55 protein-coding genes, 1 other RNA gene and 1 pseudogene (2 of these 57 running past the window's edge) are annotated in these 56,749 nt (G+C 42.1%); 34 read left to right on the top strand and 23 right to left on the bottom strand.

The features are described 5' to 3' along the window. Positions 1-724, bottom strand: the 5' portion of a protein-coding gene (locus tag ACMFNG_RS06125) for a CGP-CTERM-anchored Cys-rich protein (RefSeq protein ID WP_014835176.1). Its footprint begins 335 nt before the window's first position; the window shows 724 of its 1,059 coding nt (coding positions 1-724); the start codon lies at positions 722-724; its stop codon lies off the left edge, out of view. 91 nt (positions 725-815) lie between these two features. On the opposite strand from ACMFNG_RS06125, the gene pyrB reads away from it, so the two are divergent. After that, complete coding sequence (pyrB, locus tag ACMFNG_RS06120) at positions 816-1,742, top strand: aspartate carbamoyltransferase (protein WP_011011718.1); 927 nt, start codon at positions 816-818, stop codon at positions 1,740-1,742. Further along, on the top strand, positions 1,743-2,201 hold the full coding sequence (pyrI, locus tag ACMFNG_RS06115) for an aspartate carbamoyltransferase regulatory subunit (protein WP_011011717.1): 459 nt from the start codon (positions 1,743-1,745) through the stop codon (positions 2,199-2,201). Here pyrI and ACMFNG_RS06110 read toward each other — a convergent pair. Then, complete coding sequence (locus ACMFNG_RS06110; protein ID WP_014835175.1) at positions 2,191-3,339, bottom strand: M20 metallopeptidase family protein; 1,149 nt, start codon at positions 3,337-3,339, stop codon at positions 2,191-2,193. The genes pyrI and ACMFNG_RS06110 overlap by 11 nt on opposite strands. A 48-nt stretch (positions 3,340-3,387) precedes the next feature. On the opposite strand from ACMFNG_RS06110, the gene ACMFNG_RS06105 reads away from it, so the two are divergent. The 9 genes from ACMFNG_RS06105 to glmM all read left to right on the top strand — a co-directional run bounded on the left by ACMFNG_RS06105 (position 3,388) and on the right by glmM (position 14,421). Further along, a complete protein-coding gene (locus ACMFNG_RS06105) occupies positions 3,388-4,215 on the top strand; it encodes an MBL fold metallo-hydrolase (RefSeq protein WP_014835174.1) in 828 nt (275 codons plus the stop codon). Continuing rightward, positions 4,215-5,024, top strand: a complete 810-nt coding sequence (gene dph5 / locus ACMFNG_RS06100) for a diphthine synthase (RefSeq protein ID WP_011011714.1) — start codon at positions 4,215-4,217, stop codon at positions 5,022-5,024. The genes ACMFNG_RS06105 and dph5 overlap by 1 nt, the downstream gene beginning before the upstream one ends. Positions 5,025-5,124: 100 nt before the next feature. Next, on the top strand, positions 5,125-6,072 hold the full coding sequence (argF, locus tag ACMFNG_RS06095) for an ornithine carbamoyltransferase (RefSeq protein WP_011011713.1): 948 nt from the start codon (positions 5,125-5,127) through the stop codon (positions 6,070-6,072). A 58-nt stretch (positions 6,073-6,130) separates the two neighbouring features. Then, the gene (locus tag ACMFNG_RS06090) at positions 6,131-7,063 is read left to right on the top strand and encodes an MBL fold metallo-hydrolase (RefSeq protein ID WP_011011712.1); all 933 of its coding nucleotides are present in this window, start codon (positions 6,131-6,133) and stop codon (positions 7,061-7,063) included. Further along, a complete protein-coding gene (locus tag ACMFNG_RS06085) occupies positions 7,060-9,663 on the top strand; it encodes a DEAD/DEAH box helicase (protein ID WP_014835173.1) in 2,604 nt (867 codons plus the stop codon). Before ACMFNG_RS06090 ends, ACMFNG_RS06085 begins: the two co-directional genes overlap by 4 nt. Before the next feature lie 41 nt (positions 9,664-9,704). Continuing rightward, complete coding sequence (gene mpgS / locus ACMFNG_RS06080) at positions 9,705-10,889, top strand: mannosyl-3-phosphoglycerate synthase (RefSeq protein WP_011011710.1); 1,185 nt, start codon at positions 9,705-9,707, stop codon at positions 10,887-10,889. Further along, positions 10,886-11,614, top strand: a complete 729-nt coding sequence (mpgP, locus tag ACMFNG_RS06075) for a mannosyl-3-phosphoglycerate phosphatase (protein WP_014835172.1) — start codon at positions 10,886-10,888, stop codon at positions 11,612-11,614. Before mpgS ends, mpgP begins: the two co-directional genes overlap by 4 nt. Before the next feature lie 13 nt (positions 11,615-11,627). Further along, the gene (locus ACMFNG_RS06070) at positions 11,628-13,013 is read left to right on the top strand and encodes a mannose-1-phosphate guanylyltransferase/mannose-6-phosphate isomerase (RefSeq protein ID WP_011011708.1); all 1,386 of its coding nucleotides are present in this window, start codon (positions 11,628-11,630) and stop codon (positions 13,011-13,013) included. A gap of 40 nt (positions 13,014-13,053) precedes the next feature. Continuing rightward, positions 13,054-14,421: a phosphoglucosamine mutase gene (gene glmM / locus ACMFNG_RS06065; RefSeq protein WP_011011707.1), complete on the top strand. Its 1,368-nt coding sequence runs from the start codon at positions 13,054-13,056 to the stop codon at positions 14,419-14,421. A gap of 180 nt (positions 14,422-14,601) precedes the next feature. Here the strand turns inward: glmM and ACMFNG_RS06060 are convergent, their stop codons facing one another. Further along, positions 14,602-15,216 carry a hypothetical protein gene (locus tag ACMFNG_RS06060; protein WP_011011705.1) on the bottom strand — a complete coding sequence of 205 codons (615 nt, stop codon included), beginning with the start codon at positions 15,214-15,216 and terminating at the stop codon, positions 14,602-14,604. Next, the gene (locus ACMFNG_RS06055; RefSeq protein WP_149586324.1) at positions 15,209-15,598 is read right to left on the bottom strand and encodes a hypothetical protein; all 390 of its coding nucleotides are present in this window, start codon (positions 15,596-15,598) and stop codon (positions 15,209-15,211) included. The genes ACMFNG_RS06060 and ACMFNG_RS06055 overlap by 8 nt, the downstream gene beginning before the upstream one ends. A 613-nt stretch (positions 15,599-16,211) precedes the next feature. Here ACMFNG_RS06055 and ACMFNG_RS06050 point away from each other — a divergent pair. From ACMFNG_RS06050 to ACMFNG_RS06020, 7 genes are all read left to right on the top strand, one after another. After that, positions 16,212-17,519 (top strand): ATP-binding protein, encoded by a 1,308-nt coding sequence (locus ACMFNG_RS06050; RefSeq protein ID WP_011011703.1) that lies wholly within the window; start codon positions 16,212-16,214, stop codon positions 17,517-17,519. 64 nt (positions 17,520-17,583) lie between these two features. Further along, complete coding sequence (locus ACMFNG_RS06045) at positions 17,584-18,069, top strand: PadR family transcriptional regulator (protein WP_011011702.1); 486 nt, start codon at positions 17,584-17,586, stop codon at positions 18,067-18,069. Next, a complete protein-coding gene (locus tag ACMFNG_RS06040) occupies positions 18,038-19,003 on the top strand; it encodes an ATP-binding cassette domain-containing protein (protein ID WP_011011701.1) in 966 nt (321 codons plus the stop codon). The genes ACMFNG_RS06045 and ACMFNG_RS06040 overlap by 32 nt, the downstream gene beginning before the upstream one ends. After that, positions 19,000-19,764, top strand: coding sequence for an ABC transporter permease (locus ACMFNG_RS06035; RefSeq protein WP_011011700.1), 765 nt, complete (start codon positions 19,000-19,002; stop codon positions 19,762-19,764). Before ACMFNG_RS06040 ends, ACMFNG_RS06035 begins: the two co-directional genes overlap by 4 nt. Before the next feature lie 107 nt (positions 19,765-19,871). Continuing rightward, positions 19,872-20,552, top strand: coding sequence for a hypothetical protein (locus tag ACMFNG_RS06030; RefSeq protein WP_430515107.1), 681 nt, complete (start codon positions 19,872-19,874; stop codon positions 20,550-20,552). Between the two features lie 61 nt (positions 20,553-20,613). Continuing rightward, positions 20,614-21,315, top strand: coding sequence for an IS6-like element ISPfu1 family transposase (locus ACMFNG_RS06025; protein WP_430515106.1), 702 nt, complete (start codon positions 20,614-20,616; stop codon positions 21,313-21,315). Further along, a complete protein-coding gene (locus ACMFNG_RS06020; RefSeq protein WP_430515105.1) occupies positions 21,282-21,983 on the top strand; it encodes a hypothetical protein in 702 nt (233 codons plus the stop codon). Before ACMFNG_RS06025 ends, ACMFNG_RS06020 begins: the two co-directional genes overlap by 34 nt. Before the next feature lie 232 nt (positions 21,984-22,215). Here the strand turns inward: ACMFNG_RS06020 and ACMFNG_RS06015 are convergent, their stop codons facing one another. From ACMFNG_RS06015 to ACMFNG_RS06000, 4 genes are all read right to left on the bottom strand, one after another. Further along, entirely contained in the window at positions 22,216-23,217 is a 1,002-nt protein-coding gene (locus ACMFNG_RS06015) for a hypothetical protein (protein WP_011011698.1), read from the bottom strand. A gap of 260 nt (positions 23,218-23,477) precedes the next feature. Then, positions 23,478-24,170 (bottom strand): permease, encoded by a 693-nt coding sequence (locus ACMFNG_RS06010; protein ID WP_011011697.1) that lies wholly within the window; start codon positions 24,168-24,170, stop codon positions 23,478-23,480. Next, positions 24,167-24,868, bottom strand: coding sequence for a hypothetical protein (locus ACMFNG_RS06005; RefSeq protein ID WP_011011696.1), 702 nt, complete (start codon positions 24,866-24,868; stop codon positions 24,167-24,169). The genes ACMFNG_RS06010 and ACMFNG_RS06005 overlap by 4 nt, the downstream gene beginning before the upstream one ends. Further along, the gene (locus tag ACMFNG_RS06000) at positions 24,865-25,716 is read right to left on the bottom strand and encodes an ABC transporter ATP-binding protein (protein ID WP_011011695.1); all 852 of its coding nucleotides are present in this window, start codon (positions 25,714-25,716) and stop codon (positions 24,865-24,867) included. The genes ACMFNG_RS06005 and ACMFNG_RS06000 overlap by 4 nt, the downstream gene beginning before the upstream one ends. A gap of 110 nt (positions 25,717-25,826) precedes the next feature. Between ACMFNG_RS06000 and ACMFNG_RS05995 the strand changes: the two are divergent. The 3 genes and pseudogenes from ACMFNG_RS05995 to ACMFNG_RS05985 all read left to right on the top strand — a co-directional run bounded on the left by ACMFNG_RS05995 (position 25,827) and on the right by ACMFNG_RS05985 (position 26,656). Then, positions 25,827-26,019: pseudogene (locus ACMFNG_RS05995) on the top strand (antitoxin AF2212-like protein). Then, positions 26,006-26,344, top strand: a complete 339-nt coding sequence (locus ACMFNG_RS05990) for a PIN domain-containing protein (protein WP_011011693.1) — start codon at positions 26,006-26,008, stop codon at positions 26,342-26,344. The pseudogene ACMFNG_RS05995 and the gene ACMFNG_RS05990 overlap by 14 nt, the downstream one beginning before the upstream one ends. Positions 26,345-26,512: 168 nt before the next feature. Continuing rightward, the gene (locus ACMFNG_RS05985; RefSeq protein WP_081420794.1) at positions 26,513-26,656 is read left to right on the top strand and encodes a type I restriction endonuclease; all 144 of its coding nucleotides are present in this window, start codon (positions 26,513-26,515) and stop codon (positions 26,654-26,656) included. A gap of 146 nt (positions 26,657-26,802) precedes the next feature. On the opposite strand, the gene ACMFNG_RS05980 is transcribed toward ACMFNG_RS05985, so the two are convergent. The 3 genes from ACMFNG_RS05980 to ACMFNG_RS05970 form a co-directional block, all read right to left on the bottom strand. Next, positions 26,803-27,204 carry a PIN domain-containing protein gene (locus ACMFNG_RS05980; RefSeq protein ID WP_011011692.1) on the bottom strand — a complete coding sequence of 134 codons (402 nt, stop codon included), beginning with the start codon at positions 27,202-27,204 and terminating at the stop codon, positions 26,803-26,805. Beyond that, positions 27,192-27,419 carry an AbrB/MazE/SpoVT family DNA-binding domain-containing protein gene (locus ACMFNG_RS05975; RefSeq protein ID WP_011011691.1) on the bottom strand — a complete coding sequence of 76 codons (228 nt, stop codon included), beginning with the start codon at positions 27,417-27,419 and terminating at the stop codon, positions 27,192-27,194. The genes ACMFNG_RS05980 and ACMFNG_RS05975 overlap by 13 nt, the downstream gene beginning before the upstream one ends. Before the next feature lie 76 nt (positions 27,420-27,495). Further along, positions 27,496-29,463: an IGHMBP2 family helicase gene (locus ACMFNG_RS05970; protein ID WP_014835170.1), complete on the bottom strand. Its 1,968-nt coding sequence runs from the start codon at positions 29,461-29,463 to the stop codon at positions 27,496-27,498. Between the two features lie 113 nt (positions 29,464-29,576). Here ACMFNG_RS05970 and ACMFNG_RS05965 point away from each other — a divergent pair, with 113 nt between their 5' ends. Together ACMFNG_RS05965 and ACMFNG_RS05960 are read left to right on the top strand one after the other, a co-directional pair. Further along, positions 29,577-30,293: a hypothetical protein gene (locus ACMFNG_RS05965; RefSeq protein WP_223209002.1), complete on the top strand. Its 717-nt coding sequence runs from the start codon at positions 29,577-29,579 to the stop codon at positions 30,291-30,293. 26 nt (positions 30,294-30,319) lie between these two features. After that, positions 30,320-30,736 carry a hypothetical protein gene (locus ACMFNG_RS05960; protein WP_011011688.1) on the top strand — a complete coding sequence of 139 codons (417 nt, stop codon included), beginning with the start codon at positions 30,320-30,322 and terminating at the stop codon, positions 30,734-30,736. Here ACMFNG_RS05960 and ACMFNG_RS05955 read toward each other — a convergent pair. After that, on the bottom strand, positions 30,717-31,142 hold the full coding sequence (locus ACMFNG_RS05955) for a DUF365 domain-containing protein (protein WP_011011687.1): 426 nt from the start codon (positions 31,140-31,142) through the stop codon (positions 30,717-30,719). The genes ACMFNG_RS05960 and ACMFNG_RS05955 overlap by 20 nt on opposite strands. A 59-nt stretch (positions 31,143-31,201) precedes the next feature. Here ACMFNG_RS05955 and ACMFNG_RS05950 point away from each other — a divergent pair, with 59 nt between their 5' ends. From ACMFNG_RS05950 to ACMFNG_RS05930, 5 genes are all read left to right on the top strand, one after another. Further along, a complete protein-coding gene (locus ACMFNG_RS05950; protein WP_430515261.1) occupies positions 31,202-34,012 on the top strand; it encodes a DUF1156 domain-containing protein in 2,811 nt (936 codons plus the stop codon). 169 nt (positions 34,013-34,181) lie between these two features. Further along, positions 34,182-37,499: an ATP-binding protein gene (locus ACMFNG_RS05945; RefSeq protein ID WP_011011684.1), complete on the top strand. Its 3,318-nt coding sequence runs from the start codon at positions 34,182-34,184 to the stop codon at positions 37,497-37,499. Further along, positions 37,499-37,927: a hypothetical protein gene (locus ACMFNG_RS05940; protein WP_011011683.1), complete on the top strand. Its 429-nt coding sequence runs from the start codon at positions 37,499-37,501 to the stop codon at positions 37,925-37,927. Before ACMFNG_RS05945 ends, ACMFNG_RS05940 begins: the two co-directional genes overlap by 1 nt. Positions 37,928-37,932: 5 nt before the next feature. Beyond that, a complete protein-coding gene (locus tag ACMFNG_RS05935; protein ID WP_430515104.1) occupies positions 37,933-40,746 on the top strand; it encodes a helicase-related protein in 2,814 nt (937 codons plus the stop codon). After that, positions 40,746-40,803, top strand: an RNA gene (locus ACMFNG_RS05930) — C/D box small nucleolar RNA. The genes ACMFNG_RS05935 and ACMFNG_RS05930 overlap by 1 nt, the downstream gene beginning before the upstream one ends. A 1-nt stretch (position 40,804) precedes the next feature. Here ACMFNG_RS05930 and ACMFNG_RS05925 read toward each other — a convergent pair. The 3 genes from ACMFNG_RS05925 to ACMFNG_RS05915 are packed head-to-tail and all read right to left on the bottom strand — an operon-like array spanning position 40,805 to position 43,039. Further along, positions 40,805-41,770 (bottom strand): hypothetical protein, encoded by a 966-nt coding sequence (locus ACMFNG_RS05925; RefSeq protein ID WP_011011681.1) that lies wholly within the window; start codon positions 41,768-41,770, stop codon positions 40,805-40,807. Between the two features lie 7 nt (positions 41,771-41,777). Then, complete coding sequence (locus ACMFNG_RS05920; protein ID WP_011011522.1) at positions 41,778-42,479, bottom strand: IS6-like element ISPfu1 family transposase; 702 nt, start codon at positions 42,477-42,479, stop codon at positions 41,778-41,780. Between the two features lie 56 nt (positions 42,480-42,535). Continuing rightward, positions 42,536-43,039: a hypothetical protein gene (locus tag ACMFNG_RS05915; protein WP_011011679.1), complete on the bottom strand. Its 504-nt coding sequence runs from the start codon at positions 43,037-43,039 to the stop codon at positions 42,536-42,538. 102 nt (positions 43,040-43,141) lie between these two features. On the opposite strand from ACMFNG_RS05915, the gene ACMFNG_RS05910 reads away from it, so the two are divergent. Beyond that, entirely contained in the window at positions 43,142-44,044 is a 903-nt protein-coding gene (locus ACMFNG_RS05910; protein ID WP_011011678.1) for a hypothetical protein, read from the top strand. A 30-nt stretch (positions 44,045-44,074) separates the two neighbouring features. Here ACMFNG_RS05910 and hypF read toward each other — a convergent pair whose 3' ends face one another. Both hypF and ACMFNG_RS05900 read right to left on the bottom strand, forming a co-directional pair. Next, a complete protein-coding gene (hypF, locus tag ACMFNG_RS05905) occupies positions 44,075-46,396 on the bottom strand; it encodes a carbamoyltransferase HypF (RefSeq protein ID WP_014835167.1) in 2,322 nt (773 codons plus the stop codon). 90 nt (positions 46,397-46,486) lie between these two features. Next, on the bottom strand, positions 46,487-47,374 hold the full coding sequence (locus ACMFNG_RS05900) for a cation diffusion facilitator family transporter (protein WP_011011676.1): 888 nt from the start codon (positions 47,372-47,374) through the stop codon (positions 46,487-46,489). 186 nt (positions 47,375-47,560) lie between these two features. Here ACMFNG_RS05900 and ACMFNG_RS05895 point away from each other — a divergent pair, with 186 nt between their 5' ends. From ACMFNG_RS05895 to ACMFNG_RS05885, 3 genes are all read left to right on the top strand, one after another. Continuing rightward, positions 47,561-48,343: an SDR family oxidoreductase gene (locus ACMFNG_RS05895; RefSeq protein WP_011011675.1), complete on the top strand. Its 783-nt coding sequence runs from the start codon at positions 47,561-47,563 to the stop codon at positions 48,341-48,343. 133 nt (positions 48,344-48,476) lie between these two features. Next, positions 48,477-49,106: a hypothetical protein gene (locus ACMFNG_RS05890; protein ID WP_143522489.1), complete on the top strand. Its 630-nt coding sequence runs from the start codon at positions 48,477-48,479 to the stop codon at positions 49,104-49,106. An 18-nt stretch (positions 49,107-49,124) separates the two neighbouring features. After that, a complete protein-coding gene (locus ACMFNG_RS05885) occupies positions 49,125-50,075 on the top strand; it encodes a glycoside hydrolase family 99-like domain-containing protein (protein ID WP_048059037.1) in 951 nt (316 codons plus the stop codon). A gap of 58 nt (positions 50,076-50,133) precedes the next feature. Here the strand turns inward: ACMFNG_RS05885 and ACMFNG_RS05880 are convergent, their stop codons facing one another. Together ACMFNG_RS05880 and ACMFNG_RS05875 are read right to left on the bottom strand one after the other, a co-directional pair. Beyond that, on the bottom strand, positions 50,134-51,123 hold the full coding sequence (locus tag ACMFNG_RS05880; protein WP_011011672.1) for a Gfo/Idh/MocA family protein: 990 nt from the start codon (positions 51,121-51,123) through the stop codon (positions 50,134-50,136). Positions 51,124-51,409: 286 nt separating this feature from the next. Next, a complete protein-coding gene (locus ACMFNG_RS05875) occupies positions 51,410-51,859 on the bottom strand; it encodes an arsenate reductase ArsC (protein WP_011011671.1) in 450 nt (149 codons plus the stop codon). Positions 51,860-51,999: 140 nt separating this feature from the next. On the opposite strand from ACMFNG_RS05875, the gene arsB reads away from it, so the two are divergent. Then, a complete protein-coding gene (gene arsB / locus ACMFNG_RS05870; protein WP_014835165.1) occupies positions 52,000-53,103 on the top strand; it encodes an ACR3 family arsenite efflux transporter in 1,104 nt (367 codons plus the stop codon). A gap of 1 nt (position 53,104) precedes the next feature. On the opposite strand, the gene ACMFNG_RS05865 is transcribed toward arsB, so the two are convergent. From ACMFNG_RS05865 to ACMFNG_RS05850, 4 genes are read right to left on the bottom strand one after another with little or no spacing between them, the layout of a single operon-like run. Beyond that, positions 53,105-53,284 (bottom strand): hypothetical protein, encoded by a 180-nt coding sequence (locus tag ACMFNG_RS05865; RefSeq protein WP_011011669.1) that lies wholly within the window; start codon positions 53,282-53,284, stop codon positions 53,105-53,107. Between the two features lie 3 nt (positions 53,285-53,287). Then, on the bottom strand, positions 53,288-53,983 hold the full coding sequence (locus ACMFNG_RS05860; protein ID WP_430515103.1) for a SagB/ThcOx family dehydrogenase: 696 nt from the start codon (positions 53,981-53,983) through the stop codon (positions 53,288-53,290). 52 nt (positions 53,984-54,035) lie between these two features. Next, positions 54,036-55,139 carry a hydrogenase formation protein HypD gene (gene hypD / locus ACMFNG_RS05855; protein WP_430515102.1) on the bottom strand — a complete coding sequence of 368 codons (1,104 nt, stop codon included), beginning with the start codon at positions 55,137-55,139 and terminating at the stop codon, positions 54,036-54,038. Next, the gene (locus tag ACMFNG_RS05850) at positions 55,140-55,367 is read right to left on the bottom strand and encodes a HypC/HybG/HupF family hydrogenase formation chaperone (protein WP_288072633.1); all 228 of its coding nucleotides are present in this window, start codon (positions 55,365-55,367) and stop codon (positions 55,140-55,142) included. 240 nt (positions 55,368-55,607) lie between these two features. On the opposite strand from ACMFNG_RS05850, the gene ACMFNG_RS05845 reads away from it, so the two are divergent. Then, positions 55,608-56,749 carry the 5' portion of a cyclic 2,3-diphosphoglycerate synthase gene (locus ACMFNG_RS05845; RefSeq protein WP_011011665.1) on the top strand. It continues 205 nt past the right edge of the window, so only the first 1,142 of its 1,347 coding nucleotides appear in the window; the start codon lies at positions 55,608-55,610; the stop codon falls past the right edge of the window.

Below are 56,749 nucleotides of genomic sequence, written 5' to 3'. Positions count from 1 at the left end.
GATCAATCTCGGGAATAACGCTCATCCTCTCACTTTTTGTGGCGTTTTCTATTTTAACTCCCAAGAACCTCTCAATTTCTCCTAAGTCACCTTCAAACTCTATTATAAACTTCTTCTTGAAGGTCACGTTGTACTTAGCCAAACACCTCAAGAACTCCTCGTTGGGCTTCCATGTGCAAACGCCCAAGTAACACCCACACTGAGTATACTTTATGCACTCATACCACTCCCTATATACACAGGGAGAATATAAGCTCTCATTTCTAGGGCCACAAAGCTCTCCTGAGCATCCTCCAGCTTTACAATCTAAATCGCTTTTGCACTCAACCGTCTTAGGCGTTAAGATAACAACACTTCCGTTCTTCTCGAACTTATTTTCCTCAACTTTCCATCCCAATGCTTTAGCTTTCCCTTCCAACTCTAGAATTGGTAATTCGCCCTCGAACTTCCCCGAATATCTCACATCAAATTTGGTTGGTATTTGAACTCTCACATGTAACTTATTTTTCTCCTCCCACACTATCACCACGAGCTTAGGGTGATAATGCGATCTGTAAACTATCCTTCCATCATCTACAATCACGTTTTTAGCTGAAAGTAGAGGGTTTAGGTTGTACTTTTCAACCTCAACTTCAACCGCATAATTATCTTCTGGGAAAAAGCAGGCAAGTGCCAATGGAGAGAGTAGCAAAAGTATTCCAAGAGATGCGATTACCCTCCTCATTCCTTCCACCAAATCTATGATTGCACTTTCACCTATATATGGTTAGAGATAAATTTAAATACCAATTGAGGATGAGTGTAGAAGGGCTTCAATGGATTGGAAAGGTAGAGATGTTATCAGCATTAGAGACTTTTCTAAAGAAGACATAGAAATCGTCCTTTCTACAGCGGAACGCCTTGAAAAAGAGTTAAAGGAGAAGGGACAGCTGGAGTATGCAAGAGGAAAGATACTTGCAACTCTCTTCTTCGAGCCTTCGACAAGAACAAGGTTGAGCTTTGAGAGTGCAATGCACAGACTGGGAGGAGCGGTGATTGGGTTTGCTGAAGCCTCCACTAGTAGCGTGAAGAAGGGCGAAAGCTTGGCAGATACAATAAAAACTGTTGAGCAGTACAGTGATGTCATAGTGATTAGACATCCAAAAGAAGGAGCGGCAAGGTTAGCTGCTGAGGTTGCCGAGATACCGGTGATTAATGCGGGTGACGGGAGTAATCAACACCCAACTCAAACACTGCTGGATCTCTACACTATAAGGAAGGAGTTTGGAAAGATCGATGGGTTAAAGATCGGCCTTTTGGGAGATTTAAAGTATGGAAGAACTGTGCACAGCCTTGCAGAGGCATTGGCATATTACGATGTAGAGCTGTACCTAATCTCACCTGAACTCCTAAGGATGCCTCGACACATAGTCGAGGAGCTCAGGGAAAAGGGAGTAACGGTCTACGAGACCTCTGATTTGATGAGCGTCATTGGAGAGTTAGATGTGCTCTACGTGACTAGAATTCAGAAAGAGAGGTTCCCAGACGAGCAAGAATACCTCAAAGTCAGGGGAAGTTATCAGGTAAACCTCCAAGTGCTTTCAAAGGCCAAGGAAACGCTAAAGGTTATGCATCCACTTCCAAGGGTTGACGAAATTCATCCAGAAGTTGATAAAACCAAGCACGCGATCTACTTTAAGCAAGTGTTTAACGGAATTCCCGTAAGAATGGCCCTCTTGGGCCTAGTCTTGGGGGTGATTTGAATGGCAGAGCTTAAGGTTTCCGCAATCAAGGAGGGAACGGTAATAGACCACATACCAGCGGGCAAAGGCCTTAAGGTTATCCAAATCCTCGGGCTTGGAGAGTTGAAGAATGGAGGAGCGGTTTTATTAGCTATGAACGTACCAAGCAAAAAGCTGGGAAGAAAGGATATAGTTAAGGTTGAAGGCAAGTTCCTGAGTGAGGAAGAGGTCAACAAAATAGCGCTAGTTGCTCCAACTGCAACCGTTAACATAATCAGAGAGTACAAGGTTGTTGAGAAGTTTAAGGTTGAGATTCCAGATGTTATTGAGGGAATATTAAAGTGTGGCAATCCCAACTGTATAACCCATTACGAATATGTAACTCCAAAGTTCTACGTGATCAGCAAGGAACCATTGAAAGTTAGGTGTCACTACTGTGAAAGAACAATGGAAGAAGAGGAGATACTGGCTAACCTCTAAAGTTGAAGGCCAAGGCAACTTCCAGTGCAGTTCCCAGGGGAAGAATGTCCTCATCGACGTCAAACCTTGGGTTGTGGTGTGGGTAGATTATCCCCTTCTTTTCATTTCTAATTCCTAAAGCTATAAATGCCCCAGGTACTCTCTGGAGATAGAAGGCAAAGTCTTCTCCACCTAAAGTCTTCTTAACTTCTCCCACTTTCAGCCCGAGTCCCTGGGCAACTTCCCTTACGAACTCAACCATTCTGTCATCGTTTATTGTGGGAGGGCCTAGAATTTCAGTCTTGACTTCAGCTCTACACCTGTGAGCCTTTGCAACCTCACTTACAATTTCAGAAATTCTCTTTCTTATGAACCCTCCAAGTTCCTCCGTGAAGAACCTGAAAGTCCCCTCAAACTCCACACTTTCTGGAATTACGTTGAAAGCCGTTCCACCCTGAACTTTCCCTACCGTAACCACTGCACTTTCTAGCGGGTCAATCTCCCTGGCAACTATCCTTTGGAGAGCTAAAATTGCCTCCGCTACCGCTGGAACTGGGTCTATTGCATATTGAGGAGCTGCCCCATGCCCTCCTTTCCCAATTATTTTCACGTTGAACTTTCCAACACCTGCAAGGAATGGGCCCTTTCTAAGTCCAATTATACCAGACTCCAGCTCTGCCCAAACGTGAAGGCCGAAAATAGCGTCTACATCCTCTAATGCTCCTCCTTCTATCATTTTTAGTGCTCCATTGCCCCCTTCTTCAGCAGGCTGGAAGATTAGCCTAACCCTATTGTTTAGCTCTTCTTCATGCTCCGCAATTATCTTCGCTGCTCCTAGAAGCATTGCGGTGTGAGCATCATGACCACAAGCATGCATTTTCCCAGGAACTCTAGATTTGTATGGGACTTCGTTCTCCTCTTGAATTGGGAGAGCATCCATATCTGCTCTTAAGGCCACAGTTTTTTCTCCACTCCCAATGTCAGCAATTATTCCCGTTCCTACTCTCTTTATCTTATACCCCCACTCTTTTAGGTGTTCCTCAACTATTCTGGAAGTTCTCTCCTCTTCGTAACCTAGTTCTGGGTACATGTGGAAGTCTCTTCTCCAGGAGATGATTTCGTCCTTAATCTTCATGGCCTCCTCAAGGGGGTTGAACATTTGGACCACCGAAGGATATATTACCTGGTCGGAGATATTAGGATTTCGATGAAGTTCGATGTGGTAGGATTTGACTGGAAAGGTAAAGTTGCCTTTCAGAGTCACGCTCACACAGATCACTTTGCAAGCGGGAAGATTGTATACGCCACAAAACCTACAATATTCTTGAGTCATTTGAGGAACTCCACTCTATATTCCCAGGTCGAATATGGAAAGAGGTTCTACATCGGAGATTACAAGGCAAAACTCTATCCTTCTGGCCACATGCTCGGCTCCGCTGGAATTAAAATTTGGTTGGATGAGGGAACCCTCTACTATACTGGAGATATAAAGCTTGAGAGGTTAAGAACTGCTGAGAGAGCAAAGATCCCAAAAGCTGACTTTTTAATAATAGAAGCGACTTTTGGTGTCCCCATGTATTCCTTCCCAGAACCAAGGAAAGTAGAGAAAGAGATTATATGGTATGTGGAGGATCAACTTGACAGAGGGAAGATACCCATCATCCAGGCAAATCCATATGGAAAAGCCCAGGAAATAATTGCCATCCTTAACGCCCATGGATACACTCCCAGAGTTGATAGGGAAATTTTGAAAGTTTCGAGGGTCTACTCAAAATTTGGGATCGGGCTTAGAACTGATAATGAAGGAGAAGTTATAGTGTCATCATCCAAAGGCATTCTTGTTTCTGGTTTTGGAAAAGTAAAGCTAAGCAATCACGCCGACTTTTGGGAGCTAATTAGGATAGTTGAGAAGGTCGACCCAGAGAAAGTGTTCACAATCTTTGGCCACGCGCAGTCATTTGCGAAGATATTAAATGGGTTTGGGTATGAGAGCAGGTCGATATCGAGGGGAGAAGAAATTAGGAGGTGGATTTAATGCCCCTATACTTTATTGGACTTGGGTTATATGATGAGAAAGACATAACGCTCAAAGGATTGGAGATTGCAAAAAGGTGCGATAAGGTGTATGCAGAATTCTACACCTCTCTTATGGCTGGAACTACGCTTGAGAAAATCGAAGAGGTAATTGGGAAAAAGATAATAGTCCTCAATAGAGAGGATGTGGAAATGAACTTCGAAAAAATAGTCCTCCCAGAGGCCAAGGAAAAAGAAGTAGCATTCCTAACCGCTGGGGATCCCATGGTGGCTACTACCCACGCAGAGCTGAGGATAAGGGCGAAGAGAATGGGTGTGGAGAGCTATGTTATTCACGCCCCAAGCATTTATTCAGCTGTGGCAATAACTGGATTGCATATATATAAGTTTGGAAAGAGTGCCACAGTAGCCTATCCAGAGGGGAATTGGTTCCCCACTAGCTACTACGATGTAGTTAAAGAGAACTTAGAGAGAGGACTTCATACTCTCCTCTTCCTTGACATAAAGGCCGAGAAGGGGAAGTACATGACCGCAAATGAGGCCATGGAACTCCTACTTAAGGTAGAGGAAATGAGGGGAGAGAATGTTTTCACTCCCAACACTTTGGTGGTTGTCCTTGGAAGGGCTGGCTCGCTCAACCCAACAATTAGGGCTGGATACGTAAAAGATATGATAAAGGAAGACTTTGGAAAGCAACCTCATGTTCTAATAGTTCCAGGGAAACTTCACGTTGTAGAGGCAGAGTATTTAGTTGAGATTGCAGGTGCCCCAAAAGAGATACTTGAGCAATTTGCTCCTAGAAAAATGTAAAGTGGAGCAAGAAAAATTTAGAAAGCTTTTCATGTAACTTCATTATTTTCCGACGAAAGGGTTATTAAAATCCCAGGTGAGTTAAATTTGGTGATGAAGAATGGTAGTTAGCTTGGCAGGAAGAGATCTTCTCTGTCTTCAAGACTATACAGCCGAAGAAATCTGGACAATTCTTGAAACAGCAAAGATGTTTAAGATTTGGCAAAAGATAGGAAAACCCCACAGGCTTCTCGAAGGGAAGACATTGGCAATGATATTCCAGAAGCCTTCAACTAGAACAAGAGTTAGTTTTGAAGTGGCAATGGCTCACCTGGGAGGCCATGCCCTCTACTTAAATGCCCAAGACCTCCAGCTTAGGAGAGGAGAAACAATAGCTGACACTGCAAGAGTTCTCAGCAGATACGTTGATGCAATAATGGCAAGAGTTTACGATCACAAGGATGTAGAAGATTTGGCCAAATACGCAACCGTTCCAGTGATAAATGGTTTAAGCGACTTCTCCCACCCATGCCAGGCTTTGGCTGATTACATGACAATTTGGGAGAAGAAGGGAACTATCAAGGGAGTTAAGGTAGTTTATGTTGGTGATGGAAACAACGTTGCTCACTCCTTGATGATTGCAGGAACAAAGCTTGGAGCAGATGTCGTAGTTGCAACACCTGAAGGTTATGAGCCAGATGAAAAAGTAATCAAGTGGGCCGAGCAGAACGCCGCTGAAAGCGGAGGAAGCTTTGAGCTTCTCCACGATCCGGTTAAGGCCGTTAAGGATGCAGATGTAATCTACACCGACGTTTGGGCCTCAATGGGTCAAGAAGCTGAGGCTGAGGAGAGAAGGAAGATCTTCAGACCATTCCAAGTTAACAAAGATTTAGTTAAACATGCGAAGCCCGACTACATGTTCATGCACTGTCTCCCAGCACACAGGGGAGAAGAGGTAACTGATGACGTAATTGACAGTCCAAACAGCGTTGTGTGGGATCAGGCAGAGAATAGACTGCACGCCCAAAAGGCAGTCCTTGCTCTTGTCATGGGAGGAATTAAATTCTGACTTCTTTCTCCCCTTATTATTATAAATCTTGCCACCCTCTATTCTTTAGGGGTTAAGCATGAAGATAATTCCCATAGCTTCCGAGAGTTTGGGAGTCAGAAGCTTAGCAGTATTCGTTAAGGTAGGAAAGAGGGGGATTCTAATAGACCCAGGGGCAGCACTAGGGCCAAAAAGATACTCATTAAGCCCAGCAAACTCTGAAATGGCAGCCCTCCAACTTGCCAGAAGTAAAATACAGGAGTTCGCAAAAAAAGCTGATGTAATTACCATCTCCCACTACCACTATGATCACCATACTCCCTTCTTTGAGGGAATTTACGAAAGTTCCTCCCCAGAGATAGCAAAGGAGTTGTATTCAGGAAAAATACTTCTGATAAAGCATCCAACCCAGAATATAAATGCAAGCCAAAAAAGGAGAGCTCACGAATTCCTAAAGAACGTTGAAGGGATTGCAAAAAAGATCGAGTATGGGGATTCGAAAACCTTCGACTTCGGCGACTTTAAGATTGAGTTCTCCCCACCAGTCCCTCACGGAAGGGAAGGATCGAAGCTTGGGTTTGTAGTGATGGTTCTCATTGATGATGGAAAGAAAAGTGTGATACATGCGAGTGATACTCAACTTATCAACGAAAAGGCCGTGAAGTGGATAATAGAGAAAAATCCAGATCTCCTAATTGCCGGAGGTCCACCCACGTATCTAACACATAGAGTAGGAAACGTGAGAGACATTGGGCGAGAACTAATAAACAGGATAATAAATGAGACCAACGCAGAGCTGATAATTGACCATCACATAGTGAGGGACAAAGGTTATGAGGAGTTCTTCAACTCCCTAGATAAGAGACCTCTAACATTTGCCGAGTTCCTGGGCAGAGAAAATGCACCCCTAGAAGCTTATAGAAAAGAGCTCCACGAGTTTGAAAAGGGAAAAGATGTTGAATTACCAAAAGGGATAGTCAAATTCCTAAAAGAGCTGGGAGAGCAAAAATGATTGAGGAGCTGTTCAAGGGATTAGAGAGTGAAATCGTTGGACTTCACGAGATTCCCCCAAAGAGGGGAGAGTATGGGGAGTTCAAATTCAGGAATGAAGAAGTTAATGAGTTAGTTAAGAGGCTCGGATTTAGACTTTATTCTCACCAAGTTAAAGCCCTAGAAAAGCTGTATTCAGGGAAAAACGTAGTTGTTTCAACGCCCACAGCTAGTGGGAAAAGCGAGATATTTAGGTTGTTTATCTTTGACGAAATACTGTCAAGCCCGTCCTCAACTTTTCTCTTAATCTACCCAACAAGAGCCTTAATAAACAACCAAATGGAAAAATTCGAAAAAGAAAACACTATCTTTGAGGAGATTTGTGGAAAAAGAGTTCGAGCAGAAGTCTTAACTGGAGATACGGAATGGGAAAAGAGAAGAGAAATCATTAGGAGCAAACCAAACGTAATCTTCACGACACCCGATATGCTTCATCATCACATTCTTCCCAGGTGGAGGGATTATTTCTGGCTTTTAAAGGGGCTTAGACTTCTTGTCGTGGACGAATTGCACGTTTATAGGGGGATCTTTGGAACAAATGTTGCTTATGTTTTCAAGAGACTCTTTCTCAGGCTTAAGAGATTAAGTTCAAGCCCCCAAATACTTGCCCTTTCAGCAACTTTGAGAAACCCCAAAGAATTTGCTGAACAATTTTTTGAGACTGAATTTGAGGAGGTCAAGGAAGCTGGAAGTCCAAGCCCGAGAAGAATTATAGTCATGTTTGAGCCAAGAAGGTTTACTGGAGAACAACTAATCAAGCAAATTGTTGAGAGACTAACTAGAAAGAACATAAAGACCTTGGTATTTTTTGACTCCAGAAAGGGGACAGAAAGAATCATGAGGCTTTTCCTGTTCTCAGATGCTTTTGATAGGATCACAACATACAAAGGGACGCTAACTAAGAGGGAAAGGTTTCTAATAGAGAGAGACTTTAGGGAGGGCAACCTCACAGTTCTCCTAACGACAAATGCACTCGAGTTGGGAATTGACATTGGAGATTTAGATGCAGTAATAAACTATGGGATTCCTTCAGATGGATTGTTTTCACTAATTCAAAGATTTGGTAGGGCCGGAAGGGATCCAAATAGAATTGCAATAAACGGGATAATTTTGAGAAGAAATGGATTGGACTACTATTACAAAGAACATTTCGATGAGCTCGTTGAGGGAATAGAAAAGGGCCTAGTGGAGAAAATCCCCGTTAACTTGGACAATGAAAAGATAGCGAAAAAGCACCTCCACTATGCCATAGCTGAACTTGGAGTTGTCTCAATTAAAGAAATTGAGGGGAGATGGAAGAGATTCATAAAGACCCTCGTAGAGGAGGGATACGTGGAAGTTACAAGAAATCCAATAACTGGAGAGGAAGAAATAAGACTCAGAAGACCTCCTGTCTATTCTTCAATTAGAACGGCGAGCGATGAAAGCTACTTCTTAGTCGTGGATGAACCCTGGATAAGGGGAGCTTTGCAGAGGAAGAGGGGAGCCGAACTTCTCCGTTTTGTAAACTACCTCAAAGTTAGAGGAATGGTAGTTGAGGAAGTTGATGAGATAGAATTCCACAGAAGTCTACTCCCTGGAATGGTCTACCTTTCAAGGGGAAGGCCCTACATGGCAGTTGATAAGATAAAGATTGAGAAGTTCCACTTCGTTTTTGCGAGGCCTCTTCCAATCGAAGAAGAAATAGATACTAGTTCAAGTAAAATTGAAAACATTGAGATACTTGAGGTTAAAGACGAGAAAACTGTTGGCCCAATAAAAGTGAAGTTCGGAAGACTTAGAGTAAGGCACGAATACACTGGATACGCCGTGAGGGGAAGAGACGTTGAAAGGCACGTTAAGAGATTAGAAGAGCTAAAAGATGAGGGGATACTAAGGGGAGAGATTGACATCGTCCCATACATTTGGGAATCCTGGAAGTTTGCGAGGGTACTCTTTGACACCCCCTACATTAGAGAGTTTGAAACTGAAGGTTTCTGGCTTGAGTTTCCAAACGATATTAGGATAGTTCCCGAAGAGGAGTTTAGGGAATTCTTTGCAGTGGCCTCTGAGATAGATCCAGAGCTAGCGATGTTCCTCTACAACAGAATTAGTAGAAAATCTCTATTCCCCACGCTTCTGGGAGCAACCACACACTACATAAGGAGTTTCATCCTCCACCACGCCAAAGATAAGGGAGAAGAATTCGCATTTGCCGTAAAAAAGATGATCGACAGCAAGGATGGGATAGGCTCAGGGCTTCATGCAATTGAGCACAATATAATAAAGCTTGCTCCAGTTGTGACTCATGTGGATTCGAGAGAAATAGGCGGCTACAGCTACGATGACTTCCATGGAAAGCCAGTGATCTTCATCTATGATGGGAATGAAGGCGGAAGCGGAATAATTAGGCAGGTGTATGAGAACGTAGAAAAGCTGATGTACAGGAGTTTGGAGCATATAAAGAAGTGTCCATGCAAAGACGGCTGTCCTGCCTGCATATATTCTCCCAAGTGCGGAACTTTCAATGAATTCCTCGACAAGTGGATGGCAATAAGAATATGGGAAAAAGTCCTTCCTTAACAGTTATATACTCCCTCTTGTATATTCTTTTTGGTGGTTAAATGCTTCTCGAGGCACCTGTATATAAGGAGATATTTGGAGCTGTGAAGATTTATGAGCTTCAAAAGGTCATAAAGCTCGACACAGAGACTGAGGACGTTCCAGTTTACACGATTACAAATATTCCCAGAGAGAAGATCTATGACACCCTTGGCAAGATGGCAGTTATAGTTCCCATGAAAAACGAAAAGCTTCACCTCGTTGATGGTGTTCTCAAGGCAATCCCTCATAAATGTCCCATCATCATAGTATCAAACAGCAAAAGGGAAGGACCCAATAGGTATAGGCTGGAAGTTGATCTAGTGAGGCACTTCTACAACTTGACAAACTCAAAGATAATAATGGTTCATCAAAGAGATCCAGGATTGGCCAAGGCATTTCAAAAGGTGGGCTACACCGATATTTTAGACGAAAAAGGCAACATTAGGAGTGGAAAAGGAGAGGGAATGCTCATAGGTATTCTTCTAGCCAAGGCAATTGGGGCTGAATACGTGGGTTTCGTCGATGCAGATAACTACATCCCAGGAGCAGTGAATGAGTACGTTAAGGACTATGCAGCAGGCTTCCTAATGAGCGAAAGTGACTATACAATGGTAAGGCTCCACTGGAGGCACAAGCCCAAAGTCACAAAGGGGACCTTGTACTTCAAGAAGTGGGGAAGAGTAAGTGAGATAACAAACCACTACCTCAACATGTTGATAAGCGAACAGACTTCCTTTGAAACCACGATAATGGTCACGGGAAATGCAGGAGAGCACGCGATGACGATGAAGTTAGCTGAAATAATGCCATTCTCAACCAACTACTCCATCGAACCTTATGAAATAGTCTACCTGCTGGAGAGATTTGGAAAGTGGGAAAACGTTGAAGAGTTCAAAGATGTATTTGACCAGGGAATAGAGATCTTCCAAATTGAAACCCTTAACCCACACTTCCACGAGGACAAGGGGCAGGAACATGTCAGGGAGATGATACTCCTCAGCCTCGCTACAATATATCACTCAAAAATGGCCTCTAAGAACCTAAAGAGAAGAATTCTAAATGACCTAATAGAGCATGGAATACTGAAGGAGGGAGAAGAACCACCCAAGCTTAGAATAATGAGGCCAATAAATGAGATAGACATTGAGGAATGGATGAAAGTTGTCGAGAACAACTCCGAGACACTGCTGAGGTTCGGCCTATGATCAGAGTAATATTCCTGGATCTAGACAAGACTCTCTTACCAGAATACGATCCAGAGCCGGCAATCCCAATAGTGGAGGAGCTAAAAAAGAAAGGATTTGAAATAGTCTTTAATTCCTCTAAAACCCGTGCAGAGCAAGAATACTACAGAGAAAAACTTAATGTTAAAGGACCTTTCATAGTGGAGAACGGAAGTGCAATCTATATTCCTTCAAACTATTTTCCCTTTGAAGTCCCAGGAGTTAAAAGAGGAGAGTATATGGTTCTAGAACTTGGAGTTAAAGTAGAGGAAATAAGAAAAGCTCTCAAAGAGCTCGAGGCAGAATATGGACTCAAATACTATGGAAACTCCACGGACGAAGAAATAGAGAAGTTCACAAAACTTCCAAAACATCTCATACCCCTAGCCAAGGATAGGGAATACAGCGAGACCATATTCTTGTGGAAGAGAGAAGGATGGGAAAAAGATTTAATAAGGAAGGGGTTTAAGGTAACGATGGGAAGCAGATTTTACGCTGTTCATGGAAATTCGGACAAAGGAAAGGCCGCGAAGTTGTTGCTTGACCTCTATAAAAGGGTTGATGAAGTGGAGAGTTACGCGGTTGGAGACGGAGAAAACGACTTTCCAATGTTTGATGTCGTCGATTTTGCATTTCTCATTGGAGATTTAAGACATGAAAATGCTGAAAATGTTACATCCATTAAAGATGTGTTAAAGAAAATTTAAAGGAGGTGATGACATGAAGACATTAATTCTTGCTGGAGGAAAGGGAACGAGGCTTTGGCCACTGAGCAGAGAGCTAATGCCAAAGCAATTCATAAAAGTTTTCTCAAATAAATCTCTTTTCCAGAAAACAGTTGAGAGAGCACTAATTTTCTCAAAACCAAAGGAGATTTTCGTTGTTACCAACAAAGAATACAGGTTCAGGGTTCTTGACGACTTAAACGAAATTGGAGTTAATATTCCAGAAGAGAACATCCTTTTGGAACCCGTTGGGAAAAATACACTACCCGCAATTTATTGGGGACTCAAAGTTATCGACGAAAGCTTTGGAGACTCAATAGTTGCAGTGCTACCAAGTGACCATGCGATAGATGTTAACGAGAACTACATAGAGGCCTTCAAGAAGGCTGAGAAGCTCGCTGAAAATTACCTGGTTACCTTTGGAATAAAGCCAACGAAGCCACACACAGGTTATGGCTACATAAAGCCAGGAGAGAAGATAAGCAACTTAGGATTTCTAGTTGATGAGTTTAAGGAAAAGCCAGACTTGGAAACCGCTAAAAGATACGTAGAGAACGGTTACTACTGGAACAGTGGAATGTTCATGTTCAGGACAACCCTCTTTATGGAAGAGGCCAGAAAGCATGCTCCAGATGTAGTAAAGGCCTTTGAAGAAGGGAAGACTATAGAGGAAGCCTACGAATTAGCCCCAGAGATAAGCGTTGACTATGGAATCATGGAGAAGACCGATAAAGCGGCGGTTGTTCCGCTAAACACATACTGGAACGACCTGGGAAGCTTCGATGCCGTATATGAGGCACTTCAAAAGGACGAGAATGGTAACGCTGTGGAGGTAAGGGGATTCAAGGCGAAGTACATAAACGTCGACTCCAAGAACAACCTAATTCTAACTGAAAGGTTAACAGCAACCGTTGGGGTTGAGGATCTAATTATTGTTGATACGGGAGATGCACTCTTAGTTGCAAAGAAAGGAGAAACTCAGAAGGTCAAAGAGGTTTACAAGAAACTCAAGGAAGAAAACGATGAGAGGGCAATAGTTCATAGGACAGCTTATAGGCCATGGGGAAGCTACACAGTTCTGGAAGAAGGAGAGAGGTACAAGATAAAGAGGATAACCGTTCTACCTGGGAAAAGGCTAAGCCTACAACTCCACTACCACAGGAGCGAGCACTGGGTAGTTGTCAGGGGAACTGCAAAGGTTAGGGTTGGTGACAAGGAATTCATTCTAAGGCCAGGAGAAAGCACATTCATCCCAGCGGGTGTTATCCATAGACTAGAAAACCCAGGAAAAGTGGTTTTAGAAGTAATTGAGACTCAGATAGGAGAGTATCTTGGAGAGGACGACATAGTTAGAATAGAGGACGACTACCAGAGGGCTTAGGTTTTTAACTTCTTTTTTATTAATCACTGGAGGTGATAAAATGGGGAAGCTGTTTGGAACATTTGGAGTGAGGGGGACAGCAAACAAGGACATAACCCCAGAATTCGCTCTAAAAATAGGAATGGCATTCGGAACCCTTCTAAGGAGAGAGGGGAAGAAGAAACCAGTTGTAGTAGTCGGTAGGGACACGAGAGTGAGTGGGGAAATGCTAAAGAGTGCTCTAATAAGCGGACTTCTAAGTGTTGGATGTGATGTAATCGATGTGGGAATTGCTCCAACTCCCGCTATTCAGTGGGCAACAAATCACCTTAAAGCTGATGGGGGAGCAGTTATAACAGCCTCCCACAACCCACCAGAATACAATGGAATAAAGCTACTTGAGCCGAATGGGATGGGATTAAAGAAGGAAAGAGAAGCTATTGTCGAGGAGATATTCTTCAAGGAAGACTTTGACAGGGTAGAGTGGCATGAAATCGGGGAAGTTAGAGAAGTTGATATAATAAAGCCTTACATTGAAGCTATAAAATCCAAGGTAGATGTTGAAGCCATAAAGAAGAGGAGGCCATTTGTGGTTGTGGACACATCAAATGGAGCAGGCTCCCTAACCCTACCATACCTGCTAAGAGAGCTCGGATGTAAAGTTGTTTCCGTAAACGCCCACCCAGATGGCCACTTCCCAGCTAGAAACCCCGAACCAAATGAGGAGAACCTCAAAGGATTCATGGAGATAGTTAAGGCCTTGGGAGCAGACTTTGGAGTTGCCCAGGATGGAGATGCAGACAGAGCAGTATTCATAGATGAAAACGGAAGATTCATTCAGGGTGATAAGACGTTTGCACTCGTTGCCGATGCAGTGTTGAGGGAGAATGGTGGAGGATTACTAGTTACAACCGTGGCAACCTCCAACTTGCTCGATGACATAGCGAAGAAGCATGGAGCTAAGGTAATGAGAACTAAAGTAGGTGACCTAATAGTTGCCAGGGCCCTCTATGAGAACAACGGAACAATAGGCGGGGAAGAGAACGGTGGAGTAATCTTCCCAGATCACGTACTGGGAAGAGATGGTGCAATGACCGTGGCTAAGGTTGTTGAAATATTCGCCAAGAGCGGTAAGAAGTTCAGCGAGCTCATAGATGAGCTGCCGAAGTACTACCAGATAAAGACCAAGAGGCACGTTGAGGGAGATAGGTATGCAATAGTAAATAAGGTTGCAGAGATGGCGAGGGAGAGGGGATACACTGTTGACACAACTGATGGAGCTAAGATAATATTTGAAGATGGATGGGTTTTGGTTAGGGCAAGTGGAACGGAGCCAATAATAAGGATATTCAGCGAAGCAAAGAGCGAAGAGAAAGCCCAGGAGTACTTAGACCTGGGAATTGAGCTACTTGAGAAAGCGCTTTCATAGTTCTGCTTTTCTTTTTCTTCTTAGCTGGCTTTCGATAGAATGGAACTTCCTCAAGTAAATCCCAGCTCTCGGCCGTAAGGTTGTTCCTTCCATTTCAACCTGAGACTTAAAGCAAGATAGCTCATGAACCTCAGCCCTTTAAAAGATGAAAAGAATATAGTAGAACTCGGTTTGAGGGTCCTAGGTCTTAATGAGTATTGGGCACTCCCCCTCCCCAAAACTGTAAACTCTCCCTCCCCAACTTTTGCTCCCATCAGTGTAGATCACCTTTACCCACCCCTTCTCGAGCCCTTCTCTGTGCTCAGCTACAACTCCCGAGTGAATAATCTTGACCTTCTCGCCATCTCCAGGAGATACCAGAATCACAAGAGTGTTGTTTTCAAATTTTAACTCTTTGAATTGGTATCCCTCAGGGATCCAGATCTCTGCAGTCTCGCTTAGGTTGTAGGGGCTCGCGATGTAAAGCATTCCATCACCTGTATCAAAGCTCATGATGTAATCCTTGCAAGTTGGTTTTAAAGGAGTTCCATCTATAATAATGGTTGCATTCTCAAGATCAAGATCACAGAAGAAGCAGCGAACTTTGAAGGTTTCATACTTCACCTTGAGTTCCTCAGACCTATTTAGTGCATGGAACTTAAGTATTACTTGTCCCCCCTCTATGCGATAGCCCCTGCTCACAAGCTCTCCCGGGTAGTAGACAAGGACTTGAACTTCAACAGTTTTAATTGCTCGGGAAAATACAAAAGCTCCAATAAGTAATAAAAAGAAAAATACAACAGCATGCCTAATCATTCCATATGGCCTCCCAAGGTATTATTAAAATTCCCTCTTTATTCCCCGTTATGTAGATAACGAGATTTTCTGGATTAACCTTGGGATGAACAAAGAATGTTGGGGTCCATTTGTCCATCAGACACGTTTTGGTTACGTTGTGCAACTTGTTGTAGGTAGGACAATCCTCGTACTTCACTAGAAGGAAGAGTGTTCCATTCTTATAGAAGCATCCCATTAGTGAGAAGTGATGAGGCCTACTACCCCAGAACTCCCTGTCTGTTATTGAGATTAAAGCTCCACCATTGTAGAAGGCAACATCAACACCTATTAAGACCGTCCAGTTTGGCTTTTTGTCTGGAAAGCCTGGCCATATAGGATACTTCTCGCTGATTTCTACCACTCCAGAGCAGTTTGTTTCCCATTGTTCTGGAATCTTTAAGAGACCACAACATAATTCGGTCGTAATGTTGGGTGATATTCTTTCGGAAGATTCATCCAAGTGTTCCTGTTCACATTTCTCCAGATCATAAAGTGTGAATATGCCAGCTAACAAAAGTAAGAAAAGAGTAAAAATCACCAATTTATAGTTTGATTTCATATTCCTCACCATAATCTATGCATATCCCCCTGTTGTTCTGGCCACCTTACAAACCCCAACAAACTTTACTATTTACGAAAACAGCCCACAAATATTATGTATGCCTTAGACTATTTAAAAATTTCCACTTTGTATATGTAAAAACCACTCAGGAAAAAAATATCCTCTATTACTCTAGCTTCTAGAAATAGAGAAAATTTAAAGCAAAATAACTTCACAATGGGGGATGGCAAAGAGAACATACTAGGTGCAGCACTAAAGCCCAGGGGGCTGGAGAAGAGAAGCACTATGAGAATTGTCAAGAGAGAGTGAATTAAGAGTACTAGAAAGTTCACCTTTGGAGGCTTTTAAGACTGATTTGTTGATAATTCCATTACCAAAATATTTTTAAATATTTGGTAATCCAAATACCAACATGATTGAACATTTTAATCCATGGTGGAAAGGAAAGGAAGGGATAAAGGAAGATGAAGACTATAGAAAGTGGGTAGAGAGCGAAATTAAGTGGGTTCCTGACATAATAAAGGAAATCCTTCTGGAGCCTTTCTCCCTTAATATAATCTTTGGCCCTAGACAAGTTGGGAAAACTACTCTATTGAAGCTCATAGTAAAGAAACTCCTCGACGAAGGGATAAATCCAAGATCGATTTTTTATCTCCGATGTGATTATATTAGCGATTACAAGGAGCTTATGAATGTTATCGATGAGTACCTCGAAATTAGAGAGATTGAAGGGATAAGATCGTCTTACATACTCCTCGATGAAGTCACGTTCCCAAGGGAGTGGTTTAGAGCAATAAAGCTTTACATTGACATGGGAAAATTCAAAAATGACGTCCTCATTTTAACGGGATCAACAAGCATGCATACAAAAGGGGAAGTTGAAACATTTCCTGGGAGAAGAGGAAAAGGCAAGGATGTAGTAATGCTCCCATTGACGTTTAGGGAATTCATCAAGATAGCATCTCCAAAGTTACATTCACTTCTCCCTAGGATAAACAGTCTAGACAAAGTTGAGGAGTGTTTAAAGGCCGTACCATTCATTAAAGAACTTAATAAGCTCTTCAAACTTTACCTCCTTAGTGGCGGATTTCCCAGGGCAGTGAAAGATATACTAAGGTATAATAAGGTTTCAGAGGAGACATATGAGACCTATATTTCTTGGATGAGGGGAGACATACTAAAGCTTGGAAAAAGTGAAGAGGTTGCAAGGAGAATAATGAAGGCCATAATCAAAAAGCTCCCCTCTCCAGTGAGTTGGCATGGAATTGCGAAAGAGATAGATATAGGATCCCACAAAACAGTATTTAACTACATTGAACTTTTCGAGAGAATGTTTCTCGTAAAGGTTCTCCCATACATAGATCCAAACAAATTAGAAGTAGACTTTAGGCGGGAGAAAAAGGTGCACCTCATAGATCCCTTTCTCTACCACTTAGTCTCTAGATGGACCTTAACGGAGGAACCAAGTGAAGATAAGATAGTCGAGAGTGTGGTAGCAACTCATGTGGCAAGGAGATATGAAGTAGGATATTGGCGCGATGGAAGGGAGATCGATGTTGTGACTAGAGATGGAATAGGGATAGAGGTTAAGTGGAGCGACAACATTAAAGCTTCTCCAGTTAAGGTTGGAAAGATAAGGAAGGTGATAACATTATCCAAGTCAAAGTTCTCTAGAGATCCTTTAGTAATACCAGTCTCGGTATTTCTTTCATGTATTTAGCGTACTCGAGGCTTAAGGAAAGTACTTATAAGTTGATATATCAATTGATATATCAGGTGATATTGTGGAAAAGCCCAGGTTCAAGGGTCATCTAAAGCTACTAATCCTAAAGCTCCTAGAAGAAAACCCACTACATGGATATGGCATTATGACAAGATTAGAAGAAACCTTTGGAATAAAGGTAAGCCCAGGTGCAATCTATCCAATCCTCTCATCCTTAAGAAAGAGCGGACTGATTGAAGTAGCAGGGGAAGGAAAGAGGGAAAAGAAGCTCCACAAAATAACAGAAAAAGGGAGAGAATATCTAAGAAAACACGAAGACGAAGTGAAAGAAGCTTTAGAGATTGCAAATAAACTCAAAGAATTTTCAGAACTTGGGGGTAAGGAGGTTGCCCAGGTTCTAAGGGAAGTTGTTGAAAACATTGACAAGCTTTCTGAAGAGCAAAAAGCTGCTCTTGCGAGGGAGTTTTCCAACTTCGTTAAAAGAATTAAGCTAATTCTCCTGGGAGGTGAACAATATGGAGGCAATAATAGTGGAGAACCTCGTTAAAAAATATGGAGACTTTGAAGCCGTAAAGGGGATATCATTCAAAGTAAAACAGGGAGAAATATTCGCCTTTCTAGGCCCAAATGGTGCTGGAAAAACAACAACGGTTCACGTATTAACAACGCTACTGAAGCCCACTTCGGGAAGAGCTATAGTAGCTGGGCACGATGTAGTTAAGGAGCCAATGGAAGTTAGAAAGAAGATAGGTATTGTCTTTCAAGATCCAAGTGTTGACAGAGAACTAACGGCCTGGGAAAACATGTACATCCATGGAAGAATTTATGGACTTAGAGGACAAGATCTCAAGAAGAAGATTGAGGAATTATTGAAATTCGTCGAGCTCTGGGAGTTTAGGGATAAGCAAGTTAAATACTTCTCAGGAGGTATGCAAAGAAGGCTGGAAATAGCCAGATCTCTGCTACATGAGCCAGAAGTGCTCTTTTTAGATGAACCAACAATAGGTCTTGATCCCCAAACCAGGGCTCACATTTGGGAGTACATTAAGACGATGAAAGAGGAGCATGACATGACAATATTCCTAACCACCCACTACATGGATGAAGCTGAGCAGCTTGCAGATAGGATAGCAATCATAGACCACGGAAAGATAATAGCCAAGGGAACTACTGAAGAGCTGAAGAAGTTGGTGGGGAATGACATAATCTACGTCAAGTTTGAGAAACCCACCTGTGTTCAAGCTGAGTTCATTAGGGGATGTAAAATTCTCAACGATGGAAGGGTCGCTCTAGAAGTTAATAATGCGGCAGAAGTCCTACCTTTGGTGTTTGAAAAGGCCAGGGATATGGGACTTAAGATCTTGGAGGTTACCTACCACAGACCTACGCTAAACGACGTCTTCTTGCACTTAACGGGGAGAGAGATAAGGGATGAAGCTTCTGATAGGTCAACAATGCCAATGAGGAGGTGGGGAAGATGAACGTCTTCTCAACGATGATCTACCGTGAGCTTAAGAGATTCGTGAGGTCACCTTCAAGAATCATGGGGAGCATCCTAAACCCACTAATCTGGCTCATATTTTTCGGAAAGGGATGGAGTGGAGTCTTTAACTTTCCAATGGCAACGAGAATATTTGGCGGAGTTGACTACATGACTTACTTGGTCCCAGGAGTTGTTGTAATGACTGTGTTCAACATGAGCTTTATGCAGGGATTAACAATAATTTGGGACAAGCAGTTTGGCTTCATGAAGGAAATACTTGTAGCTCCAGCGAGTAGAGTTGAAAGCATTCTAGGAAGGATAACGGGAGGGGCAATAGTTGCGATGATCCAAGGATTCATAATGGTGGCACTAAGCTTTACCATAGCGGACTTAAAAGTTTCAGGAATAATACCAGCTCTCGTATTGGCCTTCTTTGTGGGCATAGCAATAGCGGGATTGGGTGTTGCATTGGCCCTCAGGATGAGCAGCATGGAAGGGTTCCAAGTAATAGTTATGATGCTAATGCTTCCAATGATGTTCCTCAGTGGTGCATTCTACCCAGTAAAGACAATGCCAAATTGGATGCAGTGGCTAGCGAAGATAAACCCCCTAACGTATGCAGTTGATGGTGTTAGGTACTATCTTGCAGGGGTAACTCCAACTTTTGGGATCATAAACGATTGGATAGTCTTAATAATCCTAGCTTTAGCGTTCGCTGGAATTGCAGGCTTAGAATTTAGAAAGGCCTATCTTTCATGATTTTTGTTTATTTTAAAAAAAGTTAGATTAATAACAGCAAAAGTACAGAAAGATATATAGCTCCTGTTGTATAATATGATACGACACAAAATAAAAGAGGTGATATCATGAAGCTCAGAACAATAGCTATTATACTAGCATTAGTAACACTTGCATCTGTAAGTAGTATAGCAATGGAGAATTTCATGGACATTGAACGAGCGTACTTTCAAGGAAGAGCAAAGGTATTTATCTTCCAACCGTTGCCAGAAGGGGGAATAAAACTCCTAAAACAGGGGCACCTGGGAGGAATTGTAAGCTTAAAGACTGAGAGCAAAGAGTGGAGAGAAGCACTCGCCACCAAGAACCTCAGTGCGGTCCCAACACCCCTAATAATATACTTCACTGAAGATGGGAAAATTGGAGTGAAAAGCTTCAAACCTGGGGAGCAAATAATACTTGAGGGCATGTTCCCCATAGAAGATGTTGCGGAGCCTTCACAAAAGCCAGATTTAAAGATTCCTTTTATAGCAAGAATAAAGTACAAGGTTCGCTCGTTCTTAGGAACTTCTTCTTGTCCACAAGGTTATGAAGAGTTAAACTATAGGTACTGTATAATTGAAAATTGGGAGTACCTAAAGGATTCTTATTATGCAGACTCAAGAACTTTCATTGAATGGGTTCCATTTATGGGTGTGAAAGTTAGGAGTGAGGGATACAAAGAGATAAAATCAATTAGCATCGCCTGGGGAATTCAGCTCACCACGAATATGAAATCAATGTGGACTCTGAGCGTGGGATACTGTTAGGATAAGCTGTGGGGTGTCAGGTTTAAGTTACTGGCAGTACTTTAGAAAAAGAAGGGGGAACATGAAGTCTGAAACCATTATTTACTGGGTGGTTTCAGCCTTAAAACCCTTTCGTCGCAACAAAATCCCACCAGAAAAGAAAATCAGGGGAGTAGAATTATACCTGCGAGGCCTCAGTTACCGGCAAACCGCCAGAATACTCAAAATCAGTCACGTAACAGTCTGGGAGGCAGTCCAAAAACTCGCAGAAGCAGTTTACAAGCCAAAAATCCTCGCAGTCAAAAAACAGCGAAACTTCATCGCAGTTGACGAAACAGTAATAAAAATCAACGGGAAGAAAAGATACCTCTGGGCTGCAATTGACGTTGAGAGCAAGGAAGTTTTAGCAGTCTGGATTACGACTGTTAGAAACTGGTGGATTGCCAGGGACTTCATTCTAGTTGTTTTAAAGTCGTGTGAAGGGCAGCCTGTCTTTCTGGTTGACAGGGCGAGCTGGTATAAGTCTGCTTTTAAGAGTTTGAGGTTGGGTTATCTGCATGTGACTTTCGGGCCGAGGAACAGTGTTGAGCGCTGGTTTAGGACGTTGAAGGAGAGGACGAAGCGTTTCTGGAATAATTTCAGGGGTAAAGACTGGAGGAGGGTTCATAGGTTTGTTTTTCTGTTTGCCTTCTGGTATAATTTTGTCAGAATTCATTCTAGTTTTGGTGATCCGCCTGGTGATGTTACTGAATGGCTTCAGGAGGTGATGCCCCAGTTATCCTAACAGTATCGAGCGTGGATGGAATACCCATAATAGATTTTGGAGAGTCATACTCTGGTTCCACCTTAAGGGTTAGCTATTCACCTGAAGAGGAAATAAAGACTAAGGATGGTTACTTGGACAGATACCTAAACCTTCCTCTGAAGTATGTGGTTGTTGTGTACAACGTTCCCGTTTATGACAAATTAACAAAACAATACGCCACGATCCCAATTGCCGGAACCTATCCAATAGAGATCATGCTAAGCGGAGAATATAGGCTCACAGAAAGTGACCTTAACAGAGGTTATCTACTCACGAACTACCTAGTGAGTTCCCACTTCCCAGATGATGCGACATCTAAGCCAAAGGTTATAAGAACAAACTCTATGGGAATGTATCCAAATCTCGTGTTTGATTTCCAGGGAAGTGTAGGATATACATTCTATTCCACCCCAATAGGAGGTTCTGCCGCGAGTTGGATATGGAGCAAACTACCTATAGTCGGCAAGCTCTCAATAACATTCACATATTCCTCAACATCCCACTCTTTAACAACCTATAACATTGGCATTTTACAGGCAGCACCAAATCAGCTCTATTATGCCTCAATTCTCAAAAGAGATGCCAAGCTTAGTGGAAATGATAAGGTAGAGGTGTCAATGTACTTCACTACGATAGATGACGGCTAAGGCTCTAACCCACCTTGCTTTGGTGATTTTTGTCCAACATATTCCATTGATTTAGGAGACGAATAGCTTCTCTTTTTGTTTTAAAGCACACTTCTCTTAAAGAGGTTTATTAGGGGAATTAACTTCCTTAGAAACCCAAATTGCTGACTATTTAAAGAACTCCCTGGGTTTTCATTTGTCTTCACTCCAATTTCCACAATGCTTATTCCTCACATAGTCCGGCTAGAGGAGCTTATCCAATTACAGTCTCTTGTGTTATAATCGTTATGCTTTCAGTTGGATGTATGTTTAGTGTCGCTAATGTTGTATTTTTGACTAGAGTTGATTTTATGATAACTTTTGGTTCACATGTTCCATTTGCTGTAAATAATAAGGAACCTTTTTTGCCTTCAAAAACAGTTATATAGTATTCACCACTTGTGTAATAACCAGAGGCGCCCAGATAACTCATCCAGTCCTTTGAATAAATTTCTTCACCTTCTGCTTTTTGTGTTAGACAGTAATCGGTTGGAGCTTCAACATCCTCATAACTTTTAAACATCTCCAGAGCTTTCTTAACTTCTTTACCTACAACCAAAATACCATATTCGCTTTTTATCTTTTCAAATATTCCCTCAATCTTATTTTTATACTCGTTCACTCTTATTCCATACTCTTTACTATATCCAATCTTTTTAGGAACCCAGATCTCTACGATACAGTCCTCTTCAGCCACATAGCTTACCATATATATCGAATCATCAAGCTTCGTTATATTTGCATTAAGCAATTTACCAAGTGGATAGCTTGGCCACTCTTTAAACACAACACTCACCGGAATTATGACATAACTTTTGGGAGGTATAGTTAGGTTAAAATTTAATGTGTCATCTTCCAGCCAGACCATCTCACTGCTCCAATTCACTTCAATAAATGTTGCATTTGGAGCTATAGAAAACGCCTTCAAAACTATAAATCCATTATCAACGAAAAATAATCTAGCATTCTCTTTAATTTTCTCTGGAAGGTTCACAGAAATCACCCAACTGAGTGTCTCATTGTTTTTATTGAAAACGATGATATTTAATGTGTAGCTTTTGTCATCTACAATCTCTAAAGTCCTAACATCGGGAAAAGCCAGCGCAGGTCTCAAGGATTCGTAAGGATGCTTGCTCTCGTGGGGTAAAATAACTCCTACTATAAATACCAAGCCCAGCATTAACCCTAATAGTATGAGGGTCAAAGGTCTCTTCATAGGATTACCTCAAAATTTATGAACGAAAATTCATATTTAAATTTTACGCCTTACTATAGTTTTATTTTTTCAATTAACATTGAAAAGTCCTTTATGCTTTTGTATTCTCTCGGCTGACCTTGTAAATTTCCTCAGTTTCTTTGAGAGTATCCCAAAATTCTTGGATTCAATTAGTGATTTCTTTTATACTAACACCCAGACTCAAGAGGGGACGAGGCGGATGTAACAATGTACTTTATCATGATACAAGATTGGTAATTTTAAAGCACCCTTCTCTTAAATAGAGCTATTAGGGGAATTAGCCATATTAAGTGCACAATGAAGGCCACCAAAAAATCGCTGTAGTCATTTTGCAAAATCCCTTCGAACACTTTATAGAGCCAATAGGTCGGAAGGAATGCTGTAAATTCACTCCAGTCCCTTGAAAGATTTCTCCAAAGCACAACGAGCTTTATCAGCGGTGGCAACATGAGAAACCAGCCAAGAACTTTAGAGACGGTTATCGCCTGCATTCTTGACTCTGAGAACACTGTAATTAATAATCCATATATCCAAACCTCAAGGACGAAAAGAACTATCAGCATTGCAAGACCCTTTCGAGACAACTCTATGTCTAGGATGTAGGGAGAGGCAAAGCCCAGTACTGCAGTAACTATTGAGGCCCAGGTGAGGCGGTAGGCTAGAAAGGCCTCACTTGATATTGGAATCACCTGCAAGGCCTGTATGGTCTTTTCTTCTTTTTCATCGGCCATTACGAAGCCTGGGAGCATGCCAAATATCATTGGGATGAAGAGCATCGTCAAGAGAGCTAAAGGATAGTAGTAGATTCCAACTTTGTCCTTGAAGTACCTAACTATTAGGAGAAGGACAAACACCATGATTACGCTGTAGAGGAGCATGGGATCCCTTCTCAAAAGCTTAACATCCGTCTTGTAAATCGCCAAAAAACTCATCTCAATCCCTCCACCGCGTACTTATAAAACCTTGACTTAGCAAAGTAATACCCTATACCAGACCAAACAATTAAAGCTAACCCAGAAATGGCTAAAGTGGTTTTTGATATCTCGACGAATGGGGCCTTGAAAAAGTAGAGCGCGGGATAGCTTGGGATTAGATAGAGAACCTTCCAGATTGGATGGGTTAGATAGCCGTGGTAGTGGGCGAATGGGAGGAGTGAGACTATAAGAACTCCCAGGAGAGGAATGAAGTAGTCGTCCAAACTGTAGTACTTCGCAGATATTCCTATTCCCAGGAGGGTATAGACAATTGAGCAGAGGAAAACTCCCACAACAACGTAAGGCAGACCAGAGAGGGATCTAGTTCCAATTGCCATTATCGCTATTCCTCCTACTATTGAGAGGAGGCTTAGTGGGATGAGCTTGGCTATTATGTAATCCCTCCACTCAATGGGCGTTACGGCCAAAGCTCCAATAGTTCCGTCTTTCTTTTCCGCAAATATCTCAGTACCCACAAACATAAATCCCACAAGCCCAGGCTCAAAGAGGAGGAATATTGGCACCACTATGGAGTGATATCTCTCCGGAAAGGCCATCAGCATTAAACCATAGGCAACCCCTATGAGAATGTACATAGGGTAAACGTAGCTCCTAAATCCAATTGTTAGGTTCACCTTTATCAAGTTCTTTATCATATGAGCCTCCTCCCCGTTACCTTGAGGAATATCTCCTCTAAAGTTGGCTCCTCGGTGTTTATCCTCCTGATCTCATAATTTCTCAAAATGTTGAAGAACTCTTCGTTTTGCCCTATCCCATCCAATGAGAATTCCCTTACTTCAACTTTTCCATTGACAACGTATTCAACCTTAACGACTCTCTTCCCCATCTTGACCTTTAGCTCACTCGGACTATCAACGAGCTTTACTGATCCATCTACAATGAACGCTACTCTATCACAGAGCTCATCCGCAACGTACATATTGTGCGTTGTGAGAAAAATAGTTTTCCCGTTCCCCCTCATCTCAAGCAACAAATCCTTTATCTTCCTCGCGCTCCCTGGGTCTAATCCTTCCAAAGGTTCATCAAGAAAGAGTATCTCGGGATCTGGAAGTAGGGCCCTAGCCAAGTCGAGCTTCTTCTTCATTCCCTTGGAAAAGTTAGCAACTAATTGATCAGCTTCCTTATCAAGACCAACCATTTTAAGGACTTCCATTGGGTCAAGGTGCTTCTTGTAGAAACTTGCAAAGAACTCCAGGTTTTCAAGAGCCGTTAAGCGAGAATAAAGGGCTGGAAACTCAAAGGAGACGCCGATCTTATTGTAGTAGTCCTTACCCCATTTTCTTAAGTCTCTGCCTAAAACCTTAACCTCCCCAGTGTAGTCTTTGATAATTTTAACGAGGATTTTCACGGTTGTTGTCTTTCCAGCACCATTCGGGCCGAGGAAGCCGTAGATTTCACCTTTTTCAACTTCGAAGCTTAGGTTTTCAACGCCTCTAACATTACCATAATACTTTCTAACGTTTCTAACCTCAATGATGGGCATAATTCCACCAATATTTTATTCACCAGACAATATATTAAGCTTCAGGTGGTAGTGCCGAGTACACCAAAATCTCAAATTTTCTCACAATAGAATTCTTTGTAGTGAGTGTTATGCAGATTGTTGAGGCGATTTATGAGGATGGAGTTTTGAAACTTCTGAAAAATTTAAAGCTCAAAGAGCACTCAAAGGTCATCATCAAGGTAATTGATGAGGAGGAGATTGAGAAAATCTTGGATTCCCGTGATTATTGAGAAAGTTGAAGGCATAGATTATAATAAGGAGGCTTACTATGAATCCCTCTGAAGTCTTTCTAGATTCTTCTATTCTGGTAGGATTAAACCTTGGTGACGAGAACGCAAAGGCATTAGTGAAGTCGTTGATTGAAAGGGGTTTCACTTTAGTCATAAATCCTGTCGTTTTCTCTGAAACGGCTTATAAAGTTATGTTTACCTTAGCTCTTCGAGATGAATTAAAGGGGTTTATAACCTCAAAAAGCATTTGGATAGATATGCTTGGGTTTATGGAAAGATCAAAGGAATCAATTGAGCAGCTGCAAATATTACGGAATTCAGAAATAGCCACTTTTGATGAAGACTTTAAGAAAGTTGATTTTCATCGAAGTTATTGATTCATCATTATAACTTCTTCTCTTATGAATCATACTGAGTGAAAGCAATACAAAAACTTACAATTGCGAGGTTGTGAAAAAGAAGCGGAAGAAGCTATAACTTTTCTCGGACTATTCCATTTAGTGTTGAAGGCTCTTGCAGAATATTAGACCACTTGGAGGGATGGAATTCCCATTAAGGATGAAGAAACTGGTGAACCAAAACGACTTATTCTCATAAATTATGAAAACCCAGAAAACAATGAGTTTTTAGTTGCAAATCAAGTTGAAGTGCCTAGAGAAGAACTGGAAAGAAGAATACAGGCAGATTAAACGCTATGAAAAAAGAGATGCCCGAACTTTTCAAGTACGTTTAGTTCGTTGGTAATGGAGTTGTTACATGGCTTGAGGACGTTTCAGTTTGTGATATCACGAGGAAGCTAGAAAGTGTTTGTAAGGAAAAATCCCATCACCTGTCCCTATGGCAAGATTTCAACGCTCAACTTCCTTGCAAGTTTTCTGAGTTTTTGATCAAAAGTTGCTAGGGTACCCTTCTCTATTGCATGAACAAGAATTATCATATCATTAAACCGTGATAAAGAGAGGTTTTCCCTTTCGAGAATGTCAATGGCACGAAGAATTACATTGTGGTCTTCTACAAGACCTCTGAATCTTGGATCTGATATATATTCAGAGAGCATTATCTTGGCCTCTCTACTTGAAAATCCTTGACTTCTAAAAAACCACACATACTCCTGAAGTACTATGGAAGGAATGTACCATCTATCAAGAGAATTCAAAAGAGATCTAGACTCTTTGTGAAACTCAGAATCGCTAAATGTATCATAAATTAGAACATTTGTATCTATCACTGCATGCATTGTTTCATTCCCTCCTCTATCGCTTTCTCAATTTCTTCGAGTGTTAACTTTTTACCCAGCTTGAGTGTTTTTCTTTCTTTTTTGAGTCTTTCTATAATTATTTTTCCATTTTCTAGCCTTACTTCAAGCAGTTCACCTTCTTTAATTCCAAGGGCCTTTCTAATCTCTGCAGGAATTGTTATCTGATAGTTTCTAGTAACCTTCGTAATGGGCATTTTACGTTCACCTTGCTAGTAAATTAGTATTTCAACTATATTAATATTTCTCCTAAGAAATAATCTTTCCTAGAAATCAAATGCTATCCTTCGTTAGCACAACATATAACCCCTTCTCCCTCACGTGCTCGATTAACCTCCTGTAGGTTTCGTGAGATGAAAGCGTTGAGGAATCGCCAATCATGATAAGCTTCCTCTTAGCCCTAGTTAAGGACACGTTTAGCCTCCTCAAGTCCTTGAGAAAGCCGATCTCTCCCGCTTTGTTAGAGCGGACAAATGATAGAATTATCACTTCCTTCTCCCTTCCCTGGTAACCATCCACAGTCTTGACCTCAACTTCTTCGGGAACATTCAAGCTTATCAAATCCCTCTGGTCATCGTAAGGTGTAATCACTCCCATCATTTCCGCTTTAACCCCACTTTCCAAGAGCTTTTCAACGATTTTGCTCACTATCTTGGCCTCCAAGGGATTCTCCCTGCTTTCGCTTCCCCTTCTCTGCCTCTCGAACCTATTTTCGAGCATGCAAGTATCTATGAACACGAGGACGTTGTTTGGATCTAGGATGTCCCTCCATATTCCACTAGCATTAACTTTAATTCCCAGGTCGGCCAGAGTTATGTTTTTTACACTTTCATCAGCAACTATTCTTCCATCGTAAAACTCCCTGCTCGGAAACTCCATTATCCTCTCATTCATCCTATACTGAATTGTCAGCATTTCGCTCTTCCATGGGTACTTCTCAATTAAACCCTCGAAAAGCGTGTGGGAGAGCTCCTGGGCCTCCAAGCTTAAGATAGTTGGTGGTAGTTGCTTGTGGTCTCCAGCAAGTATAAACCTATCAACCTTGTTGAGAGGTATTAATATGCTCGGTATAGTTGCCTGAGTTGCTTCATCTATTATCGCAACATCATAATCGGTAGCATCAACAACATCAAGGGCTGCAGAAGAGTTAGTTGTCAAAACCACATCGGCTTCCCTAATTATATCCCTCGCAATCCTCTCCTCAAGCTTTCTAGCATCTTCAAAGGCCTTCTGAACCTGCCTGTTTAGCTTTATCCACTCGGCCATCTCCTTTATTAGTCTAGCTGAGAGTCCTCTAGCCCCTCTTCCCTTCTCGGCCAACTTAATTATCTCAGCATCACTCAGTCCCCTCCTGAACTTTGGAGTCGGCTTTGTATATGTGTCCCTCTTCTCTGCCAAACTCTGCCCTATCACCCTAAGCTCCCTAAGCTCACCGTAGAGCTCGTGCTGAGTAATGAGGTAAGCTAAAGTTGTCTCGTGCAAATGCCTCGAAACCCTACTTGGGTGCCCAACCCTAACTATCTTAACTCCATCTTTGGCCAATCTTTCAACTAAATTGTCCACGGCAACGTTGCTCTCAGCTGTAGCTAGAACTTTGTTCCCCCTCTTTACCTCCTGCCTAATCAGCTCAACTAAAGTCCTCGTCTTTCCAGTTCCAAAGGGGCCGTGGATAAGGAAGAAGTCTTCACTACCTAAAGCCTTAGCTATCGCTTTCCTTTGAGAGGGGTTTAGGCTCTTATCAAAGGGTTCAAAGCTCACTTCCTCCCCCTGGGAAGGCTCATCTAAACCTAAGTAAAACTCTAAAGCCTTTTTTCCAGCCTTCCTAACCCTGTCGAGGTTTTCGATCCACCTCTTGAATGTTATATCGTTGGCGTAGAGGTCTATCCTCACATCTCTAAGGGCCCACTCTGGGACTGTTTCTAAGGCAACGACGATGAATCTCTTCCCCTTCTCAACAACAGTTCCCAGGAGGTCGCTCTTCAGGGGATCCCTCTTGCTTATAACAACCAAATCCCCAACGCTGATCTCGGTCTTTATCTCCTTATTCCTTCCGTACTTAACCAAGAAATAACCGAGCTCTTCACCAACGATTTTACCGTTTAAGCTGAGAATTGCCCTACCTAACCTCTCCCTCTCCACTCCGCTAAGCCTTTTCATCTCCAACCTCATAGCCTCTATTTCAGCTTCCCTCTCGATTTCAACTAGCTCCTTAAGCCTGTTTATGAAGCTCTTTATGTTCATCAAAATCGGCTCGAAAAGTCAATTCAAAAAGTTTTGGTATAAGGTCGTTGGTACTCATTTAACACTGTAACAATTTACTAGACAAAAGGTTTAAATTGAATAATTAGAAGTTGATGTATGTATTAACACTTCAAAGAATAACTGGAGGCATTTGCATGGATGATCTGGATATTAAGTTCGCGGTCTTTGTAGTCGTTTTCATTTTAATTGGAGCCTACTTCATTGGAATTCCTGAGTTACTTTCAAAGGACAAGGAGGAACCTTCCTCCCCGTATGTATACCCAAGAGAGTACATTGAAGAAATGAGGGAACAGTTTTCTCTAGTAAATTTCAGCGACCTTACTACGGATGAATCATTAATACCTCGAATAAAATCCCTTTTCTCAGAGCTTAACAGTACAAGAAAATGCAGCATTTTGATGGGTGATATGGAGAAGGACTTCTACTCAGCTAAAATTTACACGTTTGTTCCAACTTTTGCTTACCTAATAGCTGACAAAATGGAGTGTAACAATACTAAGGGAAACGTCAGCCTAGCTTTGAGTGAGGTAGAAAAGCTGCTAAATGAAATAAGGGAGATTGAAGAGACAAGAGGACAGTCTCCGTGGTTGACTGTTGCGGAGCTTTACTTGGGATGGTCTCAGAACCCGAACATGACATCAGTAAGAGCAGCTCTCACAACAGATTATCTAATTCCCTTCATTAGGGAGCACATAGATGATAAATATATGAGAATAAACTTTGGCCTCTCCAACATCAGCGAGACCCGAAAGAAAATCATAGAGATGGAAGAGGCCTTAAAGGAAGATAAACTCAAAAAACCGGCTTAGTAGTCCTTGCCTCAGCCTGGCTAAACATGTCAGAGGAGAGCTATAAAAGAGGTGAAAAATCTCTAGCCTTGTGGTACTACTCAGTAGCACTTGCATACCTTAACTTGACGGAATCAGAGTGGGCCAATGCTCCTCACCCATACTTCATTGGGGGAGGGCTTCAAAGTGAGAGGGACGTACCCTACAACATAACCGGGATTAGGGAAGAGGTCTACAAGAAGGCCCTTGCTTTTGCAGAGAAAAAAGGTAAAGGCCCTTATGCAGAGCTACTCTCCAACTACGTCCTCCTTGAGCTTAGGGAGCTAGATGAGCATGCACTCCCAAAGCTCTCTGATCCAAACAACCCTCTCCTGAAGTACTATCCTTCCGCTACTTATGAAGCCTACCTACGCCTTTTGGGCATGGTGATTGCCTTGGAAATTTTCAGCTCGTACTTCTCCTAATCTCTTCATACTCTTTCTCATCCACGTACCTTCCAGAGACAACGATAAACTTCTTTGGCTTCACAACTCTAGGATACTTCTCGATGTTCCTGAGAACTAGGACCATCCATGGCCTCTTTCTCCTCCCAGAATCCCACCTGGCCCTATCCCTTTCATACCTCCTTAGTTCCTCGGGGGTTAGGAAAAGCTTGTCCCTGTACTTCTTGATTATCTCTTCAACGCTTGTGTAGTACTCAACCCTCTCAACCTCAGCTTCCCCATGCCATCCTTGATTCTCCCTTGAAGCGTAGAAGATAACCTTCATTCCTTCCTCAACCCTAAGAGTTGCTGGCTTCACAAAGACGTTTTTTCCCTCGAATATTCTCTTTAGATACTCCCAGGGGACTGGAAACGTCACCGCCTTCATTAAACTCCCCCAAATAAGTTTATAACGCTATGTTAAAATAAATGTTTCTGGTGTATGTAATGGAAAGGAGATTAATTGAAAGTCCTAGTTTTCCAGTTGAAGAAGTTAATAGAATGAGTCTAAAGGAGAAGGGTCCAGGGAGGCCTCCTTACTGGGAAATGGTCTTCTGGTGGACACGAAAGCCATTGATAGGGGCGAGAGCTATAATTGCGGCCTCCCTTCTCCCAGAAGATTATGATGTTAACAAGTTTAAATCCAAGATAAGGCTTAGCGAAGGCCACAAAGCTAACCCAGAGCCAATGTTTATGGGGAAGAAGCTTCTCGATCCTTTTGCTGGGTTTGGCTCAATCCCACTCGAGGGTTTAAGGTTAGGACTTGATGTTACCGCAGTCGAGCTCTTACCCACTGCATATATCTTCCTCAAGGCCGTTCTTGAGTATCCAAAGAAGTTTGGGAGACAATTGGTTAAGGACGTGGAGAAGTGGGGGAACTGGATAACCGAGCAACTCAAGAACGACCCCGAGATTAGGGAACTCTACGATGATGATGTAGCCGTTTACATAGGCACCTGGGAAGTTAAGTGCCCCCACTGTGGAAGGTGGACTCCAGCCGTAGGGAACTTCTGGCTCGCAAGAGTTAAAGATGAGAAGAGCTACAAGAGGCTCGCCTACATGAAGGTAGAGCCCAATGGAGAGGTTAGGATAATTGACCTAAACGAGATATTCGCAGATGTTTCAAGAGCCAAGGTAAGCACGGAGAGGGGAGAAATAGTCCTGGAGGGAAAGGGATACGTGGAAAAGGTCAAGAAGGCCATCGAAAGTGGAAAGATCAAGGAAGAGGACGTTAAAATAGAGGGAAGCAAGGTTGTTTTTAGAGTTCCAAAGCCAAACATAGAAGCGAGGAAGAGCCAGCTTGTCTGCTTATCATGTGGTAACGTGATTAAGTATGTGGATGAGGATGGAAATCACTACATCGAGAAGCCCAGGGGAAGGGATGTAGACTTCTATGTGAAGTTCGCTTTGAAGAAGTACCACGAAGGAGATGAAAGGTTTGCGAGGCAAAGATTACTAGTGAAGGTGAAGGTTAAAAACAAAGATTTGATCTTCGAGCCCGCCACAAGGGAGGACAACGAGAAGCTTTGGAAGGCAAAAGAAAAAGTCAGGGAGATGCTTGAGAAGGGAGACCCGGACGTGCCGAGTGAAAAAGTCGCATATTATCAACTTCAGCCTCCAGCCAACTTCCCAACGCTTTTACATGGCATGGATACTTGGGACAAATACTTCAACCCCCGTCAGCTTCTCACCCTCATAAAGATCGTGAGGTTGATAAGGGAAACTGGTAAGAGAATCGAGGAGGAGAAGCTCAAGGAAGGCTGGAGCGAAGAGAAAGCCTTTGAGTACGCGGAGGCCGTGGCGACGTATTTGAGCATGGCGATGTTGAGATATATGGATTTCAACTCTGTAACTAATCATTGGACAATTTCATGGTTATTCCCAAATCAGACTCTTGCCAGCAGAGGTATTACCATGAACTGGAATTGGTGTGATGTTTATTTCAACGTCGATATGACTGGAACATTTAAACGATTTCTGCGTTCTCAGATTAGAGCTTTGAATTACCTCACCTCCGCCCTTTCTTCCTCCCAGAGAACCCTCGCCGATTTCACAGAAAACTCCGTTAAAGTTCTCCAGGGCGACGCTACCTCGCTCAACCTCGGCGAGAAGTTCGACGTCATCGTGACTGACCCACCCTACGCCGACGATGTCCCGTACACAGAGCTTTCGGACTTTTACTATGTCTGGCTCAAGAGGGCTTTGAGCGACGTTGAGAACGGCAAACTCGTTCCAAGGTTCCACAAGGAAGCGTTTTTCAAAAGAATCGGCCCCAAATGGGTGGAAATCAAGACACAGTGGCAGGAATTTGCAAAGAAAGAAGTCTCCACTAATCCGGGCCGCTTTATGGAAGATGGGAACAAAAAGGAGAAAGCCGTCCGGCACTTTGAGAACCTCTTCAGCCAGGCCTTCATCTCCATGAGGGAGCACCTCAAGGATGACGGAATACTAGTTACCTACTACGCCCACACCGATCTGGAAAGCTGGATTACCTTAATAGAAGCCGGATGGAGAAAAGCAAAGCTCCAGATAACAAGAGCATTCCCCCTGGGAACTGAGTCATCTCAGAGAGTCACCGCCAGAGGAAAGATGGCCCTTGACACTTCAGTAGTAGTTGTTTGGAGAAAGAAGAATGAAGAGAAAGAGGTTTGGGCAAGTGACCTTGAAGAGATCTTAACTGAGGTAGGAGTAAAGAGTGCCAAAGAGTTCCTCTCCTATGGACACCATGGATTGGATCTCCTCTATGGTGTAATGGCCTCAGTTCTCTCGGAAGTTACAAAGTATAAAGCAGTGAAATCCCCAAAGGGAGAGCTGAGCGTGAGGGAAATCCTAGAGAGGTATGTATATCCAGCAACGATTAACGGAATAGTTGGGGCTATAGCTGAAGATGTAAAAGCTGAAATGCTCTCAAGAGAGGGGATATTCTACACAGCTTATAAGGTGCTCTTTGGGAACGCAAAGGTTTCGCCGAACGATATAATACTACTAACCCTAGCTACGGCCGTAGATTCTTCAAGCCTGCTAAAGCTTGAAATCTTAAAGAAGGTAAATGGTGAGCTTACGCTATACTCTCCCGACCTTTTGGGTAAGAAGGCCCTAGATACTAGGGAACTTCAGAAGTTCATTAAGGAGAGGGATGCAGAAAAGTATAGGAATGCAATAGATGTTCTTCACGTACTTGAGCATGCTTCACTCCTGGGAGCTTCAAGGGTTAAGGAAATAAAGGAGGAACTCAAGAAAACCATCCAACAGAGGTAGAAGAAGCCATAGCCATAGCAAGGCTCGTAGCTTCATACTATAAGAACGTCTATTCTATCGCCCTGGGAATTAAAGACGAGAGGGAGATCATGAAAAGATTGGAGAAAGATGGCCTTTATGAGGTCATCCTAATGGACAGGCTTATCAAGGCCGTTAGGGGTGAAATGTTATGAAGTTTGGAAAGCATGAAGTTTGGGAAGACGTTTTGGATGAAAGGCTTGATGAGGAAGTGGCCCCCGAATTGTACAAAGTAGTGGAGGGAAACGCACCCAATATTTACCTCGATTCAGTTGAGTTCTTCAAGAGAACTTACTTCACATCCTCAATAGTTGACATTTTAGAGAAAGTGATAAAGACGCTAAGGGGAGAGGAAAGGAACAATGTCATCCTAATCTACTCTTTATTCGGTGGAGGTAAGAGTCACACTCTACTGAGCGTGTACCACGCTTTAAGGAACCCAGGAGCGCTTAGAGAAAGAGAAGTGTTGGAAGGGCAGAGAAAAGAAATCAAAGAAAAATTGGAAGAGTTAAGCTATCTAGCCGAAAACGTTAAGGCTAGGATAATAATCGTGCATGGCCAAACAAACATTGGACAGCCAAGCAAACCGCTCAACGGAAAGATTAGAACCGTTTGGGGATACATAGCAAATTCCCTGGGTAAGTACGAGCTCGTGGAAGATTATGACAGGAACTTGACTGTTCCCCCGATAGAGGAGTTGGTAAAGCTCTTCCAAGATGAAAATGTCCTCTTGCTCATTGATGAGATTGCCCACCACGTTTACACTCTCTCAAGGAGCGCCAATGAGGATGATAGAAATTACGCAGAGAACGTCGCTAATTTCCTCCACAACTTGGCGAAAGCGTTAACCGTTACTAGGAGCATTATGATACTAACCCTACCAATGGAAGGGGAAGGAAAGGTTGAGGAACTATACGACAGGAAGACCGTCAACAGCATCTGGAGTGCTGTAACAAAGGTAGCCGGACATAACCTCTACTCCCCAATGAGGACTGAGGGGAGGGAAAACGAGCTCATTGGGGTTTTGAAGAAGAGGATATTCAAGAGGATAGATGAGGAGGAGAAGACCAGAATCTTGCTGAAGTTGAGGGAAGTCATGAGCAACAGGGAAATATTCGGAATGGCCTCGGGCCTTTTTGAGGCTCTTGAAGTTAGCTATCCCTTCCATCCAGAGTACATAGAGGTGCTGAGAAACATAATAGAGAGAACTGGCCTCCAGAGGACGAGAGATCTCATAAAGATTACGAGGATAGTTGTGAGAAAGCTCATCAACGACCCTCCTGGGATAATAATGCCATACCACATAGACCTAGAAGATGAGGCAATAAAAGGGCTTCTCTTTGGAAAGAGCACAACATTTGCAGACTACAAAGCAGTCTTGGAAGCTGATATCAACGAAGAGAAAGTTAAAGGATTGTCAAATCCAGAGTTAGCGAAAATAATATTGAAGTACATATTCCTAAAGACTTACCCGTTTGACAGCCCAACTCCACTCCCAGGATTTCCAGTGCCAGAGAGCATTGCTAGGGGAGTTTACGAGCCAGATACATTTGAGAGGAACAATTGGCTACCAGCAGATATCAGGGACACCGTAGAAGAGATAGGAAAAAGCGTGAAGTTCATGTACCTTGCAAAGAAGGACAAGACCTTCTGGTTCTGGAGGATAGCAAATGTGAACAAGCTAGTGGAGAGTAAAACAAGGGAGCTAATTGAAACTAGCTATGGAGATGCTTGGCGTTCCCTTGTCAACTACGCCGATAAATTCATTAGAGAGGGAAGAAGCTTAAGGGGAAGGTCTTCTAGCGGAGAGATACCATTCTTCAAGAAGAACATGATAATAGTTACCAAAGATCCTCAAGAGCTTAGGGACACTCCAGAGTACAAGCTTGAGGTTATCGTTAGGGATGACGTAAGTAAGGATACCCTAGAAAGGCTGATATTCTTCGAGAACACCTCGGCAAGAACGTTCAGGAACACTGTAGTTATCTGTTACTTAGTCGAAAACTCACTGGATGCGCTAATAGAACTCACTGCAAGGGTTATGGCCTGCGATGAGGTAATGAGAGAGATAAGGTCTACATATGGAAGGTACGGCAGAGAAGTCGAGGAGATACAGAGAAATATGGTAAGGGAGATTAGGGAAAAAGCCCTCGAAGATTTGGAGAATCAATTAATAACTTCATTCAGGCGCGTTGCTTACCCAGAGGGTGAGGAGGTAAAGATAATAGATGCAACTCCATCCTCAAGGTCAGTCGTTGAGAACGTATACTCGGCCCTCGTATCTAAGGGCAAGATAGTGGTAGATGAAGAGGCTGACTTTGAGTGGCTTAGAGATATTCTTGCAGAGGTTGGAATAGACTTCCCAGGAAAGGGATATCCATTCTCAGAGCTGAGAAATGTGTTCAAGACGAATCCAAAGCTACCAATGATCGCTGATAAGGCGCTAACTGAAATTATAAGGAGGGCAGTAGAAGAGCTTAAGGTGGGAATAGAGAGAGATGGAAGGATTTTCTTCAAAAAAGTCTACAAAGAGATACCAAGCGAAGAGGAGAAAGGGCATCCACCAGCCAATATAGAGGTGAGAGACTTAATACTCCCCAGGGAAATAGCACTTCAGAGGCAGTTGTGCTCCCTGCTAAATGAAGAAAAAGACCTCATTGTGGAAAAAGGCGGTGAGAAGTACTGGATTAAAGTTTGGTATGAGATTTACATACCAGAGGAGAATCTCACGATACCATTGAGGAGCATAGTTAGTGAGGAATGTGAAGTAAAAGAAGATCTGGACAGAATACTTTGGGGATACATAGTAGAAAAGAGAGAACAAAAGAAAGTCATGGAGGGAGAATTCGAGATAAGTGTCAGTAGGGCAAGCATAACGGGCAAGCCGGGAGAAGAGATTGAAGTTGAAGTAACTGTGAAGCCGATAAGCGATGACGAATTCACAGTGTCCCTATCTTCGAGCTTTGGAGAGCTGGAAGTTGAGGAAGTTGAGCTTAGAGGAGAGGAAGCCAAGGTTAAGTGGAGAGCTAAGATTCCAAGGGTTAAGAGGGAAGTCATCATAAAAGGGAAGAGCAACAAAGGAAAGGAAGCCGAGGCAAAAATACTTCTAATTCCAAAGTTAGAGGATGTCATAGAAGTTAAAGAGATAAAGGAAGAGCACAAGGGATATATACTACTCTCAGTTCACTCCATTAAAGACGTGGACTCTCTAGACAGGATAGAGTTCAAAGGAAGTGCCAGTGGAAGCCTTGAATTTGAGGAACCACTATGGAGAACCGAGTTCCAGGACGTTGACTTGGAGATTTTCAAGCACATAGTAAAGGAAATGAAGGAGTTCTTTGAGAGCAACCCAGCTCTCAATGTTGATGTTGTCGCGAGCGAAGAAGTTGTAATAAACGACCTGGTGATCGAGAAGCTGAGGCCACTATTTGGAAAGGTAAGGTTTAGGCTCAAAAGGAGGGAGAGCTAATGGGGATGAAGTACCTCATAAAACTGAAGTACATTAAGCCCGCGCAACTTGCCGTGAATAGGGAGCAGAAGCTCGCCGAATTTTATCCTATTTTTGAAGACGGCACACTAGGGAGAGTGGAAGCAAAGGCCAGAGTATTTCTCCCAGAGTATTCAGACTTTGCCAAGGGGCTAGGGTTTGAGGTAAAGAAGAGGAGAATGATAACTGAAGATGACTATGCCTATCTAAGGGCAATGGTCTATGGAGTGGTCATGGGCGTTCTTAGAAACCCAGGAGATTGGAGAAGGCTTGAGGAAAGGGTTCTTGAGATGGAGCCCATTGAGTTAAGGTATTGGGCCTCGAAGTTCAGAAACGCCTATTGGAAGTACAAGAACATGAGAAAGCTTATGTTCCTAGCAAGAAGGTTTATGGAGGTTGAAATGATTTGAAAGGGTTGTTTAGGGACGTTATCCTCCACAACCCCCACCTTTTTGTTTATTCCTATTCTGATAAAGGCATCATTCCTTTCAAGCATCAGTTCCAGACCCTCTATCATGCCATGCTCATGAGGCCAGTGAGGCTAATGATAGCTGATGAGATAGGTCTCGGAAAGACCATTCAAGCTCTTTTAATAGCCAAGTACCTCGATTTTAGGGGAGAGATTGAGAAAGCCTTGATAGTCGTTCCAAAAGTTCTGAGGGAGCAGTGGAGGGAAGAAGTAAAGAGGATCTTAGAGGAAGCTCCGGAAGTGATAGAGAATGGTAGCGAAATTGAATGGAAGTTGAAAAGGCCGAGGAAGTACTTCATAATATCAATAGACCTAGCTAAGAGATACACCGAGGAAATACTCCGTCAAAAGTGGGATTTAGTAATAGTTGACGAAGTCCACAACGCCACCCTGGGAACACAGAGATATGAGTTCTTAAAAGAACTAACCAAGAACAAGGATTTGAACGTTATATTCCTTTCAGCAACCCCCCACAGGGGAAACAATAGAGATTACCTTGCGAGGCTTAGGCTCCTCGACCCAACTATACCAGAGGAAATATCCCCAATGCACGAAAGGAAGATCTACATGAAGTCAAGAGGGACATTGGTACTAAGGCGAACTAAGAAGGTTGTCAACGAACTTGAAGGAGAAGTGTTCAAGAAGTGTCACTTTGGGGCTGTCGTGGTAGAAGTTAGCAGAGAGGAGAGGGAGTTCTTTGAAGAGTTAAATAGAGCGCTATTCGAGCTGATTAAGGATCAAGCTGATTACTCTCCCTTAACTCTTCTTGCAGTAATCATTAGGAAGAGAGCCTCGTCCAGCTACGAAGCGGCTCTAAAAACCCTAACCAGGATCGTTGAAAGCGCTTATATAAGTGGGCAAGAAAGAGCCAGAGGCGTTGAATCATACATTGAAAAGATCTTTAGAATGGGGTATGAGGAATTGGAAATAGAAGAATTTAACGAGATAGATGATGCGATACACAAAATAATAGATGAATATAGGGGATTCTTAACTGAAGAGCAACTCGAAAGGCTTAGAAGAGTTCTCGAGCTTGGAAAGAAAATTGGCAGCAAGGATAGCAAGCTTGAGGTTATATCCGATATAGTTGCTTATCACATTAGGAACGGCGAAAAGGTCATAATATTCACGGAATTTAGAGATACCCTCGAATACGTACTTGAGAGGTTACCAGATATCCTAAGGAGAAAGCACGGCATTGTTTTGGAAAAAGATGACATTGCAAAACTTCATGGGGGCATGAAATCTGAGGAAATAGAGAGGGAAATCAACAAGTTTCATGAAAGGGCTAACCTATTAGTCTCTACGGATGTTGCATCCGAAGGACTTAACCTGCACGTTGCAAGTGTTGTAATAAACTACGAGGCCCCCTGGAGCCCAATAAAGCTCGAACAGAGGGTGGGAAGAATATGGAGGCTCAACCAAACGAGAGAAACCAAAGCATATACCATATTTCTTGCAACGGAAACGGACTTGGATGTTCTAAACAACCTCTATAGAAAGATTATGAACATAAAGGAAGCCGTGGGAAGTGGACCCATTATTGGAAGGCCAATATTTGAAGGAGACTTTGAAAATCTATGGAATGAAGGTGCCGAGGAAGAAAATAGAGAAGTCTCAGAGTATGAGCTTATCCTAGCCTCAATTAAGGGAGAACTCAAGGGCTATGCCGGGGCTCTAGTTAGGACTCTCAGAATCCTAAAGCAGAAAGTGGAGGGAGCAGTTCCTGTAAATCCTGCGGGAAGCATAAGGAGAGAGCTCGAGATAATTTTAGAGGACACTCCTGATGTGGAAGTATTAAAGAAAATCGTTAATAGGAACGTTCCAAATCCGTTCCGCTTGGTGAGAGGACTTTTAAGAGAAGCCGAGGGGATTGAGGGAATTAGAGTATTAGTTAAGGGCTATGATGGCTCTATGGATGTGTACTATGCCATATTCTACGACGAAGATGGGAGAGAAATTTATAGATATCCAATTCTTGCTGAGAACGGAAAGTACCTTGTTGGATTCAACTTACTCAAGAGGATTAGTGAGGTACTATCCAAAGAGTACAAGGTCGTTAGAGGGGCAAGTGAAGAGGTGGACTATAAAGTTAAGACGCTAGTTATGGACAACATATACAATTTAATCGTGAAGAAGTATCTGGAATACGATAGCTTAAACATCAAAGAAGGTAAAATCTTCAAGAGGCTTAAGGTTGAAATAAAGAAAGCCCTCGAGGTAAAGGGGATAAGTGAAGAAGAATTCGAAGTCATCAAGAGAGTTCCCCCTGAGATTATGGAAGTTCTAGGGTTAGATTCCACAAAAATAGAACTACCTACCAACGAATACCTCAAGATCTTCGAAAGGAACTTTGTTCCTCTGGATAAAATCCTTGAGAGTGAAAAGAAGGCCATGGAAATAGTCATGGAGCTAGAGAAGAGCAGAGGATATAACGTTGAGGACGTATCTTTAAGGGAGCACTATGACATGAGGGCCTTTACAGATGGTGAAGAGAAGTACATAGAGGTCAAAGGCCACTATCCAATGCTCCTACTTGCGGAGTTAACGGAAAAGGAATTTGAGTTCGCACAAAAAAATGAAGATAAGTACTGGATATACATAGTCTCGAACATTGCCAAAGACCCCGTAATTGTAAAAATTTACAAACCATTTTCCCAGGATAGAAGAGTATTCGTGGTTAAGAATGGGGAAGATGTTGAGGTTAATATCAACATTGAGATAAAGAAGAAAGATAGGCATTTACTTAAGTTAAGCTAGGCGATGATGTAGATTAGCCCCGACTGAGCGGTGATGAAGCTGGCCCATCGCTGAGTCTTTAAGATATCACTTTACTCTCTCTATACATCTGCTTTTTCTTTTTTCTTTCTTCTATCTTTGCTTTTACTTTCAATTTTAGTGTGTCTTCGTTTGCTTTTCTTCCATCTGGTAATTTTTCAATTCCTAGAAGGAACGCTAGCACATCTGGAGAGATTAGATAAGTTGAATACGGTTTGTTATACTCGTATAGACCTAAATCTCTTAATTTATTGAGGTAGTTTTTGACCTTTTGTACAAGCTTCTTTTCATCGGAAGCTGAAACTTCAAGTAGGGCGGCTATTTTCTTAATTGTCTCCCAATCTCTTGAGTAGACATAGAGGATGCCATTCTCAACTAGCGTTTTGAATATTAAGTGCCATTTTGAATTTGGAGCAACAAATTCTGAGATTACTTTATTTATGAATATGTCTAGTTTGTCCTCCGCTAGTTTTCCAAAAATCGTCGGGGATGTTATATTACTCCTGTTAATTGCTAATAGCTTGTAGTAGATATTTATAACGGCTCTTGGAGTTGGGAGAACTCTTGAAATTGCCATTAGAATATCCTCATGAATTACTAGGTTGTACTTTTTAGACAATAGTTCAAGATCCTCATAACTCCAATTAATGTTAAATATATTCAAAGTTTCTCTGGCTGGTTCTCTCTCTAACGGATACATCTCTGGATAATCTACAAGACTTGTTCCGAAGGCCTCGTTAAGTTCTCTTACCAGTCTAGGATTCATGGAGGCTGCCTCTCTAATAAGTTCTCTAACTGGTTTCGTTAGAACAAAGCATATTCCTCCAGAGTACGCCTTTCCTCTTATCATCTCGAATAATCTACTGGAAAAGTCTACAAAAACCCTATAGCTCCTATCATCTTGGAGGACTCCACCAATCCAGACTGTTTCAAATTCATCGAAGAATACAAAGGGATAGTACCCAGCATGGTTAATCTCATTTAAGAATTTTATGAATGCTTCCACGATACTGTTAGGATAACTGGGGCATCACCTCCTGAAGCCATTCAGTAACATCACCAGGCGGATCACCAAAACTAGAATGAATTCTGACAAAATTATACCAGAAGGCAAACAGAAAAACAAACCTATGAACCCTCCTCCAGTCTTTACCCCTGAAATTATTCCAGAAACGCTTCGTCCTCTCCTTCAACGTCCTAAACCAGCGCTCAACACTGTTCCTCGGCCCGAAAGTCACATGCAGATAACCCAACCTCAAACTCTTAAAAGCAGACTTATACCAGCTCGCCCTGTCAACCAGAAAGACAGGCTGCCCTTCACACGACTTTAAAACAACCAGAATGAAATCCCTGGCAACCCACCAGTTTCTAACAGTCGTAATCCAGACTGCTAAAACTTCCTTGCTCTCAACGTCAATTGCAGCCCAGAGGTATCTTTTCTTCCCGTTGATTTTTATTACTGTTTCGTCAACTGCGATGAAGTTTCGCTGTTTTTTGACTGCGAGGATTTTTGGCTTGTAAACTGCTTCTGCGAGTTTTTGGACTGCCTCCCAGACTGTTACGTGACTGATTTTGAGTATTCTGGCGGTTTGCCGGTAACTGAGGCCTCGCAGGTATAATTCTACTCCCCTGATTTTCTTTTCTGGTGGGATTTTGTTGCGACGAAAGGGTTTTAAGGCTGAAACCACCCAGTAAATAATGGTTTCAGACTTCATGTTCCCCCTTCTTTTTCTAAAGTACTGCCAGTAACTTAAACCTGACACCCCACAGCTTATCCTAACAGTATCGCTTCCACATTGCTTTTTTCTGCCTCCTCATTAGAAATTTTCTCTCTAGCTGCTTTTAAAACCTCTAGATACTTCATCCACTTTTCTGGATTATATCCACTTATCGTTGCCTTAGTTTTGTCTCCTCTTTCAATAAAGACCTCTATACTTTCTATCAGTTCGTCCACAAATTTAATCAAGTCGAAATAAGATGTCTGTCCTAGATAAAAGTGCAAAGGTATAGTTCTTTCCAACTCTTTCACTATCTTCTCCGATAGCTTTCTCACAAAGAATGTTTTTCCGCTCCCATAGTATCCAAAGATTGCCATGGGATAAAATGCTGAGACTCCATTTTCGACCCGCTTGATACCTTCAAAACTTATGTCGATGTAATTTCTAATCTTACCAACAGGTTCAATTTTTTCTAAAGAATCGATAGGAGACTCTTCTGCTACCTTAGGAAGATAGATATTATAAATTTGCTCATTAGATGTCTCCATGGGCGTCATGGTAATTCACCTCATAACTAACTATTGTTATAATAGCTCTTAAATACTTTCCGATAGAGTTAAATTCCTAGACATGGAATTTAGGAAAACGGAGGGATGTCGATGAAAGTAGTAGGAATTAAGGGAAGTGTCTCATATCTACAAGCTTTAAAATATCTAAAAACTAAGAAAGTCACCAAAAGACTTAAAGAAATAGAAAAATTAGTCGACACTCTAATAACCCTGGCTCCCTATGCCCCAGAAGGATCAAAAATAGAAACAATAAGGAAAAATTACGCAAAAATAAGTTTCAATAAAATTAAGACAGTGTCGAGATCTAAAATTGGATCCCCTAGAATAAAGAGCATTATGTTACTACTGTGGAACTTTGGATTACTAGATGTAAAGATTATAGAGAATTCATGGTATGTGAGAAAAACTAAACTCGCTTCATTGCTGGAAGAGAATTTTAAGGACTTAAGCCCCTCAGAGAAATTAAAGGTATATCTTCTCGGAGGATTGTTAGTAGACACACCTGCTCGCTTTGTTTATAGGTGTACTCTCAACGGAGTAGAGGACTATAAGGGTGTAAAAAAGGCTATTCTAGGCTATTTATCGGATCAAAGAAGCAATTCTCTTATTATTGGTCTGTCTAACATGTTGGAAAGCATAAAGTTTATTGAAGAGGCCCAAGCCTACAGTGGAAAAAAAGAATACATCGGATTGGTAGATGTAGCGTTTTATGGTCTGTCAGGACTTTATTTGGATGTCAAGCGCGAGAGCGGAAAGTTAACAGTTAAACCAAACTTCAGAGAACTAAGGGCTTTATATGAAATTGATAAGAGCGTGGCTACTGGATCTGATTATGGATTAAGCATATCCAAGGAGATACTAGAAAATCTAGCCAACACAAAAAGAAGAAAAACAATATTTTCAGAAGAAGTCCAAGAACTGCTCGTGAATGTAATTAAGGAGAACGCTATTAGTATATCCCAAGACCTGCAAAATATGTATGGAATAATTTAAGAAAAAAAGGAAGGCCTAGGTAGAGACAAACTAAATGCTCAAATCTTCCCTATTTAAGTATCCTTCCAAGTACAATCCTCCCAGGAAGGCCTGGCCTACATTAATTCCATTATCTCCCCTGGGAACTTCGTAAGTTGTTAAGAACCTTAGCCCTCTCCCCTCTACTATCTTTCTTATCGTCTTAACTATTAGCTCATTGTACCCTACTCCCCCACCCAAAACGACAGTTTTAGCTCCAAACTCCTTAGCTTTCTCCACGCTAACTTCAGCAAATGCCCTAGCTAAGGCTAAGTGAACGGAGTAAGCTATGTCTTTAGGATTGGCCTTGCCCATCAGCTCAAGAACTTCCTCAAACAACTCTGAAACCTTTATTTCCTCACCTTCAATTGGAGCCGTGAGCTTTAGATCGTTCTTTCCTTGGTATGCAAAGCTCTCCAGCTTCATCGCAGGCTCTCCCTCATAGTGCCTCCTGTAGGAAACGTTCAAAAGTACCGAGAAGGCATCAAGCACCCTTCCCGTTGAAGAGGCATAGGCAACGTTTATCCCGCTGCTGAGTTGCCTCATAATTACCCTAAACTCTGTTTCCCCATACTTTAAGCTCTTTATTGCATTTGGACAGAACTCCCTTATGATTTTCTCAACTTCCTCTAAGTCGTGGTTTAAGCTGAGTATTCCAATTAAGGCCCTCAAGGGATAGTAGCTGGCCAAATCCCCTCCTGGGAGTGGATAATACTCTATGTGGGCCAACCTCTCCACATCTTCATAGCTTAGATATATTACTTCCCCACCCCAAGTTTTTCCGTCGGTTCCATACCCAACACCATCTAGAGCAATTCCAACAACTTCCTCCAAGTTGTGCTCAGCCATTACAGAGGCCACGTGAGCGTAGTGATGTTGAACTTGAAGGAATTCTGCCCCAAATTCCTCAGCGATCTCCATTCCCAGCTTAGTTGTGTTGTAGCTTGGATGCAAATCTGCAACAACTAGATCTAAGTTATCAACTCTCAATATCTTGAAGAAGTGCCTCACGGCTTCCCTCATAAACTCTAAAACTTCAATCTTTGATGTATCCCCTATGTACTGACTTGGATAAACTTTTCCATTCTTAACAACTCCGAAAGCATTCATTAACTCAGCACCAACTGCCAATCCTTTGTACTCAAATGGAATCTCTATTCCAAGTGGAACAAATCCTCTGCTCCTCCTAATAACAGCTCTTCTACCATCTACAAAGCGAACAACGCTATCGTCAGCTCTATTTGGAATTCTCCTATTGTGGAGCAAGAGGTAGTCAGCAACGTCCCTAAGCTTTTCAAATGCCTCTTCATTGTCCTTTATCATCGGCATCCCTGGGAAGTTTGCGGAAGTCATAACGTAAACTGGAGTCTTGCTCCAGTGGAATAATATGTAGTGGGTTCCAGCATAGGGAAGCATTACCCCAATTGTGTGAAGCCCAGGAGCGAGGTTTTCGGGAAGTGGGAAGGGCTCCTTCTTCTTCAAAGCCACTATTGGCCTTCTATAGCTTGTTAATTCTTCCTCCTCTTCGGGAGAAATATAGGCAAAAGTCCTTACAGTTTCTAAATCTTTGGCCATAATGGCGAAAGGCTTCTGAGGCCTAAAAATCCTCTTCCTAAGCTCGGCCACCACATCCTCTCTTGTAGCATCGCAGGCCAAATGAATTCCACCTATACCCTTTATCGCAACTATGTATCCCTTATCGATTAGTTTTGCCGCCTTTCTCAGGGGGTCTCCAATTATCTCATTTCCATCGCTCGTGTAAAGCCTATAGCTCGGCCCACAAGTTGGACATGCAACCGGCTCTGCATGATACCTCCTATTCAGGGGATCCTCGTATTCACTCCTACAGAACTCGCACATCGGGAATTCTCTCATCGCTGTGTTCTCCCTATCGTAGGGAAGATCTTCAATTATCGTGAACCTCGGCCCACAGTTTGTACATACTATGAAAGGATACATGTAGCGCTTGTCAGTTGGATTAAATAACTCCCTAAGACAGTCCTCACAAATAGCTATGTCCGGAGGGATTATTGAATCTCCCTCCCCCTTCTTTTCCGTCGAGCTTTTCTCTATGTAAAATCTGTCAAAGCCCTGAAGAGGAATTTCCTCCCTCTCAACCTTATCAATCCTTGCAAGTGGGGGTTTCTTCTTGTATAAATCCTTGATGAATGCCTCTATGTCTTCCTCCCTTCCCTCGACAACAATTTCAACTCCAGCATCGCCTAAGTTCCTAACGTATCCCCTCAAGTTGTGAGCATGAGCTATTCTATAAACGAAGGGCCTAAATCCCACGGCCTGAACTATTCCCTGAACGTGAATTCTATAAGCTTTCATTCTCTCCCCCAGATACATCTCCGAATTTGGAGCCTTTATAGGTTTCTAAAACCAAAAGTTAGAAACAGAAGGGGGATTTTCAACCTTTGGTTAAACACCCTCATCACAGATCATGCCCTTTTCTTTACATCTTCCCGCCTCAAGCTGGACAGTTACATGGGTTATTCCAAATCTTCTAAGCCTCTCCGCGATAACATCTATTATTTGCTGGGCCTCACTTATCAACATGTCATTAACTTCAACATGGCACTCAAAGTGAACCTCCTTTTCTCCCACCCTCCAGGCATGAAAGTGATGAGCATTCTTAACCCCTGGAATGCTTTCAATTTCCCTCTTTATCTCATTGAAATCTAGATTAGGAGAAGCTTCCATAAGCACTTCAACGCTTTCCTTGAGAATTTCATAAGCTTCGCGAAGGATGTAAATTGAGATTAGCGCGCTAAGGAGAGGATCAACCCAAATGGCATTCCACTTGATTATTGCAATACCCCCCAGAACAACAGCTACTGATGACAAGGTATCGCTTAGGAGATGGAGATAGGCGGAACGAACGTTGATGTTCTCGTGAGAATGCTCGTGAAGGAGAAGAACGGAAATCAAATTAGCTAGAAAGCCAATCAAAGCAACTGAGAACATTAAAGGCCCATTAATCGGTTCAGGAGTCTTGAATCTCTTATATGCTTCTACTATGAGGAAAAGGGCAACTCCCACAAGAATTGCTGAATTTACAAATGCGACCAGAATTTCGGCCCTTTTATACCCGAAAGTATATTTCTCGTTTTTCTCTCTTTCTCCTATTTTTATGGCAATGTAGCTTGTTAGTATGCTCATAGAATCGCTGAAATTGTGAAGGGAATCACTAAACAAGGCTAAACTTCTGGAAACTATGCCTCCAATGATTTCAACTAAGGCTATCCCCATATTGAGGGCAAAGGAAATTATCATTCTTCTTTTGAGCCTTTCCCCACTCTCTTCCATTGCTTCTCCACTCAAATTCCCAAACAGTGATATAAAAGATTTTCGAACGTTAAGATCTTCATAGAAAACTTCCAATGGAGTACTTGTTCATAGTCACGTATAAAATAGTTCGGAACCAGAACTTTTGCTTTTAACTTTCCAAAAGCCTTATAAGAACTATCGAAAACTTTTGGAGAAGGTGTAAGTATGCCATGCTATAACCTGAAGAATAAAGTGGCGATTGTAACTGGCGGTGGTCAGGGGATTGGAGCAGCAATAGCCCAGCTTTTTGCTGAAAATGGGGCTAAAGTAGTTTTGGCCGAGATAGATGAAGAGGCCGGATTGGAGAGAGAAGCAATGCTCCGTGAAAGGGGGCTGGATGTTACTTTTATAAAAACTGATGTCGCGGATGAAGAATCCGTAAAAAACATGGTTAAGAAAACCGTTGAATTGTATGGAGGAGTTGATATACTGGTTAATAATGCTGCAATAATGTCTGTAAAGAGCATTTTTGAAAGAACGCTCGAAGAGTGGGAGAGGGTCATAAGGGTGAACCTGACGGGGCCCTACATATGCTCCCGCTATGCTGCGGAGGAGATGATAAAGCGCGGAGGAGGAGTCATCATAAACATTGCAAGCACAAGGGCTTTAATGTCCGAACCGGACACTGAGCCGTATTCTGCTTCTAAGGGTGGTCTCCTGGCACTAACGCACTCTTTAGCAATAAGTCTCGCAAAGTACAGGATTAGGGTTGTGGCTGTAAGTCCTGGGTGGATAGAGACTTCGCGTTGGAAGAAGTCAAAGCTGCGCTCCGAGCCAAAGCTAAGGCCCATAGATCATGAACAGCATCCAGCTGGAAGAGTTGGAGACCCAATGGACATAGCCCACATCTGCGCCTTTTTAGCTGACAACGAAAAAGCCGGCTTCATAACGGGCGTAAACTTCGTCGTCGACGGAGGAATGACAGTCAAAATGATATATGCAGACTAATAAATTATTCTTTTTTTCCATATTCCTCACTACTTATTCAGCAAAGAAATTGTTTAACAAGGTGTCTAAGATGGGATTATCAAGCAATAAACCATCTATAGTCCTTTTTCTTGTTATTGTTCTCTTATCACCTATGCTCATTGCAAATGAAACCACTAAATTCTCCTCAGACAATACGCCTAGGCGAGAAGATGTGTATCTTCATGGGAAGTCGAATATACCAAAAATTCAGGCCGTCTACTGCTTACCATGGAATAAAAGGGGCATTTTGGGATTCATAGTCCAACGAAGACATATTGATATAGTGGAAGGGGACATAATATGTATTTTAGAAGTCAGTTATATTGTCCCAGATAGAAATAAAATTATTCCCCCCACAATTTTCTCCGCAAATGTGAGTGCTGGAACTAAAAGATTAACAATTAGTTTTAGAGTCGAAGGAGAAGAGCAAACTAGAACTAATATAACGGTGTATCCTGTAAAATATTTGTTCCTGCAAGAAGCCGGATTCTCCCAGGAGAGTCCAAAGAGTGTTAATCTTAATGGAAGTGGAAACTACACCGTTTCAATTCCAGTCTCAGGCGGGAGAGAGTACCAAGTCATAATTAACTCATGTATTCACGATATGTGTAATAAGACTGTTCTAAGAACTCCTTATGTTAGAGAGTATGAGGATTTAGCAGAGCAACTCGCTGAAAAAGGAATTGTACTCAGCACAACCTACATGCCCTGGGACATGAAAAATATCTTGAGAGAAAACTAGAGAAGGGGTGTTCCACTCTTGGGAAAATATCACGCTATAGAAGATATAGTCCAATGGAAGCATATTGACTGGGCAAGAGGTCATGGAATATATATTTTTTGGGTCGATTGGACAAACTACATTCATACTTCAGATGGCCGGAGGATCCAGGAAATAACCCGTAAACTATTGGATAAGGGAATGAACGTTGGAGTAATGATAGGTGCCCAAGTAGATATGCATTTCACTAAGGGATACCCTTCCGTGGACCTAAGTGATCCGTGGAACAAGAATGTTTTGTTAGAAGTCGTGAGAATGGCCATCCCACTTATGAAGCACCCTAACTACTATAGGATCAACGGAAAACCTGCAATCTTTATATGGAATGAAGCGATATTTTACAACAGAGCAGAAGCCTATAGGGAAATTAAAGAAATGGTAAAGAGAGATCTTGGTGTCGAACCATATATAATAGCAGATGTTTTACCAAGAATTATGGCCGACCGAAAAGTAATCCCAGGAACTCCTGAAGGAGAGTGGTACATTCGAAACCTCCTATTAAGGAAAAACGATGGGGGAGATAAATTTATAGATGCATATACGTCATGGATAGGCTTCTATTCTGTTCAGGGAGAAACTGCGCTAACGCCTAGGGAAATTGAAATGTATTCAAAACTATACAGAGAACATGTAGAAGCTTGGAGTAGCTATACAAATGGTAGAAATAAATGCTTTATTCCCACAGTCAGTCCTGGGTTCGATAGAACATTTGACAAATCCTTCAACCAGCAGTTTCCAATACCAAGGGATCCAAAAAGGTTTGCCGAGATGCTAAAAATAGCTCTAGATTCCTTGGGAAACTGCAAAGAGATAAGAATAGATACTTGGAATGACTTTTATGAGGGGACATTTATAGAACCCTCTGTGAGTGATGGCTTTACGTACTTAGAAGTGCTTGAAGAGTTTATAAAAGAGCTAAAGGAAAATTAAAAAAATAAAGAAGCTTCAGGAGAAATGCGTTTAAGAAATAAAAAATATCCTAGGATATCTACTTTTCCAAATCTAGGAGATCACCAACATTCACTTTCTGCCCATTTGAGTTAACTGCCGCTTCTATAACTGCGAGATCTTTCAGAGCCTCTAGCGGACTGCCAAGAACATTTTCTCTCTTCCCTTTCACGACATAGTAGAAGTCCTTAAACTCAAGCTTATAGCTATCCTCTGGCTTAACATAAATACTTTCTCCATTGAGAACTATCCTATCCCACTCTATAACCATTCTCCCCTCCGTACCAACGACCTCGAATCTATCCTTTCCCTTAATTGGATATCCAGCAGTGTAGCTACCCACTACTCCACTTTCGAATTCTAGTATGGAAGAAATGAAATCCGGCCCTCCTAACAACGGAGATATGTCGCGAACAACGGCAGAAACCCAAACAATGTCGCCGAAAATAAGTCTCATAGCCGCCACATGATGAACTCCACCATCTGAAAGATAACCTCCTATATGTTTGGGCTTTTTTCTCCACTCTGTATGAACGTAGGGATTGCTCTCGTCCATCCCAACCCATATGTGCCAACTCATAAAAATCGGATCACCGATTTTGCCCTTCTCAATAAGCTCTTTTGCCTTCCAGAAAACGGGGATATGCCTAAAGTTCTCAGCTATATATACAACAACATCTGAACTTTCGGCTATTTTCACGATCTCTTTTCCAGTCTTTGTGTCTGTAGAGATGGGCTTTTCGCATATTACATGAACTCCACTTTCAACCGCTTTCTTTATAAATGGAAGATTTAACTCAACTGGAAGTGCTAGATCAACGGCATCTACTTCTCCAGATTTAAGGAGCTCATCATAGCTTTCAAAAACCTCCACTCCTCCCAAAAGCTTAGAGCATTCTTGGGCATGAGCTCTTGTTCTACTCGTAACTGCAGTCACCTCAAACAACTCAGAAAGCTTCTTTAAAGCTGGAATGTGGAGAGTTTTTGCTGCAATTCCACAACCAACTAATCCTAATTTAACTTTTCTCATGACTTTACCCCCGATGGCATTTAATCTAACTTGATGACATCTCTTACTTTTCTTCTTACCTTCACTTTAATTATTTTTGTCTCGAATATTGCTCTCTCCCTGGGACAATCAACTGGAGTTAAGAGGAACGTTTATTCCCTTATTGGCTAAGAAAAGAGCAACTTTTGAACCTGCTCCGTATGGTTCATTCTTGTAAGGATTTTTCAAAACTTTCACGTCTTTCTAATGTAAATGTTTCCGCCCTCGCAAGATGTCTTCAAGATCAACCTCAATCTTTTAAGAAGATTTAAATGGCAAACAAGCTTTTTCTTCCTATAATTTCCTCTCTACTCTTTCCAGCTTTTAAATCCTCTATAAGCTTTAGAACACGACGCTTTATCTCATCTCTAACTTCTCGATACTTTTCTATTGGCTTTCCATAAGGATCTTCCAGTCCCCAATCCCAAGTCTTTTCAGGTGGGGCATATGGACATTTATCTAGACATCCCATTGTTATGACAATGTAAGCTTTATCTGCCATTTCCGGAGTATAAAGCTTTGGTTTTTGCCCCTCTAAAGAAATTCCTATTTCCTCCATGACCTTCTTTGCTAGGGGATCAATGTCATCAGCTGGCTCAGTCCCAGCGCTCATTGCTTTAAATCTTGGATCATCGTTATAATAATTGAAGAATGCCTCTGCCATTTGACTCCTTGCAGAGTTCTTTACGCAAACAAATAGGATGATTTTTTCCTCCATAATTACCCCCTAAGCATAAAGAGATTTTGTAGCTTAAAGCGTTTTTCAATAGAGGATATATTGAGCTATATAGAACCTTACAACCATTGGTTTAGGAAAGATTTTTATTTGAAAGTTTTTTCAATTCAAAAGGGATGAAAATGGGCGAGAAAAAGGGGTTAAGCTTCTTTGAAAAGTATCTCTCACTTTGGGTTGCTCTTTGTATAGTACTCGGCATTCTAATTGGAAAATTCATGCCATCCCTTCCCAGAACACTTTCAAAGCTCACAATAGCAAACGTAAATATGGCAATAGCAGTACTAATTTGGGCAATGATTTATCCAATGATGGTCAAGGTTGACTTTTCAGCAATTAAGAGAGTGCACAAGGGCCAAATGCTCAAGGGATTAATTGTTACTTGGGTAACCAACTGGTTAATAAAGCCATTCAGTATGTTCCTAATAAGTTCATTCTTCATAGGCACTATTTTTTCAATGAAGCTTGGCCTCATTGATCCCTCTCTTGCCAAGGAGTACATAGCAGGTGCAATACTTTTGGGAGCTGCACCCTGTACTGCGATGGTTTTCGTGTGGAGTTATTTAGCTGATGGAGACCCCCTCTACACTTTAGTGCAGGTAGCAACAAACGACATTATAATTCTCTTCGCATTCGCTCCAATAGTTGGTTTCCTCATGGGTCTTAACAAAGTTCCAGTTCCATATGATACACTCCTCCTCTCCGTAGTACTCTTTGTTGTAATCCCACTGTCCGCTGGCTACCTTTCAAGAAGATACATTTTGAAGACAAAAGGACACAAATGGTTTGAGCAAGAGTTTCTTCCAAAGCTTAGCACAATATCAATAGTTGGATTGTTGCTCACTTTAATTCTGCTGTTCTCGTTCCAGGGAGAGATAATCCTCGAAAATCCACTCCACATTGCCCTCATAGCTATTCCCCTAACAATACAGACGTACTTTATATTTGCAATAGCCTATGGATGGGCATGGATCTGGAAACTCCCACACAAGGTTGCCGCTCCAGCATCATTCATAGGTGCAAGCAACTTTTTCGAACTGGCCGTAGCAGTTGCAATAGCCTTGTTTGGTTTAGATAGTGGTGCCGCTTTAGCTACAGTAGTAGGGGTCTTGGAGGAAGTTCCAATAATGTTAAGCCTTGTATGGATAGCAAATAAGACAAGACACTTTTTCACAGCAAAATTTGAAACTGGAAGTGGGAGCAAAGCCATGGCGCTTACTGAGGAATAGTTTACCTTACTACCCATATTGTCCAAACCATGAAGATATACGTAAGGATACTTACAAGCAAATGAACCTTTATCCAGTGCTGTTTTTTCTTGGATAAGAATATGAACGCTCCGCTAAGCATTGAAAAGTTCATTAATACAAAAGTTATGTATCCAAGGGTAGCATGATCAAAACTAACCATTTTTCATACCCTCCCAACCGGGAATATATACAGAGGAGCGCCATTCGTTCCAAGTATTCTTGCAACTTCCTCGTCATGAAATGCTCCAACGGCCACAGTTCCCAGGCCCAGGGCTGTAGCTTGTAGGTATATGTTCTGGCCTATGTGGCCTGCTTCCATATGAACGTATCTAACACCTCTCTCCCCATAGTATTTGGTCGTCCTCTCATAAAAGGCCACAAGCACGATGTCTATTGCTGCGTTACCTACCCATTCTTGTCCTAAAGCTGCCTCTTGAAGCTCTTTTCTGAAATCCCCCTCCTTTATTAAGGTAAGACTGTGCTCAAAGGGGTTATAGTGATATATCCCAGGCTTTAGTCCTTCCACATTACCAACGATAACGAATATTTCAAAGGGATACGTTGCTCCTGCACTTGGAGCTGCCCTTTTATCTTCATGTGTTATACCTTGTGCAGCCCATAGCAATTGACCAAGCTCTTCTATCTTTAGAGGATCATTTTTGTATGTTCTGATGCTCCTTCTTTTTGCAATGGCCTCTTCAACACTCACTGTTCCTTCAGTTTTTGGAGGGGGTAAGATTATCTTTTCTCCTGAGTATACTATTCCCCGTTCTCTTGGAGAATAAGGTTTTAGCAGGAGAGCAACTGAAGATACAATAACTAAAACAACGACGAATGTCGAAATTTTTCGATAGCTCATATTAGAGTTTATTGTCATATAGCTATATTACTTTTTTGCCTACATGGAAAAATTACAGCAAAGCACCATATTTGTAAAATATGTGACAAGTTCCTTCGTACGAGACCATACAGGGGCCTACTGGATGTCTTGGCGTGCATGTCTTTCCAAAGTGTTGGCACTGGGTTGGCAGAGCCAATCCTCTAAGGACTGCTCCACAGAGGCATCCCTTCTCAAGATCTGGGAGCTTTGGAACCTCGGGATTGTAATAAGTTCTAATTTCTAGCTCCTTCCACTCTTTCTTAAGTTCCAATCCGCTCCTTGGAATTACTCCTAGGGCCCTCCACTTTGCATCTTTAACTTCAAAGTACTTCCAAATCAGTTCTTGGGCCTTGACATTTCCTTCCCACTTTACAACTCTATTATACTCGTTGATTATTTTCGCTTCTCTCCTCTTTACAAGCCTAATGAGAATCAGTATTCCAAGTAGAACATCAACTGGCTCAAAACCGGCTACGACTTGAGGAATTCCAAACTTTTCTGTGAGATACGCCCATCCTTTCACCCCAATTATTGTAGAGACATGACCAGGATCTATTAAACCGTGAAAAACAGTCCCCGCATTTAGGAGAGCTTCAACTGCAGGAGGGGTTAACCTATGAACGGAATAAATCTTAAAGTTCTCTAGCCCCTCTTCCACAATGCTCTCAAGCATTCCAGCTGTTGGAGCGGCGGTAGTCTCAAACCCAGGAGAAAAGTGCACTACAAGCTTATCTGGATTTTCTTTGGCTATTTTGTAAGAATCATATATAGAGTAAACTATCCTCACATCGTAACCCTGACTCTTTAAGTCTGCAAAGCTTCCTATTGGAGTTGGAATTCTATACATGTCACCAAAAGTAGTGAGAATAATTTCTTCCCTCTCCTCTCTCGCAACTTTCATAATTTCCATCATCTTCACTATGTCCTCAACGGGGGTTATACAGACGGGACATCCTGGGCCACTCATGATTTTTACATTTTCTGGAAGAAGTGATCTGATTCCACTCCTAGTTACTGTGTCCTCATGAGTCCCACAAACGTGCATAAACCTCAGTTCTTCCATTCCTTTAGCTTCCTCTTTAATTTTTTCTAAAATCTTTTGAGCTACAGCTTTGTCTCCAAATTTTTCAAGCATTTACTCACCCCCAATTACTGAGAAAACTTCTTCCCAGGCTTCAAGAATTTCTCTAGCTCTCCTCTCATCTAACTTTTCTATAGCAAAGCCAGTGTGAACTATAACGTAATCGCCAACTTTAACATCACTCAAAAGATCTAACCTAACCTCTCTCTTTATCCCCCCAAAATCAACTATTCCAACGTTACCTCTAATCTCAACAACCTTTCCTGGGACTGCAAGACACATTTTATTCTCACCATTAGAGGGTTTGATTTAGACTTTTTAGGGGTTTTTGAAACTTGAAGTTTTCAACCTTTTCCCTTTTCTTAATCCCTTTAATAATACACACATTTATTCGAAATATTTTCGACTTTACACAACTTTTACTTAAAATCATTCGAAAAATTATTTCCAATTTAAATGAAAATCGTTATAAATGTCTAGATTGAGTATTATCTCGAAATAAAACATTCTGAGGTGATCAAAATGGCCGAGAAAAAAAGGAGAAGGGTTGTAATTCTGGGTGCTGCGGGTAGAGACTTCCACAACTTCAACGTCTTTTTCAGAGATAACCCAGATTACGAGGTTGTTGCCTTCACTGCCACCCAAATTCCAGATATAGAGGGGAGAATATATCCCCCAGAGCTAGCTGGTGAACTGTATCCAAATGGAATTCCAATTCTACCAGAAGATGATTTGGAAAAGATAATCAAAGAGCATGATGTTGACATAGTGGTTTTCGCGTACTCTGACGTTTCTCACGAACACGTCATGCACTTAGCAAGTAGAGCCCACAGTGCTGGGGCTGACTTCTGGCTACTTGGACCAAAGAGCACAATGCTAAAGTCAAGCAAGCCCGTTGTAGCCGTAACTGCAGTCAGAACAGGATGTGGAAAGAGCCAGACCTCAAGAAAAGTGGCCCAAATCCTCCAAGAGATGGGATTCAAGGTAGTTGCAGTCAGACACCCAATGCCCTACGGTGATCTAAGAAAGCAAGTTGTTCAGCGCTTTGCGACCTTTGAGGACCTCGACAGATATGAGTGTACAATTGAGGAGAGAGAAGAGTATGAGCCATACCTAGAGAGAGGAATGGTAGTATACGCTGGAGTTGACTACGAGAAGATACTGAGGGAGGCAGAGAAAGAGGCCGACATAATCCTCTGGGACGGTGGGAACAACGACTTCCCATTCTTCGAGCCCGACTTATGGATAGTTGTCACTGACCCACACAGACCTGGTCATGAGTTGACACACCACCCAGGTGAAACAAACTTCAGAAGTGCTGATGTTATTATAATCAATAAAATAGACACAGCCCCACCAGAGAACATACAGAAGATTAGAGAGAACATTGAAAAGATAAATCCAAATGCTATAGTCATTGAAGCAGCATCACCAATCTTCGTGGACAAGCCAGAGCTAATCAAGGGTAAGCGCGTTCTCGTAGTTGAGGATGGTCCGACCCTCACCCATGGTGGAATGAGCTTCGGTGCAGGTTACATAGCAGCCAAGAAGTTCGGAGCTAAGGAGATAGTAGATCCAAGGCCATACGCTGTTGGGTCAATAATTGAAACATACAAGAAGTACCCACACCTAAGCAACATACTCCCAGCAATGGGATACGGCAA

The organism is Pyrococcus woesei, assembly GCF_050496105.1.
In the GTDB taxonomy this organism is placed as follows: domain Archaea; phylum Methanobacteriota_B; class Thermococci; order Thermococcales; family Thermococcaceae; genus Pyrococcus; species Pyrococcus furiosus.
Note: the sequence above shows the minus strand (reverse complement) of the source record. Positions and strands in the feature narration are given on the sequence as shown.

What these genes read in the sequence shown, in the direction of transcription:
- pyrB (WP_011011718.1), top strand. Translation starts at nt 816, where the DNA reads ATGGATTGGAAAGGTAGAGATGTTATCAGCATTAGAGACTTTTCTAAA.
- pyrI (WP_011011717.1), top strand. Translation starts at nt 1,743, where the DNA reads ATGGCAGAGCTTAAGGTTTCCGCAATCAAGGAGGGAACGGTAATAGAC.
- ACMFNG_RS06110 (WP_014835175.1), bottom strand. Translation starts at nt 3,339, where the DNA reads ATGTTCAACCCCCTTGAGGAGGCCATGAAGATTAAGGACGAAATCATC.
- ACMFNG_RS06105 (WP_014835174.1), top strand. Translation starts at nt 3,388, where the DNA reads ATGAAGTTCGATGTGGTAGGATTTGACTGGAAAGGTAAAGTTGCCTTT.
- dph5 (WP_011011714.1), top strand. Translation starts at nt 4,215, where the DNA reads ATGCCCCTATACTTTATTGGACTTGGGTTATATGATGAGAAAGACATA.
- argF (WP_011011713.1), top strand. Translation starts at nt 5,125, where the DNA reads ATGGTAGTTAGCTTGGCAGGAAGAGATCTTCTCTGTCTTCAAGACTAT.
- ACMFNG_RS06090 (WP_011011712.1), top strand. Translation starts at nt 6,131, where the DNA reads ATGAAGATAATTCCCATAGCTTCCGAGAGTTTGGGAGTCAGAAGCTTA.
- ACMFNG_RS06085 (WP_014835173.1), top strand. Translation starts at nt 7,060, where the DNA reads ATGATTGAGGAGCTGTTCAAGGGATTAGAGAGTGAAATCGTTGGACTT.
- mpgS (WP_011011710.1), top strand. Translation starts at nt 9,705, where the DNA reads ATGCTTCTCGAGGCACCTGTATATAAGGAGATATTTGGAGCTGTGAAG.
- mpgP (WP_014835172.1), top strand. Translation starts at nt 10,886, where the DNA reads ATGATCAGAGTAATATTCCTGGATCTAGACAAGACTCTCTTACCAGAA.
- ACMFNG_RS06070 (WP_011011708.1), top strand. Translation starts at nt 11,628, where the DNA reads ATGAAGACATTAATTCTTGCTGGAGGAAAGGGAACGAGGCTTTGGCCA.
- glmM (WP_011011707.1), top strand. Translation starts at nt 13,054, where the DNA reads ATGGGGAAGCTGTTTGGAACATTTGGAGTGAGGGGGACAGCAAACAAG.
- ACMFNG_RS06060 (WP_011011705.1), bottom strand. Translation starts at nt 15,216, where the DNA reads ATGATTAGGCATGCTGTTGTATTTTTCTTTTTATTACTTATTGGAGCT.
- ACMFNG_RS06050 (WP_011011703.1), top strand. Translation starts at nt 16,212, where the DNA reads ATGATTGAACATTTTAATCCATGGTGGAAAGGAAAGGAAGGGATAAAG.
- ACMFNG_RS06040 (WP_011011701.1), top strand. Translation starts at nt 18,038, where the DNA reads ATGGAGGCAATAATAGTGGAGAACCTCGTTAAAAAATATGGAGACTTT.
- ACMFNG_RS06035 (WP_011011700.1), top strand. Translation starts at nt 19,000, where the DNA reads ATGAACGTCTTCTCAACGATGATCTACCGTGAGCTTAAGAGATTCGTG.
- ACMFNG_RS06030 (WP_430515107.1), top strand. Translation starts at nt 19,872, where the DNA reads ATGAAGCTCAGAACAATAGCTATTATACTAGCATTAGTAACACTTGCA.
- ACMFNG_RS06025 (WP_430515106.1), top strand. Translation starts at nt 20,614, where the DNA reads ATGAAGTCTGAAACCATTATTTACTGGGTGGTTTCAGCCTTAAAACCC.
- ACMFNG_RS06020 (WP_430515105.1), top strand. Translation starts at nt 21,282, where the DNA reads ATGGCTTCAGGAGGTGATGCCCCAGTTATCCTAACAGTATCGAGCGTG.
- ACMFNG_RS06015 (WP_011011698.1), bottom strand. Translation starts at nt 23,217, where the DNA reads ATGAAGAGACCTTTGACCCTCATACTATTAGGGTTAATGCTGGGCTTG.
- ACMFNG_RS06010 (WP_011011697.1), bottom strand. Translation starts at nt 24,170, where the DNA reads ATGAGTTTTTTGGCGATTTACAAGACGGATGTTAAGCTTTTGAGAAGG.
- ACMFNG_RS06005 (WP_011011696.1), bottom strand. Translation starts at nt 24,868, where the DNA reads ATGATAAAGAACTTGATAAAGGTGAACCTAACAATTGGATTTAGGAGC.
- ACMFNG_RS06000 (WP_011011695.1), bottom strand. Translation starts at nt 25,716, where the DNA reads ATGCCCATCATTGAGGTTAGAAACGTTAGAAAGTATTATGGTAATGTT.
- ACMFNG_RS05990 (WP_011011693.1), top strand. Translation starts at nt 26,006, where the DNA reads ATGAATCCCTCTGAAGTCTTTCTAGATTCTTCTATTCTGGTAGGATTA.
- ACMFNG_RS05980 (WP_011011692.1), bottom strand. Translation starts at nt 27,204, where the DNA reads ATGCATGCAGTGATAGATACAAATGTTCTAATTTATGATACATTTAGC.
- ACMFNG_RS05975 (WP_011011691.1), bottom strand. Translation starts at nt 27,419, where the DNA reads ATGCCCATTACGAAGGTTACTAGAAACTATCAGATAACAATTCCTGCA.
- ACMFNG_RS05970 (WP_014835170.1), bottom strand. Translation starts at nt 29,463, where the DNA reads ATGAACATAAAGAGCTTCATAAACAGGCTTAAGGAGCTAGTTGAAATC.
- ACMFNG_RS05965 (WP_223209002.1), top strand. Translation starts at nt 29,577, where the DNA reads ATGTATGTATTAACACTTCAAAGAATAACTGGAGGCATTTGCATGGAT.
- ACMFNG_RS05960 (WP_011011688.1), top strand. Translation starts at nt 30,320, where the DNA reads ATGTCAGAGGAGAGCTATAAAAGAGGTGAAAAATCTCTAGCCTTGTGG.
- ACMFNG_RS05955 (WP_011011687.1), bottom strand. Translation starts at nt 31,142, where the DNA reads ATGAAGGCGGTGACGTTTCCAGTCCCCTGGGAGTATCTAAAGAGAATA.
- ACMFNG_RS05950 (WP_430515261.1), top strand. Translation starts at nt 31,202, where the DNA reads ATGGAAAGGAGATTAATTGAAAGTCCTAGTTTTCCAGTTGAAGAAGTT.
- ACMFNG_RS05945 (WP_011011684.1), top strand. Translation starts at nt 34,182, where the DNA reads ATGAAGTTTGGAAAGCATGAAGTTTGGGAAGACGTTTTGGATGAAAGG.
- ACMFNG_RS05940 (WP_011011683.1), top strand. Translation starts at nt 37,499, where the DNA reads ATGGGGATGAAGTACCTCATAAAACTGAAGTACATTAAGCCCGCGCAA.
- ACMFNG_RS05920 (WP_011011522.1), bottom strand. Translation starts at nt 42,479, where the DNA reads ATGAAGTCTGAAACCATTATTTACTGGGTGGTTTCAGCCTTAAAACCC.
- ACMFNG_RS05915 (WP_011011679.1), bottom strand. Translation starts at nt 43,039, where the DNA reads ATGACGCCCATGGAGACATCTAATGAGCAAATTTATAATATCTATCTT.
- ACMFNG_RS05910 (WP_011011678.1), top strand. Translation starts at nt 43,142, where the DNA reads ATGAAAGTAGTAGGAATTAAGGGAAGTGTCTCATATCTACAAGCTTTA.
- hypF (WP_014835167.1), bottom strand. Translation starts at nt 46,396, where the DNA reads ATGAAAGCTTATAGAATTCACGTTCAGGGAATAGTTCAGGCCGTGGGA.
- ACMFNG_RS05900 (WP_011011676.1), bottom strand. Translation starts at nt 47,374, where the DNA reads ATGGAAGAGAGTGGGGAAAGGCTCAAAAGAAGAATGATAATTTCCTTT.
- ACMFNG_RS05895 (WP_011011675.1), top strand. Translation starts at nt 47,561, where the DNA reads ATGCCATGCTATAACCTGAAGAATAAAGTGGCGATTGTAACTGGCGGT.
- ACMFNG_RS05890 (WP_143522489.1), top strand. Translation starts at nt 48,477, where the DNA reads ATGCTCATTGCAAATGAAACCACTAAATTCTCCTCAGACAATACGCCT.
- ACMFNG_RS05880 (WP_011011672.1), bottom strand. Translation starts at nt 51,123, where the DNA reads ATGAGAAAAGTTAAATTAGGATTAGTTGGTTGTGGAATTGCAGCAAAA.
- ACMFNG_RS05875 (WP_011011671.1), bottom strand. Translation starts at nt 51,859, where the DNA reads ATGGAGGAAAAAATCATCCTATTTGTTTGCGTAAAGAACTCTGCAAGG.
- arsB (WP_014835165.1), top strand. Translation starts at nt 52,000, where the DNA reads ATGGGCGAGAAAAAGGGGTTAAGCTTCTTTGAAAAGTATCTCTCACTT.
- ACMFNG_RS05865 (WP_011011669.1), bottom strand. Translation starts at nt 53,284, where the DNA reads ATGGTTAGTTTTGATCATGCTACCCTTGGATACATAACTTTTGTATTA.
- ACMFNG_RS05860 (WP_430515103.1), bottom strand. Translation starts at nt 53,983, where the DNA reads ATGAGCTATCGAAAAATTTCGACATTCGTCGTTGTTTTAGTTATTGTA.
- hypD (WP_430515102.1), bottom strand. Translation starts at nt 55,139, where the DNA reads ATGCTTGAAAAATTTGGAGACAAAGCTGTAGCTCAAAAGATTTTAGAA.
- ACMFNG_RS05850 (WP_288072633.1), bottom strand. Translation starts at nt 55,367, where the DNA reads ATGTGTCTTGCAGTCCCAGGAAAGGTTGTTGAGATTAGAGGTAACGTT.